Genomic DNA, 57,005 nt, shown 5'->3' with positions numbered 1-57,005 from the left:
GATCAGCAGGCCTTCACCCGCCTTGACGAACACGGCTTCGCGGCGTTCCTCGAAGCGGCGGAAGAAGGCGGTCACCGGCACGCCGAGCGCGCGCGACAGGGTCTGCAGCGTGGTGAGCGACGGCGAGGTCACGCCGTTCTCGATCTTGGAGAGCATGCCGAGCGACAGGCCCGTCGCGGCAGCGAGGTCGGCGACCGTAATGCCGAGCTTGTTGCGGAAAGAGCGAACCTCGCGCCCGATCGCCACTTCCAGGATATTGTCGCGCGCGCCGCCGAGTGCATGCGGATCCTGGCCGGGAAAGGCGGAGGCAGGCGGCAGCTCGCGGGTGGGGAAGGCATCGGAGAACAGGCCCTCGCCGTCACCCGGATCGATCGGATCGGCATAACGGGGACCCAATGTCGGGGCAATGACCGTCTGGTCTCCACGCCCGGCGGCGTGCGTCGGCACTGTCCTGACAGCCGGCGTAACCACCCGCTTCGTCATGCTCGCTCCTTTCACGTCCCTGCGCAGAGGGGCTGGCGCTTGGCATGCCCCCTTCGCTCATTCCCATTCGCCTCGCAGCCCGAAGTTCTAAACTTCGAGCACTCGGCCGGCGGCAGAAAAAACACGCTCTCCCCCAAGGAGAGACGAGTTGTTCCGGCTCGTATGAAGGCAACCCAGTGGCGGCTGCCCAGCTGTATCGCCGCCAAGTCACTGGCTGCATTGGGCTGACGCTTGAAAAATACCGTGCGGCCCACCGAGCGACAAGCTGGATGCCGCCCGTTATCCCGCCAATATGGCGAGCATAGGTCGGGATTCCAGACAAAGAGCTACGATTTTTGAAGCCGGGGATGCGCGAGGCGGCATTTCTGCCCCGCGGTGGCGGTCCTGCCTGCGATCGCGCGAGCACCATTGGCGAATCGCCCGCCCGCTCCCGGCGCGGTCTGCGCTCGCGCAAACTGCAGTGGACCCTCATGCCCGCCTCCTGCTCCCAGCGATCTTGCGGCGGGTCTTCCTGAAGTGCAAGAAATTTTCCGAGCATTAAACGAATGCGAAAATGGCCTGAATCAGCCAAAAAGTGTCGTGAATGCGAAGTTTTTTGTCAGACAAGCGCTTGACAGCGGCCGCGCAACGGGCGCAGACTTTCCTGGTATAAAAACAAATTGCCTCTCAGTAACAAAAGCGAACCCGCAAGAGGCTGTAATCGGGAGGAAATATCTATGACACCGGGATCGGAAGATCCGCGGATCGAGGTGATGTATCGCCGCGACCGCGCTTGGGCCTTCGCCGCCGTCGGCGTTCTCTGGCTCATCCTCTTATTCGTCTTTTTCAAGATCATGCCCGACACCGGTTCGACAGGCGTCACCGTCGCCTTGCTCGTCGCCGGCAGCCTCGTGCTGCTGTTCAACACCGCTGCAATCGCTGCGCTGGTGCGTCACTACCACGAGGACAAGCAGCATCTCTACGGGCTCGACCTCCACTACATCGACGAAATGAAGAAGAACAAGCGGTGAGGACCTGACATGGCCAAAGCCCCCTCTGCCAAGACCCCCTATCAGCCGCCCGAGCAATCGGCGTTCGGCCAGATCATCGATTCACTCGTCCTCCTCGTCCTGGTGGTCGCCAGCCTGTTCGCGCCCATCTTTTTCGGCCTCGCAGGTGGCGGCAAGATGGATATCGCCTTCGCCGACAAGAGTTGGACCGGCATGGGCCAATCGTCGCTCGCCCAGTCGCTTTGGGAGAAGCTCGGCTTCACCGCCGAGACGGCGGCGCCGATCATCGCCTCGCGTTTCGACTATTCCTTCTCGCTGCCGGCCTTCCTGCTCACCGCGGCGATCATCGTGATCTATTTCGGCTTCCTGATCTATTTCTCGGACAAGGAATACCGGGACGTGATCGCCGAACGCTTCGACGACAAGTGAGGGCGGCACCATGAATGCATTCCAACTTCTCGAATATGCCGCCTGGGCGATCTCGATCCTGATCGGCGCTTGGTTGCTTTACGATCTCATCAAGACCAATGCCGCCTATTCCGAGGACATGTTGATGTCTTCCCGCGAAGGCGAGATCGAAGATGAACTGATCATCGACCCAACGCACAGGGGCGCCCAATGAGTGAGATCACCTCCAATGCGACGGGGGCGCAGGCGCATGTCCAGCACACCGTCATCCATGGCGAGAAGATCTCGCTGTTGCGTGTGCTCGGCCCCGCCCATGTCTGGGCGCTCGGGGTCGGCATCGTGCTGGTCGGCGAGTTCATGGGCTGGAACTTCGCCGTCGGCAAGGGCGGTGCCCTCGCGGCGCTGATCGCTTGCTGGACGGCGGGGCTGCTCTATACCTGCGTCGCCATGATCGATTCCGAAGTGACCTCGACGGTTGCCGCGGCCGGTGGCCAATATGCGCAGGCCAAGCATATCGTCGGGCCGCTGATGGCCTTCAATGTCGGCCTCTTCCTGGTGATGGCCTATACCATGCTGGAAGCGGCCAATGCGATCACGGCCGGCTATCTGATCCAGACAGTCGGCGGCATGGCGGGCTTCGAAGGGGTGCATGACAAGCCCTTCATCGTGCTGACCATCATGGGCCTCGCCTTGCTGAACTATCGCGGCGTCTATGCCACGCTCACCTTCAACCTGGTGATCACGGCCATCGCCTTTCTTGCCATCGTCTTCCTGTTCATCGGCGCCAAGCCCTGGTCGGAAGACCTGCTCAAGCCCGGAGAATTGCTGTCTGGCTTGCCGTATGGTTGGCTCGGCGTGGTTGCTTCGCTGCATTTCGGCCTGTGGTTCTATCTGGGCATCGAAGGCACCTGCCAGGCGGCTGAAGAGGTGCGCTCTCCCGCACGCTCGCTGCCGCTCGGCACCATGCTCGGCATGATCACCCTTTTGATCGCCGCCGCCATGACCTGGTATGTCTGCGTCAGCCTGATGCCTTGGGAATATCTCGGCCAGGCCACCACGCCGCTGTTCGACGCGGCCCGCATGACCGGCTCGACCGGGCTGATGGTCCTGCTCTTCGTCGGCACCATCTTCGCCACGCTGGCCTCGGCCAATGGCTGCATCAACGATGCCTCGCGCGCCTGGTTCTCCATGGGGCGCGACCGCTACATGCCGGCCTGGTTCGGCGCGGTGCATCCCAAATACCGCACGCCCTTCCGGTCGATCTTCTTCCTGGTGCCGATCGCCCTGATCTTCGCCCTGGGAGCGCCGCTCGACCAGGTGGTGACCTTCTCGATCCTGTCGGGCCTGCTCGGCTATTCCTTCATGACCTTCAACATCACGATGTTCCGCTCGAAATGGCCGATCGGCACCATCAAGCGTGGCTATGTGCATCCCATGCATCCGCTGCCGGCGATCGTGCTGTTCGTGCTGTGCTCGACCGCCTATTTCGCGGTGTTCCTAGGCTACGGCACCCAGCTCATTGCCATGATGGTGTTCTATATCGTGGTCTCGATGTGGTTCGCCTTCCACCGCTATAAATTCGTGCGGCGGGGCGACCAGTTCACCATGCCCTGGCCCAAGCCCAGGGGATATTGAGGCGATGAGGAGGCGGCCAGCATGACTACTTTTGCGTTCCTCATCGTCATCGCGGCGGGGTTTGCTAGCCTGTTCTGGCTGGTCAACCGCGAGAGATCGGCGCTCTGGCGCCGGCGCAAGGCCCTGCTGGCCGATTGCCGCCCGCTGTTCGAGCGGGCGGAACAGGTGGATGGCGTCGCGGGTTTCCCCCGCCTCGCCGGCGAGATCGCCGGCCGCCGCGTTGTGGTGGAATTGCTACCCGACACCATGACGCTGCGGCGCTTGCCGCAGCTCTGGCTATCACTAACAGTGATGACGCCGCTGCCTGATGGTGCCGCTTTCGGTGCTCTGGCGCGCCCTTCCGGCAGCGAATTCTATGCACGCACGCCCGATCTGCCCGTGCGTATCGAGCCGCCGATCGGCTTGCCCGAGGACGTGATGGTGCGAGGCCGGCGCCGCGGCGCTGCTTTCCTGGCCCAGGCGGAGCGGGCCGTTGCCGACCTCATGGCCGACGCCAGAGTCAAGGAAGTGCTGGTGATGCCGGCCGGCCTCAGGGTAATCTTCCAGGCCGCCGAGGGAAACCGGGGCCAGCATCTGCTGCTGCGCCAATGTGACTTTGGCGAAGAACGCTTCGATCCCGCTCTGTTCATGCGGCTTTATGACGGTTTGGAGGAGATCGCCCGAACGCTGTTGCCCGCGGCGATGCTGGCGCAACTGCCCGAAACGCGCGGACAGCGGGCCTAAGAGGCTGTTCGCGAACGGTTTGCGATTGGGCGGAGTCGCCAAGAATTACAACGATGTCCGCAATGACGATCAGACCGTGATCGTCATGCTTGAATCACCGCCCGAGGAGGCCGCCGTGGCCGCAGCCATGCTCGTGAAACCCTTTCACCCCTATGTCATCCTCATACTTGCCGTGGTGCTGCCGGGGGTCGGCCATGTCGCCCTCGGCCGCCAGATGCGCGGGCTGGGGTTTGCTTTCTTCACGCTCCTTTTTGCTTTCCTGAGCTGGCATCTGTCGACGCCGGAGACGTCTCCGATCGGTCGGATGGCCGGGGGCCTCTTCGTCTGGGCGCTTTCGGTTCCGGATGCCTATCGGGTGGCACGCCTGCGCTGGGAGCGCTGGCGTCATCAGGCTTGAGTCCCTGGTTTTTCACCTAGTTTCCTGTCAGGAAAATCCGATTCCTAAAAAATATTCCTCACAGGAAAAAAATGTTCAGGTGGATATTGCTGGCGCCTCAGGAAATTGCTAGCCTCCCTAAAATCAATCGCATGAGGGACCCGTGCTATGTGTGGCATTGTCGGCCTGTTTCTGAAGGATAAGAGCCTGGAGCCACAATTGGGTGCGCTCCTGTCCGGTATGCTCGCCACCATGTGCGACCGCGGCCCGGATTCGGCCGGGTTCGCGATCTATGGCGCGCCGCAAGCCGGCAAGGCCAAGATCACCGTGCAGTCGCCGGATGCGGCCAAGGATTTCGACGGGCTCGCGGCCCTGGTCGAGAAGGCTGTCGGTGGCAAGGTCTCCATCACGCCGAAGGACACCCACGCTGTCCTCACCCTCGATGCCGACAAGGCGGAAGCGGCGCGCGGGGCAATCAAGGCGGAGCGGCCTTCGATCCGCGTCATGGGTGCCGGCGAGGCGATCGAGATCTACAAGGAGGTGGGCTATCCCACCGAGGTCGCCAAGCGCTTCGGCCTGGCGGAGATGACCGGCAGCCACGGCATCGGCCACACCCGCATGGCGACGGAATCGGCGGTGACCACGCTCGGTGCCCACCCGTTCTCGACCGGTGCCGACGAGTGCCTGGTCCATAATGGCTCGCTGTCCAATCACAACAATCTGCGCCGCGAACTCAAGCATGACGGCATGACCTTCGAGACCGAGAACGATTCCGAGGTCGCGGCCGCCTATCTGACCTGGCGCATGAATCAGGGTCTCAATCTGGGCGATGCCATGGAGAAGGGGCTCGACGATCTCGACGGCTTCTACACCTTCGTGGTCGGCACCAAGGACGGCTTCGGTGTCGTGCGCGATCCTGTCGCGTGCAAGCCGGCCGTGCTCGCCGAGACGGATCGGTATGTCGCCTTCGGTTCCGAATATCGTGCTCTGGTGAACCTGCCCGGCATCGAGGATGCCAAGGTGTGGGAGCCCGAGCCCGCCACCGTTTACTTCTGGGAGCGCTGAGGCATGGATCAACTTGCGAAAAAGGTCGCGAGCGTGAGTGTGGACGTTGAGAAGATCGATCTGGCCAAGACGCCGTTGCGCGAGCTCAATCAGGCGCTGCATGCTCTGAAGGCCGGTACCAACGCCACCTCCTGGGAGGTGAGCAATCCAAAGGGCTCGCACGCTTTGGCTGTCGGTGTCGACGCGCCTGTGCGCATCGATGTCAGGGGCAGCGTTGGCTATTACTGCGCCGGCATGAACAAGGAAGCCACCGTGGTCGTGCACGGCTCGGCTGGCCCCGGCGTGGCCGAGAACATGATGTCGGGCGAGGTCCGCATCAAGGGCGATGCCAGCCAATATGCCGGCGCCACCGGCAAGGGCGGCCTCCTGGTGATCGAGGGCAATGCCTCCTCGCGCTGCGGCATCTCGATGAAGGGCATCGACATCGTGGTGAAGGGCAATATCGGCCACATGTCCGCTTTCATGGCCCAGTCCGGCAATCTGGTGGTCTGCGGCGATGCCGGCGACGCCCTGGGCGATTCCATCTATGAGGCCCGGCTGTTCGTGCGCGGCAAGGTCAAGAGCCTGGGAGCCGACTGCATCGAGAAGGAGATGCGCCCCGAGCATCTCGAAATCCTGGCAGGGCTGCTGGCCAAGGCGGGCTTTGCCGACGCCAAGCCCGAGGAGTTCAAGCGCTACGGCTCCGCCCGTACGCTCTACAACTTCAACATCGACAATGCGGATGCGTACTGACCTGGGATCGCAGGCTTCCGGCCTGCTCTTCCCCTCTGCATCGACCGTTTCAAGAGCAGGCTACAGGCCTGCGATCCCAGGATTGACCTCATGAGCTATCACAATCCACCGACCGTTCCGCGCAAGTCCGCGACCTTCGACGATTACACCCTGTCCGAGATCCGCCGCGCCGCCACCACCGGCATCTATGACATCCGCGGCGGCGGCGCCAAGCGCAAGGTCCCGCATTTCGACGACCTGCTCTTTCTCGGCGCCTCGATCTCGCGCTATCCGCTCGAAGGCTATCGCGAGCGCTGCGCCACCAATGTCGTGCTCGGTTCGCGCTTCGCCAAGAAGCCCATCGAGCTGAAGATCCCGATCACCGTCGCCGGCATGAGCTTCGGCTCCCTGTCGGGCCGCGCCAAGGAAGCCCTCGGGCGCGGCGCTTCGCTGGCAGGCACCTCGACCACCACGGGTGACGGCGGCATGACGCCGGAGGAGCGCGGCCAGTCTAAGACGCTGGTCTATCAATATCTGCCCTCACGCTACGGCATGAATCCGGACGATCTGCGCAAGGCTGACGCCATCGAGGTGGTGGTTGGCCAGGGTGCCAAGCCCGGCGGCGGCGGCATGCTGCTCGGCCAGAAGATCTCCGACCGCGTCGCCCAGATGCGTACGCTGCCCAAGGGCATCGACCAGCGCTCCGCCTGCCGCCACCCCGACTGGACCGGGCCGGATGATCTCGAGATCAAGATCCTGGAGCTGCGCGAGATCACCGATTGGGAAAAGCCGATCTATGTGAAGGTCGGCGGCGCCCGTCCCTATTACGACGTGGCCCTGGCGGTGAAGGCCGGTGCCGACGTGGTGGTGCTCGACGGCATGCAGGGCGGCACGGCCGCCACCCAGGAAGTCTTCATCGAGAATGTCGGCCAGCCGACGCTCGCCTGCATCCGTCCCGCCGTGCAGGCGCTGCAGGATCTCAACATGCATCGCAAGGTGCAGTTGATCGTCTCCGGCGGCATCCGCAACGGCGCCGATGTCGCCAAGGCCTTGGCGCTCGGCGCGGACGCGGTGTCCGTCGGTTCGGCCGCCCTGATCGCCCTCGGCGACAACGACCCAGCGCTCGAGGATGAATATCGCAAGCTCGGTACCACGGCCGGCGCCTATGACGACTGGCACGAGGGCAGGGATCCGGCCGGCATCACCACCCAGGATCCCGAGCTGATGGAAAGGCTCGACCCCGTCAAGGCCGGCCGCCGCCTCGCCAACTATCTCAAGGTGATGACGCTGGAGGCCCAGACCATCGCCCGTGCCTGCGGCAAGAACCACGTCCACAATCTCGAGCCGGAAGATCTGTGCGCCCTCACCATCGAGGCCGCCGCCATGGCCCGCGTGCCGCTGGCCGGTACGAGCTGGATCCCCGGACAAGGCTTCTGACATCAAGAAAGGGCGCCCGCTGGTAAGCGGGCGCCCTTTGCGTACTGCCATCCCCAGGTGAAATTCGGGAATCCGGACGTCGGATTTCGCTGTGGACTTCAAAGAGCCGAGCAGGCCTTCCGATCCCCAAGAATTGGAAGGTATCATGGCCGAAGCCATCGGGAATGACAGAATACCTCATAAATCAAAACGATAGACATCCCGAACCAGGAACTTTGACCATGACCCAGGATTTGGCGACGCTCGCTAGGGAAAAAGGCATTCGCTATTTTATGATTTCCTATACGGACCTGTTCGGCGCCCAGCGTGCCAAGCTGGTTCCGGCAGCAGCGATCGCCGACATGCAGAAGGACGGTGCCGGTTTTGCCGGCTTTGCCACCTTTCTGGACCTGACACCGGCCCATCCCGATCTTTTCGGCCTGCCCGATCCCAGCGCCGTCATCCAGCTGCCCTGGAAGAAGGAGGTTGCCTGGGTCCCCGCCGATTGCGTCATGGAAGACAAGCATGTCGGCCAGGCGCCGCGCGTGGTGCTCAAGAACGTCATGGCTAATGCGGCCAAGGAAGGGCTCTATGTGAAGACCGGCGTCGAGGCCGAGTTCTTCCTGATCGATGCCGACGGCACGGCCATCTCCGATGCCATGGATTGCGCCGCCAAGCCCTGCTACGACCAGCAGGCCCTGATGCGCCGCTATGATATCATCGCCGAGATCTGCGACTACATGCTGGAGCTCGGCTGGGGCCCCTATCAGAACGATCACGAGGACGCCAACGGCCAGTTCGAAATGAACTGGAACTTCGACGACTGCCTCATCACGGCCGACCGGCACTCCTTCTTCAAGTTCATGGTGCGCTCGGTGGCTGAAAAGCACGGCCTGCGCGCCACCTTCATGCCCAAGCCCTTCATGGGGCTGACCGGCTCGGGCTGCCACGCCCATATCTCGGTGTGGGACGAGACCGGCAAGGTCAACATGTTCTACGACAACAAGGACGAGATGGGCCTGTCGCGGCAGGGCTATCACTTCCTTGGCGGCATCATGAAGCACGCCGAAAGCCTGTCGGCGATCACCAATCCGACCGTGAACTCCTACAAGCGCATCAATGCGCCCCGCACCATCTCCGGCGCGACCTGGGCGCCGAATTCGGTGACCTGGACCGGCAACAATCGCACCCACATGGTGCGCGTGCCCGGCAAGGGCCGCTTCGAGCTGCGCTTGCCCGACGGTGCCGCCAACCCCTATCTGATGCAGGCAGTGATCGTCGCGGCCGGCCTCGACGGTATCCATTCCAAGGCCGATCCAGGCAAGCGCTACGACATCGACATGTACCAGCAGGGCCATACCGTGACGGATGCACCCAAGCTGCCGCTGAACCTGCTCGACGCCCTGCGCAATTTCGACGGGGACGAGTCGCTGAAAGCCGCTCTGGGCAATGACTTTTCGGCTGCCTATCTCAAGCTCAAGCGGCAGGAGTGGAACAGCTACGCCAGCCATCTGACCCAGTGGGAGCGCGACCACACGCTCGACATCTGATTGCCGCGGGCAGACCAGAAACACCAAGGGCGCCGGAACCATCCGGCGCCCTTCTTTTTGGAATGGCTCGCAGAGGCCTGTGCTGCCTTTCACCCCTTCAGAAACGCGGCCTGTTCGGTGGCTTCGCGCGCGATTTCCTGCAGCAGCACGGCGCCTCGATGCAACTCGCGCGAGGCAGGGCTGCCCGTCCGCCTGGCCTGCCGCATCAGATGCGCCGCCGCCTGCCGGGCGGCCCGTGCCAGGATGTGCGGATCGGCGGCGGCAAGGCGGCGCAACACGGCGCGAACCGGTCGCATGGTGCCTTTGCGGGTCTGCGCCAGCCGGTCGAGATCCATGGCGGCCGCGCCGATGGTCAGGCTTGCCAGCATGCCGGCCATGTCCCGATCCATCACGGCGGCGGGCAGGGTTTTTTCGGCCGCAAGCTGCCTGCCGAAGCGGTCGGCGGTCCGGCTGAACCATTCCGCCGAGGTCCAGACACCGGGGGTGCTGCCGATCAGGGCGAGATCGCGCCGGATGGCCCGATGCAGGCGGCGTCGCGTCGCCTGGACATTCGGCGGGAACAGCAAGGCGAAAGCGAGCGTGCCGCAGGCGATGCCGGCCACCAGTGTCATGCCGCCGTTGAGGAAACCGGCGGCTTCAGTACGGACTTCGTTGCTCGGCCCGACGAGGTCCCAGAAGAAGATGGCAAAGCTCGCGGCGGGGGCCGCCGTGCGTGGATGGCGCATGGCGATCCCGGCGGGAACCATGAACAGGCTGACCACGGCAGCGAGCAAGGGAAAGCCCGAAATCATCGGAATCAGCGCGAAATTGCAGATGGCGCTGGCGGCAAAGGCCCAGCCTGTACCCTTCAGGAAGCCGAGACCGGCGGCAACCGGATTGTCCCGCGTGGCGAACAGGGCGCAGACCACGCTGACGATGGTGACGAAACCCGAGCCGGTGGGCGCTGCCGTCAGGATCCAGGCGGCCGAGGCGAGCAGGACGGCCGCAATAGCGCGGATGCCGTTATGCAGCGCAGCGGTCAAGTCGATGTGGAAGGCGAAGTCGAGGCGCGAGGGAGGCGGTTCCGGGCGGGCCAGGAGAGCCTGGCGCGCCAGGGCCGTCTGCAGGGAAGAGAGCAGCGCATCGAGCCTGTCGTACAGGAACAGCCGCTCGTTCCCGCCTTCGCCTCGATCATCGGAGCAGGCGAAGGCTGCACCAAGGCGCCCGCGCAAGGCGGCAATCGGGGTCTGCTCGTTGGTGCTGCCATTGGCGACGGCCTGCAGCAGGGCGGAAATTTCAGCCAGGAGAATATCGCTCTGGCCGTCCCGCCGGGCCAGATAGTCCCGCAGGCTGTGCGCGGCGGCGAGCTGGGCCAGGGTTGCGCTCGCAGCTGCGCGCACATGCCCGAGAGCGCCACGTGCGACAGCGGAGGCGGACGCGGCATATTCGGCCGTGGTGTCCAGGGCCAGGGCCTTGGCGAAGAGGCGCTGCAGCGCCGGTGTTGCCGCCGCCTCGCCGCCGAGGGCACGGGCGCAGATACCGGCGGCTTGCCGGATATAGGCGTCGAGGCCGGCGCGGACATCGTCCAGGGGCCGGGAGGGAACAAGGATGGCGCTCAGCGTTGCCTCCACCCCGATGCCGAGCAGGATGTAGATGAGGCGCGCCTCAGCGACGTCGAAGATCTGCGAGGGGTTGGCAGCCGCATCCAGGGTGATGATCGCCGCGGTATAGCCGGCCAGCACGGCGCCATAGGCGCGGAAATTCCGCAGCGCCGTGGCGACGCCGGTGCACAGCCCGACCCAGACGGCGAGCGCGCAGAGAAGCAATTCCGGCGCCTGGGCGAACAGCGCTGTGAGGGAGACAGCGATGCCCGTTCCCGCGAAGGTGCCGAGGACGCGATAGCGCGCCTTCGACAGCGTCATGCCGCGGCTGCCCTGGGCCACGATCCACACCGTCATGGCCGCCCATTTCGGGCTGTCCAGATTGATCAGGAAGGCGATGTAGAGCGCGATCAGCGAGGCGGCCGTCGTTCGCAACGCAAACGCGATGTTGCTCCAGCTGGTGCCGGGCGGTGCCTGGGTCAGCCGCGTCCAGAAGGGCGTCGGCCCATGCGTGGACGTGGACAGGGCGGTCATGGGAGCGCTTATAGCGCGGGGCCAGGAATGGAATAACTATGGCTATTTGGCAAAAACAATTGCTGAATATGGAATAATTCCGAGAGTCATCGAAAATGACTCTCGGCACTTTCTGGTGATTTTCGCCAAATCTTTGATTTGATGTCGAAAAACGCCAGGTGTCCAAGCCGAGAATGCGTCAGCATTTTCGAGGCTTGGCATGATTCCATTGGAGTGCCGATTGCACAATCTCCAGAGCCTTTGGATCTTCCTACGTGTGGTCGAAAGGGGCGGTTTCACCGCTGCGGCGAGCCAACTCGGTCTGCCGCTCAGCACGGTGAGCCGGCGCGTCACGGCGCTCGAGGAAGATCTCGGCGTGCGCCTGCTCAACCGGACGACGAGGCGCGTGTCGCTCACCGAAGCCGGGCGGGATTTCTATGAGCGCTGCAGCCTCGCGGAGGAGATCCTGGAGGAAGCCGATCTGTCGGTCCGCGCCTTGAGGACCGAACCGGAGGGCACGCTGCGCCTCCTGGTTCCCTATGCTCTCGGCCTGATTGCGCTGGAGCCAGCCCTGGAAGAGTTCCGGTGCCGCTATCCCAGGATCAGGCTGGCGCTGACTTTCGACAATCATCCGCTCGATCTGGTGGAGCACGGCTTCGACGTGGCGCTGCGGACTGGCGTTCTGCCCGATTCAAGCTATGTCGCCCGGCGGCTGGGGCGATCACGGGCTCGCCTGCTCGCGAGTCCCGGCTATCTCGATCGGGCGGGGCGCCCCGCCTCGCCGCAGGATCTCTCCGGTCATGCCGTGCTGGCCCATGGGCAGGGCGAGCTCCTGACCACCTGGCGGCTGAGAAGCAAGGCCGGAAGCGAAGTCGAGGTCGCTGTCCGCCCGATCCTGATGTCGAACGAATCAGACACCATCATCCGGCAGATGCTCAAGGGTGCCGGTATCGCCCTGGTATCCACCCGGCTGATGGCCAATCGGGCGGGAGACCAGCCCTTCGAGATCGTCCTGCCGGACTGGCACCGGGCCGAGGATGCCGAAGTCTGGGCGCTCTATTCCAAGCGCGCCACGCGTGACCGCAAGATCCAGGCCTTCGTCGAATTCGCGGCCGAGATCTTCGCACCCTGGACCCGGAATCCGGACGAGGAGGTCTGAGGGGACGCCTCAACCCAGCAGCGCGGTAGCGATCTCGAGCCAGAGCGCGGTGGTCACCACGGAAAAGGCGGTGGCAATGGTGATCTGGTTGGAAGCCAGGGATTGCTCCGTCTTGAGCTGGATCGCGATCAAATAGGAGTTCACGCCCGATGGCAGGCTCGCCGCGGCCACGGCCACCTTGGCCGGGAAGGGGGGCAGGCCGAACAGCCAGGCTGCGCCGAGGGCCACCGCCGGCATCAGCAGCAGTTTCAGGCCGGACAGGACCAGCGCCGGCTTGAGATTGCCGGTTAGCCCGAACTTCTTCAGGCCGAGGCCCATGGCGAACAGGGCGATCGGCCCGGCCACATCGGCGAGAGCATCGACGAAGCGATTGGCGATAGCAGGCAGGGGAAGCCCGCCCGCCCGCCAGGCCAGGCCGGCGAAGATGCCGATGATCAGGGGATTGGTGAGCAGCCTGCCCAGGAAGTCGCGGATAACAGCCAGGGGATGCAGCGGTTCCTGGCGCCGTGGCCCGAACCAGTGGAACAGCAGGATCGAGGCCATCAGCATGGTGGGCAGATGCACCGAGATGATCAGCGACAGGATCTCGAAGCCTTCATTGCCGAAGACGCCCAGCATGAAGGGAATGCCGAGCAGCACCAGATTGGAGAAGGCAGCGGAGACGCCGCCGATCACCCCGGCCTGGCCATCGCGCCGGAACAGGCGGGTGGTCGCGAGATGGCCGGCGATCCAGGCCACGATGACGGCGGTGAAATAGGTGGCCCATAACTGCCAGGGTGCCGAGCCGTGGAAGCTCGAGGTGACCATGGTGCGGAACAGCAGCAGCGGCAGTGCCACGCGGACGGCGAAATCGGAAAGGGCGTCGCCGGTCTCGGGTTTGAGATAGCCGCTCGCCCCCGCGCCATAACCGAGCGCGACCAGGCCGAAGACGAACAGCACGGTTTCGACCAGAGGCGACATCGGCTCCTTGGGGCTTTCGAATGGCGGCGTGGCGCCGCCTCATTCTGTCCCAAGATCTCGCAATGCCCGGTGATTCCGTCAAATGGCGAGCGGAAATGGTTGGCTCCCCGAAGGTCGTCGAACCAGTCTTTATACTCGATTCAGGCCGGCTGGCGTGGCGTCTCGATTGACCGACTAAGGCGAAGAAATCCTTCCCCGGTTTCGGGGAAGGTGGACCGGCGGAACCGAGCCGGATGGGGGCGAGTGGCGCGACTTTGCAATTATGCAGCCTCCATAGCGCCACTCTCCCCCTACCGTCGCTGCTGCGCAGACATCCTTCCCCGAAACCGGGGAAGGATGTCTGCGCTCTTTCTTGAGGGCTCAAGCGATGTGCCTATGCCGGCGCTGGTGAGTACAGTGAGGTGGCGTCTGTTTTGGGCGCTTTCGCTCCCTTACACCTGCCCGATGCGCCACTGATAAGGCGGCGGCGTGCCGTTGACGGCAAAGTCCCCGATGATCCGGTCCTTGTAGATGCGCGGATTATGCGAGGAGAGCGTGCGTGCGTTGCGCCAGTGGCGGTCGAGAGCGGCGGAGCGCTGCGTGGCGGAGGCGCCGAGCGCGTCGAAAACGATGGTGGAGGCATCGAGGATCAGGGTGGTGACCACGGTCTGGGCCTGCGCCACCTCGAGCTCGGCGATGGCGTTGGCCTCTTCCTCCGCCGCGGCGTCGCCGGCAAAGCGGGTATCGAAGGCGCGCTGCACGGCTTCGGCGGCCTTGAGCACGATGGCGCTGGCGCAATAGGCCGCGCTGCGGATCCGGCCGACCACCTGCAGTACCTGGGCATCCTCGCTGGGACGCGGGGAGGGGGCGTTGGAATAGCTGCGGCGGCGGGCCTTCACCGCCTTGGCGACGTCGTCGCTGGCGGCGCGACCGATACCCGCGAGCGTCGCCAGATGCACGAGCTGATAGAAGGCGGCCGAATATTTGAAGCGGTCATCGTCGATGACGACATCGGCGGGGTCGACGGGCGCGTCGGTGAAGGTGGTGGTGCCGCTGGCGGTGAGGATCTGGCCGAAACCGTCCCAGTCGTCGATCACGTCAACACCCGGGGCATGGCGGGCAACCACCGCGGAAAGCGACTGGCCTTCCTCACCACTGGCGCCGATATCGATCCAGTCGGCGAAGAGGGAACCGGTTGTGTAATATTTGGCACCCGTGACGGAAGCGGCCTTGCCGTCCCCGAGCTTCACGATGGTGGAGAAGGCCGCCTGCTTGGCTTCGCCGATCTCAGTCCAGGCGCTGCCAGCGATCTCCCCGCGGGAGAGGCGCGGCAGCCAGCGGTCGCGGCGATCCTGCGCGCGGGCGTTGACGATGTCCTCGGCAAAGCCGAAATGGGCGCGCAGGGCCTGCGTGACGTTGGAATCGGCGTGAGACAGCTCGATCAGCAGGGCGAAGAGCTGTGGCAGGTTGGCGCCGAAGCCGCCCTCCTTCTCCGGCACACGCAGGGCGCCGAAGCGGGCATCCTTGAGCCAGCCGATCGGCTCGTGCGGCAAGGTCCGATTGAGTTCCCGTTCGACGGCGCCCTCGCGGATGCGATCGAAAACCGGGCGGAAATTGGCGGCGAGTTCCTCATAGTTGCGACCTGGCCCATTGCCCCAACCCGCCGTCACTGTCGATGCCTTCTGTGTCATCTATCTGATTCTCTTAGCTTTTATCGAACGATCCGATACCGGCGCGGCTGCCTGTCCAGTCTGCCGTAGCATCGATCCGGACTATTTTGTATATATTCTCTATAAAAATACTAGACATTTAGTTTGGAGGGCGTTTTCATACGCCCTGACCGATGCGGTAGCCGGGTGTGGCCCCGCCGCTGTTTCAGAGCCGCGGCGCTGCCGCTGTTTTCAGATGTGGAGATTGGGAATGCCCCGCCAGATACGCTTCAACGCCTTCGACATGAATTGCGTGGGCCACCAATCGCCGGGCCTGTGGGCGCATCCGCGCGATAAATCGTGGAAATACAAGGATCTCGACTACTGGCAGGATCTGGCGCGGACGCTGGAGAAGGGCATCTTCGACGGCATCTTCATCGCAGACGTCATCGGTTATTACGACGTCTACAAGGGCTCGAACTACCACGCCCTCCACCAGGCGGCGCAGATCCCGGTCAACGATCCTCTCCAACTGGCGGCGCCGATCGCGCTGGCCACCGAGCATCTGGGCATCGGCATCACCGCATCGACCTCCTTCGAGCATCCCTATACCTTCGCCCGGCGCCTCGCCACGGCCGATCATCACTCCAAAGGGCGCGTCGGTTGGAACATCGTCACCTCCTATCTGGAGAGCGGGGCCAAGAATATCAGCCAGGGCGGCCTGCGCCAGCACAACAACCGCTACGAGGTCGCCAGCGAATATGTCGAGGTGCTCTACAAGCTCCTGGAAGGCTCCTGGGAGGAAGGGGCGGTGCGGCGCGACCGTGAAAACCGCATCTTCACCGATCCCGACAAGGTCCATGAGATCGGCCACAAGGGCAAATATTTCGAGGTGCCCGGCTACCAACTTACCGAACCCTCGCCGCAACGCACGCCGGTGCTCTACCAGGCCGGTGCCTCGGGGCCGGGCAAGGCCTTTGCCGCGGGCCACGCCGAATGCGTCTTCGTGGCGGCGCCGACCAAGTCGCTGTTGAAGGCCTATGTCGCCGATATCCGCCGCCAGGCCGCGGCTGCCGGCCGAGATCCGCGCAAGATCCTGATCTACAACCTCACCACGGTGATCGTCGACGAGACCGAGGCCAAGGCACAAGCCAAGTTCAAGGACTATGAATCCTATACGTCCTATGATGGCTCGCTGGTCTTCCTCTCCGGCTGGAGCGGCATCGATTTCGGCCAATATGCGCCCAGCGATCCGATCAAGAAGGTCGAGACCAACGCCATCATCTCGGTGGTCGAGCATTTCGCCGGCGAGGACAAGACCTGGACCATGGAGGAGCTGGCGCGTTGGGGCGGCATTGGCGGCCTCGGTCCGGTTTTCGTCGGTTCGGCTTCCCATATCGCCGATACGCTGCAGGAATGGGTCGAGGAGACCGATGTCGACGGCTTCAACCTCGCTTATGCGGTGACGCCCGAGAGCTTCGAGGACGCCGTCGGCTATCTCGTGCCGGAGCTGCAGAAGCGCGGGGCCTATCCCACCGCCTACAAGCCGGGCACCCTTCGCGAGAAGCTGTTCGGCGAAGGCCCCTATCTGCCGGCCAGCCATCCCGCCCATGCCTATCGCGACATCGAGGCCGTGAAGCGCCGCGAGGCTGAGGAACGCGAGGCCGGTGTCTCCCGCCTCGCCACCGGACGGTGATGCCGATGCCGGCGCCTCTCCTGCAGCTTCAGGACGTCTCCCTGTCCTTCAAGGGCGTCAGCGCCCTGAGCCGGCTGAGCTTTTCGGTCGAGCAAGGGGAGATCTGCGCGCTGATCGGGCCCAACGGCGCCGGCAAGAGTTCCCTCCTCAATGTGATCAACGGTGTCTACCGGGCCGACGAAGGCGATGTCGTTTTCGACGGCGCCAGATTCGAGGCTATTCATCCCTACAAGGCGGCTCATCTCGGCATTGGCCGGACCTTCCAGCACAATGCCTTGTTCGACCGGTTGAGCGTCGTCGAAAACGTCAAGGCGGGGCTGGCGCGCTGGGGCCGCGCGACCTTTGTGGAGAACATCTTCCGGGTAGGGCGGGATGCGGCGGAGCGCTGGCGCTTCGAAGCGCGGACACATGAGATCCTGGCTTTTCTCGGCCTGGAGCGCCATGCCAACACGATCGTATCCACATTGCCCTATGGCCTGCAGAAGCGCGTCGACCTCGCCCGCGCTTTGGCGGCCTGGCCGAAATTGCTGCTCCTGGACGAGCCCATGGCCGGCATGAACCAGGAGGAAAAGCAGGCGATGAGCCGGCTCATCGCCGATGTGAACGGCAAGCTCGGCACCACCGTCGTGCTGATCGAGCACGATATCGGCATTGTCATGGGCCTCGCCCACCACGTCGTCGTGCTCGATTACGGCCGCAAGGTCGGCGATGGCACGCCCGATGCTGTGCGCGAAAATCCCGATGTCATCGCCGCCTATCTCGGCACGGTTCACTGAGGGATCGCCATGACCTTCTTCCTCGAAACCCTGATCGGCGGCTTGCTGGCCGGTGTGATGTACGGCCTGGTCGCGATCGGCTTCGTGTTGATCTACAAGGCCTCCGGCGTCTTCAATTTTGCTCAAGGGTCCATGCTGCTGTTCGCCACGCTCACTTTCGTGACGCTGGTCGAGCGCGAGGTGCCGTTCTGGGCGGCGATCCTGCTGACCGTCGCGGTGATGGTGCTCGGCGCGGTGCTGATCGAGCGCCTGGTCCTGCGGCCTCTGGTCAATCGCGATGCGCTGACCCTGTTCATGGCGACCCTCGGCCTCACCTTCGTGATCGAGGGGCTGGCGCAGTTGCTGATGGGCTCGGACGTGCACATGCTCGACCTCGGCATTGACGACGTGCCGATCTCGGTTGCGGGCCTCTCGATCAGCCAGTTCGATCTCTTCGTCTCCGGCGGCGCCCTCGTCCTGGTCGTGGTGCTTTCCATCCTGTTCGACCGCACCCGCATGGGCATTTCGCTGAGGGCCGTCGCCGACGACACGCTCGCCGCCCAGTCGATCGGCATCCGCCTGCCGACGATCTGGCGCATCGTCTGGAGCGTGGCCGGCATCGTCGCTCTGGTCGCCGGGCTGGTCTGGGGCGCCCGGCAGGGCGTGCAATATTCGCTGTCGCTGGTGACGCTGAAGGCCCTTCCGGTGCTGATCATCGGCGGCTTCTCCTCCGTGCCGGGCGCCATCGTCGGCGGTCTCCTGGTCGGCGCTGCCGAAGCCCTGGCCGACATCTATCTGGGGCCGCTGCTGCAGGGCAGCGTCTCGACCTGGTTCGCCTATATCCTCGCCGTGGCCTTCCTGCTGGTGCGTCCGGCGGGGTTGTTCGGCGACCGCGCTATCGAAAGGGTCTAGCGATGTCCCTCCTATCGCAATCCGGCGAAGGCCTTGTCCTGACTCAGGGGCGCAGCCTCAATCCCCGAATCTTCGCTGTCGCGGGCGCGCTGGCGGCAGCCTTCGTGGTCGTGCCCCTCCTCGCCAGCGATTACTGGCTTTCCTCCATCATCATCCCCACCCTCGTGATGGGCGTGGCCGGCCTCGGCCTCAACCTCCTGATGGGCTATACCGGGCTGGTATCGCTCGGCTCCGCCGCCTTCATGTCGGTCGGCGCCTTTGCAAGCTACAATCTCCTGCTGCGCGCCCCGTTGCTGCCGCTGCCCGTGGTGCTGGTGCTGGCAGGCCTGATCGCGGCGGCGGCGGGCATCGTCTTCGGCCTGCCGAGCCTGCGCATCAAGGGCTTCTATCTCGGCGCCTCGACGCTGGGCGCCCAGTTCTTCTTCGAATGGCTGTTCACCAACTACAACTGGTTTTCGAATGGCAGCCAGTCCCTCACCGTCTCGGCGCCGCGGCTGCAATTCCTCGGCCATGACCTCTCCTCGGCCACCGGGCGCTATCTCCTCGTGGCGGTGACGGCGGCCGCGCTGATCGCCTTTGCCCATGCGGTGGTCAAGAGCCGCGTCGGACGCGAATGGATGGCGATCCGCGACATGGACACGGCCGCCTCGGTGATCGGCATCCATGTCGCCAGCCGCAAGCTCCTGTCCTTTGCCATCAGCTCCTTCGTCTGCGGCATTGCCGGCGCGCTCTGGGCCTTCGGCTATCTCGGCACGGCGGACGCCCATGCCTTCAACCTGGACAAGTCCTTCCAGGTGCTGTTCATCGTGCTGATCGGCGGCACCGCCACCCTTGCCGGCAATTTCCTCGGCGCAGCCTTCATCGTGCTGATGCCGATCCTGCTCGACCGCCTCGCCCCGCTCACCGGCCTGCAGTTCCTGGCGGACCAGGGGGCGCTCGCCAATATCCAGCACATCATCTTCGGCGTGATCATCATCGCGCTGCTGATCAAGGAACCGGAAGGACTCGCTCGCCTGGTGAGGCGGATCCGCCTGCCGCGGCGGCGATCGGCAGCCACGACCGGGGACTGAACAAGCCTCCCCAACAGATTTGCATCCCGGAAGGGCGGAAGCGTTTTCCGCCAAAGGGAGAGCTTTGCCCTCGAACATCCCAACCGAATGGAGACGAACCGGATGTCATCCTCCCTCATCAAGGCCCTCGCACTGGCGACCGGGCTCGGCTTTGCAGGTGTTGGCCTGGCCGCTCTTGCGGCCGCCGGCCCCGCTGCGGCCCAGGACCACAAGAATGAGCAGCTCTATCCGCTCTTCACCTATCGTACCGGTCCCTATGCGCCCTCTTTCATCCCCTTCGGCGCCGGAAACCGGGACTATTTGACCTATATCAACGAGGTCGAAGGCGGGGTCGACGGCGTCAAGATCCTGATCCAGGAATGCGAGACGGCCTATACGATCGAGCGGGGCATCGAATGCTACGAGCGCTACAAGAACGGTTATGACGGCGCGCCGACGGCGGCGATCTATCCCCACTCCAGCGGCCTGGACGTGGCGCTCACCGACAAGGCGCGCATCGACAAGGTGCCGATCGTCTCGCCGGGCGGCGGCCAGAACATCGCCACCGACGGGCGGGTCTTTCCCTATCAATATCCGCTGATCTTCGACTATTGGAGTGAAGCCCAGATTATCGTCGACTATATCGCCCAGAAATCAGGCGGCTACGACAAGCTCAAGGGCGTCAAGATCGCCACGCTCTATCACGACTCCGGCTATGGCCGCGATACGATCGAGCCGCTTGGCATTCTCGCCAAGAAATACGGCTTCACCGACATCCAGATCCCGGTACCCCACCCCGGCGAGCAGCAGCAGGCGCAGTGGCAGCAGATCCGCAGTGCGGGTGCCGACTGGGTGTTCCTGCGCGGCTGGGGCGTGATGACGCCGGTGGGGATCAAGACGGCCGCGCGCGTGGGGTTCCCGGCCGATCGCATCATCGGCGACATCTGGAGCGGCTCGGAGGACGATGCCCGCCCGGCCGGCGGCGCCGCCAAGGGCTATCTCGCCGTCTCGGTATTTCCGCCCGGAACCGACTACGCTATCCTCAAGACGTTGAAGGAGAAGATCGTCGACGCCGGCAAGAGCGATCTCAAGGACAAGAGCAAGTTCGGCACGGTCTACTACAATTACGGGGTGATCGAGGCGATCACCTTCGTGGAGGCCCTGCGCGTCGGCCACAAGAAGTTCGGAAACCGCCCCCTCACCGCTGAGGAGGGCCGCTGGGCCCTGGAAAACCTCAACATCGATGACAAGCGCATCGCCGAACTGGGCGCGCAGGGCCTGATCTCCCCCCTCAAGACCTCGCCGGCGAACCATAAGGGCGAGACCGTCGCGGCCAAGATCATCCAGTGGGATGGCAAGTCCTGGACCACGCTGACAGACTGGATCAAGGCCGATGTCTCGCTCTTTGCCGAGACCATCCGCGCCAAGGCCGCTGCCTATGCCCAGGAGAAGGGCATCACGCCGGTGGCCGAGACCAACTGAGCGGGCCGGGCCTGCCCGGACACGAAAAAGCACGAACCTTTGTCATGCCTGGGCTTGACCCGGGCATCCAGAAGCCCGGTGCCGAAAGGCTGGCTGCATTGCCGGGGCAAGCCGGGAATGAAAAAGGTCGCGCTTGTTCCGGAATGGCCCCGCTCAACACGACGACGGGACGTCGCCCTCGGGGAGATAGATGCGATGAACGAACCATCCGCGGCGCTGCGCGCAAACGACATTCTCGCCGTCGCAGGCATCGAGGTGCATTACCAGGCAATCCTGGCTGTCAGGGACGTGTCCCTCACCGTCGGTGATGGCGCCGTGGTCGCGCTGCTCGGCGCCAATGGTGCGGGCAAATCGACCACGCTGAAAGCGATCTCCAACCTGCTCGGGCCGGAACGAGGTACCGTCACGCGCGGCAGCATCAACTGGCGGGGCGAACCGGTCAGCCGCCTGACGCCGTCCGTACTGGTGGCCCGCGGCGTGGTGCAGGTGCTGGAAGGGCGCCACTGCTTTCCCCAGCTCACGATAGAGGAGAATCTTCTTTCCGGCGCCTTCCTGCGTCGCCCGGGGCGGCGGCAGATCGCGCAGGATCTCGAGCAGATCTATGCCTGGTTCCCCCGCCTGAAGCACAAGCGCCGCACCAAGGCCGGCCTGACCTCGGGGGGCGAGCAGCAGATGGCGGCGATCGGGCGGGCCTTGATGACCAAGCCGAAACTGGTCCTGCTCGACGAGCCTTCCATGGGCCTCGCACCGATCGTGGTGCAGGAGATCTTCGAGATTATCCGCACGCTCAATCGCGAGCAGGGGGTGAGCTTCCTGGTAGCCGAGCAGAACGCCGCGCTGGCGCTGCGCCACGCCGATTACGGCTATATTCTCGAGAACGGCCGCGTCGCCGCTTCGGGGCCGGCTGCCGACCTCGCGGCGCGCGAGGATGTGAAGGCCTTCTATCTCGGCGGTGCCAAGTAGGTTCCTGAGATTGGACAGGGTTCCAGGCAGAGGCAAATTCTTTACCCTCCCCTGGAGGGGGAGGGGCGACGCGGAGCGTCGGGGTGGGGTGACTCTTCCTGGAAAAAGCGATCTCCATCGTCATGACCAGCGTCATCTCACCCCACCCCGGCCTTTCAGGCCGACCCTCCCCCTCCAGGGGAGGGTAAGGAATTTGCGCTGTGATCCCAGGCTCACCTCGCCACCGTTCCACTCTTCAGACCATTACCCATCTACCGCTTGACACTCTGCCGAAAACTTGGCCTAACTGGTCTGCTGGCTGGTCCAGTAGATCAGATGCCGAGCGTCGTTCCCAAGCGCCATTCCGATGACCCTGCCCACTGCCCTTTCGGTGTTCGAACGCGTGCCCGAGCTGCGCCACGGCGTGGTCAGGCGCAATGTGCGCGAACTCGTCGCCGACAAGATCGCGTCCCTGATCGCGGCGGGCATGCTGCAGGTCGGCGAGACCCTGCCGAGTGAGCGCGATCTCGCCGCGGCCCTGCAGGTCAGCCGCGAGACGGTGCGCGGGGCGCTGCAGACGCTGGCCGCCCGCGACATCATCGCCATTTCGCAAGGCGCGCGCACCCGCGTGCTCAGTGCCGAGGTCGGTTCGCTGGCGATTGGCGCGCGCGAGCCGAAACTGATCAATAGCTACGATATCGAGGCCATCCATGCCGCCCGCCTGCTGGTGGAGCGCCCGGTGGTGGAAGAGGCGGCGCGGCGCATCGTCGACGAGACCCTGGTCATGCTCGACGCCTCGTTGGAAACGCAGTGCAAGGCCCTCGACGATCCCGTCCGCTTCCTGATCTGCGATCGCGAGTTCCACGCCGCGATCTATCGGTCCTGCGGCAACGATCTCCTCGCTGACTTCGTCGTCGATCTCTATTTCTATGCCATGGCGCACCGGCGCAAGGCCGTGTCGCGGCCCGGCGCAATCGCGCAAAGCTGCCAGGACCATGCCGCCATCCTGGCGGGGCTGCACGCCCGGGATCCCAGGGCTGTCGTCGAAGCCTTCGGCATTCATCTCGACCGGATCTATGCCAGCACGCGCTCCATCCTCGAGGAGGAGGCTGCGCTGTCGCACACGTGAAACGGGCCCGTGAAAGAAGGTCCGGTTTCCAAGACAAAGAGCCTGTAACGGCCGGAAGAGAACCACAGGAGCCGCCCGAGGGCGGGAGGGAGGACAACATGAAGAGAAGAACGTTCCTGCAGCTTGCCGCCGGCGCCGCCTTTGTCGGCACCGGCAGCTTCGGCTTCCAGCCGGCGCGCGCCGCCGGCAAGGACATCGTCTATCTGACGCCGGGTCTCGATTTGCCGTTCTGGCGCTATCTCGCCAAGGGCGTCGAATCTGCCGCCAAGGCCAAGGGCTACGGTTTCCAGGCACTCGATTCCCACAACAGCCCGCAGACGCAGCTGCAGAATGCCCAGGACTCGATTGCCAAGGGCGTGGCGGGTATCGTGATCTCGCCGACCGATTCCTCCACCGCGCCGAGCGTGCTGGCGCTCGCCGCCAAGGCGGGCATCCCGGTGGTGATCGGCGATATCGGCACCAATAGCGGCGACTACGCCTCCTTCATCATCTCCAATAACTATGACGGCGCCAAGGGTGTGGGCGAGGCGCTGGCCGCCGCGCTCAAGGCCAAGGGCTGGGAAGGCGGCTCGGTTGGCCTCATCACCATTTCCCAGGCCCGCAAGAACGGCCAGGCCCGCACCAAGGGCTTCCGGGACGGCCTTGCGGCCGGCGGCTGGACCGGCAAGGAGGCGGGGCTGCAGCAGATGCAATCCTATACGACGGACGAGACCTTCAAGTTCACGCAGGACATGCTGACCGCCAATCCGGACATGCGCGGCCTGTTCATCCAGACCGACCAGCCGGCCCTCGGTGCCCTGCGCGCCATCAAGGCGGCACGGCGGGGATCGGACCTGCTGGTCGCGGCCTTCGACGGCATCCCCGAATTCGTCGATCTCCTCAAGTCCAAGCAGATCGTCGCCTCCGGCATGCAGCAGCCCTATCTGATGGGCCAGAAGTCGGGCGAGGCCCTGCTGGCCAAGCTTGCCGGCGGCTCTGTGGAGAAGGAGGTCTCGGTGCCGATCCTGGTGGTGACCAGCGAGAACATCGACAAGGAGCTGCCCATCGTGAAGGAAACCGTGTTCGCCAACGAGATGAAGTGAGCGTTCTTGACGGTGTTCGGGGGCGGTTTGTCATTGCCGGACTTGACCCGGCAAGCCAGGCCGTCGGGGGCTGGCGCCGAAACTCTGGATGCCCGGGTCAAGCCCGGGCATGACAAGCGCGGTGCCATTCTCCTTGCCGATCAGACCATGACTTATTCTCAATCGCCACGCTTTCACACCGGAATACCCTCGGATCGATCGTATGAACGTGCAGCCCACTCTCGCGCCGGCGGAGCCTCTACTGGTTGCCACCGGCATCGCCAAGACCTTCGACCGCACCCGCGCTTTGGCGGGGGCTGGCTTCGAGCTGCGCGCGGGTGAAGTCCACGGCCTGCTCGGCGCCAATGGTGCCGGCAAGTCGACGCTGTCCAAGGTGATCTCAGGCCATGTCAGGCCGGACGAGGGGGACCTCGTCTATCGCGGCCGCTCGGTGCGCCTGCGTTCCACCCGCGACGCGCTCGATATCGGCATCGCCATCGTGATGCAGGAGACGAGCCTGGTGCCGGATCTTACCGTCGTCGAGAACATCTTCCTGCCCGAGCTCGGCCGGCCGGGTCGCTTGTCCTATTCGGCGCTGCATCGGCGCGGGGCCGAACTGCTTTCGGTGCTCGGCCAGGGCGATGCGCTACCCCTCGATGTGGAGGTCCGGCGCCTGTCGGCGGCCCAGCGCCAGCTCGTCGAGATCGCCAAGGCGCTCGGCGTCAACGCCAAGCTGATCATTTTCGACGAGCCGACCTCCTCGCTCAGCCCAAGCGAGGTCGAGCGCCTGTTCGACATCATGACGCGGCTCAGAGCGGATGGGCGCGGGCTCGTCTTCGTCTCGCATCGACTCGAGGAAGTCTTCGCCATCACCGATCGCGTCACTATCATGCGCGAGGGGCGCACGGTGGCGGCATCGCTCGCCACCGCCAGCCTGAGCCAGGCCGAACTCATCCGTCACATGGTCGGCCAGGATGTCGGTGCCATCTATGCGCGGGACGCGGCCGGGACGGCCAAGGACGCCCCGGTCGCACTGGAGGTCAAGGGACTGGCGACGCCGCCTCTGGTGCGTGACGTCTCCTTCCAGGTCCGCCACGGCGAGATCCTGGGGCTGGGCGGCCTGGTCGGCGCCGGGCGCTCGGAGACCGTGGAGGCGATTTTCGGCCTGAGGCCGCGTAGTGCGGGCAGCATCCTCGTCGACGGCAAGCCGATCGATCCGCGCAAGCCTGCGCAAGCGGTGAGGGCCGGCATCGGCTTTGTGGCCGAGGATCGGCGGTCCCAGAACATCGTGCCCGATCTGTCGGTGAAGGAGAATTTGCTGCTCGCCCATCTCGGCGCGCACAAGGGCTTCGGCCTCGGCTATCGCAGCCGCGAGAAGGCCGTCGATGCGCTCCTCAAGAGCCTTGGCCTGCCGCCCGATCGGCTGCTCGACGCCAACATGCTCAACTTCTCGGGCGGCATGCAGCAGAAGATCATCATCGCGCGCTGGCTGCTGCTCGAACCGCGCGTACTGATTCTCGACGAACCCACCAAGGGCGTGGATATCGGCACGCGCGCCTCGATCTATGCCATCCTGCGCGACATTGCCGCCAAGGGTGTCGCCGTGGTGGTGGTGTCTTCCGATTTCGAGGAATTGCTGGGGCTCTCGCACCGTATCGTCGTCATCAGCGACGGCACCAGCGTCGCCGACCTGCCCGCCGATCTGCTCGACGAGGAAAAGCTCACTTTGCTGGCGGCGCCGCGCACCTCGATGGCTGGCAATACCGAGGTCCTGCGCGGCCTCACGGGCGAATGCGGCGGCGCCGGCTTCTGGGCCCTGATCGACCGGGACCGCCTGATCTGCCTCAACCTCGTCATGGCGGACAAGGCTGCGGATCCGGGCTTTGCGGCGGGCGAGGTGAAATCGCTGTCCGCGACCCGCGTCGCCGCGGCGCTTGCCGGGCGCGAACCCGTCTTCACGCCCGAAGCCGACGGCTCGCGCTCGACCCTGCTCCTGCCAATCATCAGCCCGCGCGGGCACGATCTCGGCTGGGTCGGCCTCACTCTGCCGCAGGGTGCTGCCCTGCCATCGCCCGAAATCGTCCGCAGCCGGGTCGCCAAGCTCGCTGCGACGCTCTGACCTCTCGTTTGCCAAGGACCGCCGCATGTCGACCACCACCTCCCCCGATCCCACGCGACGGCGCCTCGGCTGGCTGACGGGGCGGCTCGAAGTGCGCATGCTCGGCCTCGCCATCGTGCTGGCGATCTGCCTGTCGCTGCTTTCGCCCTATTTCCTGACGCGATCGAACATCTTCAACATCCTCGATCAGTCGGTGGTGATCGGCATCGTCGCCGTCGGCATGACCTTCGTCATCCTCACCGGCGGCATCGATCTTTCAGTGGGATCGGTCGCCGGGTTGACCGGCATCATCCTGGGTCTTGCCGTGCAGCAATATCCGCCGGCTTTGGCCGTGGCGCTCGCCATTCTCAGCGGAGCCGGCATCGGCCTCATCTCGGGCGTTCTGATCGCCTATTTCGGGCTCGCCGCCTTCGTGGTGACCCTGGGCATGATGGCGATCGGCCGCAGCCTCGCCTATATCCTCTCCGGCCAGACGGCAATCGCCTCGATCCCCGATTCCATGCAGGCGATCGTCTATACCGACTTTTTCGGCCTTCCGGCCAATGTGCTATTCCTGGCGCTGCTCTATCTCCTCGCCTGGGCTTATCTGACCTACACCAAGGGCGGGCGCACCATCTATGCCGTCGGCTCCAACAAGGAGGCGGCGCGGGCGGCGGGCCTCAGCGTGATGTTCTACTCCATCCTGCCCTATGTGATTTCGGGCGCGCTCTCGGCGGTGGCGATCACCTTCTCGATCGGCCAGATCCTCTCGGCCGATCCGCTGATGGGCAACGCCTGGGAACTCGACGCCATCGCTGCCGTGGTGATCGGCGGCGCCAGCCTGTTCGGTGGGCGTGGCTCGATCATAGGCACGCTGATCGGCGTCCTGATCATGGTGATGATTCGCAACGGCCTCAATCTGATGGGTGTCTCGCCCTTCTGGCAGGGCTCGGCCATCGGCACCATCATCATCGTGGCGCTGCTGTTCGAGCGCCTGATCGGGCAGCGGGCTGGACGGTGAGGCGGGCGGGTCGTCAGACCAGCCTGAATGCTGTTCGTTTGAAAGAGAGAGGCGGGTCCGAAGACCCGCTCCCCAAATCACCCCAAACTCTTTACCCTAGGCTTTTCGCCAGCACCTGCGACAGGCGCTCGGCAAAGCCGGCCGGATCGGTAGGCACCGTACCGTCGAGAATGCGGGCCTCGTCGAGGAGAAGCCGCGTGGCGCTCTCGATGAGGGCGGCGTCGCCGCCGGCCTCACGGGCGGTGGCGAGGCGCGTCACCAGCGCATGGCGCGGATTGATCTCAAGGATCGGTTTCTGCAGGGCACCGTCGAGCTTGCCGGCGCTGGCGAGGATCTGCTCCATGCGCTTGTCCATGCCGCTATCAGGCGCCACCAGGCAGACCGCGCTGGAAGTCAGCCGCTCGGAAGCGCGCACGTCGGAAACGTCCTCGCCCAGCGTGGTCTTGAGATAGGCGATGTAGGAGGCAATAGCCGCGCTCACTTCCGGCGTCTGCTCCTCCGGCTTTTCGGCGAGCGGGATCAGGTCGAGATCGGCGGTGCCCTGCGTCACCGACTTGAAGGGCTTGCCTTCGAAGCCGAGTGCCGAGGTCACCCAGAAGCTGTCGACCGGATCGGAGAGCAGCAGTACCTCGATGCCACGTGCCCGGAAACCTTCGATATGAGGCGAGTTCTCCAGGCGTTTGGCGTCGTCGCCGGCGAGATAATAGATCGCCGTCTGGTTGTCCTTGAGGCTGGCGATATAATCCTTGAGCGAGCGCCATTCGCCGCCGGAGGTCGTGCTTTTGAAGCGGGCGAGGCCGAGCAGGGCGTCCCGGCGCTCGAAGTCCTCGTAGAGGCCCTCCTTCAGGACAGAGCCGAAATTCTCCCAGACCTTCGCATAGGCTGCCGCGTCCGAGGTGGCGAGCTTCTCGAGGTCGGAGAGCACGCGGCCGGTCGCCGCCTTGCGGATCGCCGTGAGCAGCGGGCTTTCCTGGATCATTTCGCGGGAGACGTTGAGCGGCAGGTCGGCGGAATCGATCAGGCCGCGCACGAAGCGCAGATAGCCGGGAAGCAGGTCGGCTTCGTCGGTGATCAGCACACGCCGCACATAGAGCTTCATGCGCCCTTTGCGCTGCGGGTCGAACAGGTCGAACGGGCGCGAGCCGGGCACGAAGGCCAGCATCGTGTATTCCTGCCGGCCCTCGGCGCGGAAATGGATGGTGAGCGCGGGATCGTCGAACTGGCCGGCGACGCTGCGGTAGAAATCGGTGTAGTCCGCTTCGGAAATATCGGACTTCGGACGGGTCCACAGGGCCGCGCCGTCCCCGATCTGCTGTGGCTCGGCGTCCGGCTTGTCGGCGAGCAGGATCGGCACCGGGACATGGCCGGAATGGGTCTTGATCAGCCGCTCGATGGTGTAGCTCTCGGCATAGGATTTGGCGTCCTCCATCAGGTGGAGCACCACCCTGGTGCCGCGGGCGGGGGCCTCGTCGAGGCTGGCCGCTGCCACAGAATAGGAGCCCTTGCCATCCGAGCTCCAGACATTGGCGACATCGCTGCCGGCGCGGCGGGAGAACACCTCCACCTTGTCTGCCACCATGAAGGTCGAATAGAAGCCGACGCCGAACTGGCCGATCAGTTGGGTTCCCTCGGCCTGTTGCGCCGTTTCCAGGCGCTCGACGAAGGCCTTGGTGCCGGAGCGCGCGATGGTGCCGAGAGCCTCGATCATCTCCTCCGCGCTCATGCCGATGCCGTTGTCCTCAACCGTGATGCGCCGTGTGTCGGCATCGAGGGTGATACGGATCGTGCCCTTCTGGTCTTCCCCGAGCAAAGCGGGATCGGACAGGGCCTCGTAGCGCAGCTTCTCGCAGGCATCGGCCGCATTGGAGATCAATTCGCGCAGGAAGACATCCTTGTCGGAATAGACCGAGTGCACCATCAGATGCAGCAGCTTGGCGACGTCGGCCTCGAAGGTATGGCTCTGCGGCGCGGCAATGTCCGGGCCGGCGCTTTCGGCTTCAGCGCTCATGAAAACTCACTCTTGTTTGATGATCGTCTTGGCTAAAGCGTTTTGCGATTTGGTGGAATCAACAAGAATCGCAAAGACGCGTCGGAACGAGAAGTTAGAGCAAATAAGCGTTCACGCTTGAACGCGCTTTGCTCTTGGCGTGTCCGGCAACGGAAACGCCGCTGCACAAATGGACAATCTGGCCGGGGGATTCAAGAGCGGGTTTGAATCTTCGGGTGCACGGACGTCTCGTCCGTTCTTCCTCTCCTGCAAATGCAGCGTTTCCAAGAACGGACGCGCCACATGCGGGCACGTGGCTATGAGGTCCGTGCACCCGGAAGATTGGCGCACAAAAAGAAAGGCCGGCTCCAGAGGAGCCGGCCTTTAATCTCAAGACATGTCGTCAAACGCCACCTCGGCGGACCCGGTCCGACAAAGTCGGGGGGCTGGGGGGCTGAGGTTTCCGGCTTACGCCGGACCGGGTGCCGAGGTAACGAGGAGGAAGGTCGCGCCGGGCTGGGGCGGCCCCTTGGCTGGATTGCGGCAAAGTTGTGACTTTTGGTGAAGTTATATTGCCGGTGTGCGCTGCAGCAAAATTGGCCGCTGCGAAGGGTGCAACCCACGCATGAAAATCCCGCGACGGCAATGCCGGCGGGTATGATGAGGAGAATTGGAGAAATGGGCGGCTACCGCCCTTGTGTCGCCGCTGATACCTTGACGCTGCCAGAGGGGCGCCTTCTACCGTCAGGCTTCCTCGCCGAACTTGTCAGCCAACAGAGTTTCCAGGGCGTCCATGCAAGCCTGGGCATCATTGCCCGACGTCTCGACCACGATGCTGGTGCCGCGCGCCGCAGCCAGCATCATCAGGCCCATGATCGACTGGCCGCCGACCGTTTCGCCGCAGCGCGTTACCTTGACGGTGGCGTCGAAGGCTTCGGCTGTCTGCACGAATTTCGCCGAAGCGCGGGCATGCAGGCCCTTGAGGTTGATGATCGGGAGGATGCGGACGATACCGCCTTCCATCGAGGGAGCGGGAACTGCCTCCGGTTCCTCGCAGGCTTGGCCGTCGGTGCTGTCGGCCTGCATCTGCTGGCCGCCTTGCATCTGCTGCTTGTGCATCGAGGGGGTCTCCGCCTGCATCTGCACCGGGGTGCACCCGCTTGGGGCACTGCTGCCCCAACATTTTGCCCAAGGATTGCTGAATGCGAGCGGTACCGCAAGAGCCGCCTCGGCAAGTTTCTGGCCGCGGCCAGCATAGTTAAGCGAACGTCGAATCATTGGCCTGACAACACACGACTGGCAATATTGATATATTTCCTGCCTGCCTCTTGGGCGCGCGTGACCGCCTCGGCGAGGGGAACCTCGCTGCGCAGCCGCGCCAGTTTGACGAGCATGGGAAGGTTGATGCCGGCCACGACCTCGATGGAGGGGCCGCTCATCACGGAAATCGCCAGATTTGAAGGTGTTCCTCCGAACATATCCGTGAGAACCGCCACGCCGGAGCCGTCTTCGACCCGGCCGATGGCATCGATGATGTCGCGGCGTCGTTGCTCGACATCGTCTTCGGGGCCGATATCGATGGCCTCGACATTGCGCTGCGGCCCCACGACGTGCTCGAGGGCCGACAGGAACTCGGTTGCGAGATGACCATGCGTGACAAGCACCATGCCGATCATAGGATGATCCGCATTGAATCTTTCCGGTCGCCGTCGCTATCGCGACAACTATCCAGGTCCGTTTCGCTTTCGCGCCACCCGGTGTTGAGCAAAATGAGACGACGCCTCCGCAACGCACGGCCAGGATGCCCTTCGGACACCCTGCAACCCGTAGCTCCGAGCGCTGATATTATTCCCGCGCTGCACAAAAACAAGCCTCTGTCCGGCTCACATTGTCGCAGTCTCGTCACATCACGGCCATAGGCGTCAATGTTTCGTTAACGGAGCCAGGGGCGGTTCGTGCCCAAAAATCAGCTCAAACCGGCGGCAATTGCGGCAGGATTGCCTCGATCAGGGCGACAGCTCCGTGAAAATCGCGCGGAACCGGCAAATAGGGCAAGTTCACGCCCTTCAGGCGGATGTGCCGAATTTTTTTGCTGGGGATGACGATCTCTGCGTCATCGTCGAGAATATCCACAATCAGGCTGACCGGCGCCGAGGGTTGCCAGTCGATCCGTTCGATGCCCGAATCCCGCAGGCCGGTGGTGCGCCGTTCGATCAGGCCGGCGATGGTTGATGGCACGGAGGCGATCAGCTTGCCGTCGACGGGTTCGAGATAGACGCGGTCGTCACCCACCAGGCGGGCCTGGCGGCCGCGAGCCGGCGCCGTCTCGATGAAATGCAGGGCCAGGCGGCTCTTGCCGGCGCCGGAGTCGCCGCGCAGCAAGATACCCTGCCCGTCGATGACGAAGCAGGTGGCATGCACGGTCGGCGAGGTTGGCATGGCTAAGGGCCTAAGCCTGCGCGGCCGGCAGGCGCGCCACGAAACGGGCGCCGAGCACCTTGTCGCCATCCTTGCGGTTCTCGACCCAGAGCTTGCCGCCATGGGCCTCGATGATCTGCTTGGAGATGGACAGGCCGAGGCCCGAATTCTGGCCGAAGCCCTGCTCCTCGGGGCGGTCGGTGTAGAAGCGCTCGAAGATCCGCTCGATGGCGTGGTCCGGCACGCCCGGTCCGTCATCCTCCACCGTGATTTCGACGTCGTTCTTGTTTCGCCGCAATTCGACCCGTACTTCGCCGTTCTCGGGCGAGAAGGAGCGGGCATTGTCGACGAGATTGTTGATGACCTGGCCGAGCCTGGAATCGTGGCCGCTGATGAAGAGGGCCGTCGGCGGCAGGCCTGTCGGCATCGACAGGCGCACCGTGACCCCGTCCTCGCGCTCGACGCTGTTGAACACGTCGGTAAGGGCGGTGAGCAACCTGACGAGGTCGACGGGTTCGGCGCCGGAACGCAGCAGCTCGGCATCGAGGCGAGAAGCGTCGGAGATGTCCGAGATCAGGCGGTCGAGCCGGCGGACGTCGTGCTGGATCACCTCGAGCAGCCGGGTGCGCGAGGTGTCGTTGCGGGCGAGCGGCAGGGTTTCGACGGCCGAACGCAGCGAGGTCAGCGGGTTCTTGAGTTCGTGGGCGACATCGGCGGCGAAGCTCTCGATCGCCTCGATGCGCTTGAACAGCGCGTTGGTCATGTCGCGCAGGGCGCCGGAGAGATGGCCGATTTCGTCGGAGCGCTCGGTGAAATCGGGGATTTCCTGGCGCGATTTCACACCGTAGCGCACGCGCTCGGCTGCCCGCGCCAATTGGCGGATCGGGCCGGCGATGGTGCTCGCCAGCAGGATCGACAGGATCACCATCACCACGGCGGCGACCGCGAAGACACGCAGGATGGCGAGGCGCTCGGCTGTGACGATCTCGTCGATCTCGCCGGGACGCGTGGAGAGCAGCAGCACGCCCAGCACCGATTTGAAGCGCTGGATCGGCACCGCTACCGACACGATGGATTCATTCTGCTCGTTGATGCTCACCTGGGTGGAGGGAGCGCCGTCGAGCGCCGTTATCACCTCCGGATAGCCCTTGCCGTTCTGGTTGCCCAGTTCCTTGTAGAGCGGGGCATCGGAACGGAAGAGGTAGCGCTTGACCGTGTTCCAGACGCGCTCCGCCAGGTTCGGTTCCTGCTTGGGCTGCGGCAGGTCGGTGCGGACGATGTCGGAATAGATGAACAGGGCCCGGGAATCGATGACCAGATTGCCGTCGCGATCATAGACCCGGGCGCGCAATTTCGTCGGCGAGATCAGGCGCCGCATCAAGGGCGCGACCTTCTCGGGATTGATCGGAAAATCGAGCGAGCTTGCGTCGTCGCTGTCGTCCTCGCCCGCCGCCTGCTGTTCCAGCAGCTTTTCCGGATCGATGCGGATCGAGCCGGTCTCGACGGAGGCCGATGCGGCCACGGCGCTCGCCATGATCTCACCCTGGGTGAGCAGGGCCTGCACACGCGCGTCGATCAGGCCTTCGCGGAACTGGTTGAGATAGAAGATGCCGACGACCAGGGCGACCAGGCCGGCCAGGTTCAGCACAACGATGCGCCGCGTCAGGCTCGAGAAGGTCTGCACGGTGATGGCGCGCAGGGCCAGCCGCAAACGCCGCCGGATGATTGATCTCGATTTCAGGTGCTCGGATTGGTGCGCGCGCTCGGGGCTCATCGGATCTGGTACGAAATTCTATCGAGAGGAGCGCGAAAGCCTGTTTCACGGCATGAAGAAGGCATCGTTTGACAGAGTGGCCTTCTCCGTTGCGCGGAGAAGGCCCTCGGAACTGGCCGGGAGGAAAGCCTCACGCTTCCTTGAAACGATAGCCGACGCCATAGAGCGTTTCGATCATCTCGAAATCGTCGTCGGCCTGCTTGAACTTCTTGCGCAAGCGCTTGATGTGGCTGTCGATGGTGCGATCGTCGACATAGACCTGATCGTCATAGGCCGCATCCATCAGGGCGTTGCGGCTCTTGACCACGCCCGGGCGCTGGGCCAGGGCGTGCAGGATGAGGAACTCGGTGACGGTGAGCACCACGGCCTCGCCCTTCCAGGTGCAGGTATGGCGCTCGGGATCCATGCGCAGCAGACCGCGTTCCAGGATCTTGGCGTCCGAGGCCTTGGCGGCGGCGGCATCCTTGGGCTGGAAACGGCGCAGGACCGCCTTCACGCGCTCCACCAGCAGGCGCTGCGAGAAGGGTTTGCGGATGAAATCGTCGGCGCCCATCTTCAGGCCGAACAATTCGTCGATCTCCTCGTCCTTGGAAGTGAGGAAGATCACCGGCAGCTCGGACTTCTGGCGCAGGCGACGCAGCAGCTCCATGCCGTCCATGCGGGGCATCTTGATGTCGAAGATGGCGAGGTCCGGCGGATTGGCCTTCAAGCCGTCCAGGGCCGACATGCCGTCATTGTAGGTCTGGATGCGATAGCCTTCCGCCTCCAGCGCGATGGAAACTGAGGTCAGAATGTTGCGGTCGTCATCGACCAGCGCAATCGTCGGCATTGCAATCCTTTCATGACGCGGTGTAACCGCCAAAGGCTATTATGATGCTTTGCGCGGCAAATCACCATACTTGCCTTGCCATTCTACGCCTAAACCGGCGGAAGTGTGACAATTATCGGTTCAAAACGGTACTTCTTGTTGCTAGTCGGCAGCAAAACGGCATTTTCGTATCTTCTCAATCCAACCGAGTCTTCTAGAGCGATGTCTTCGAGCGATACCACGCGTCTGCCCGGCCAGCCGGTCCCGGCGAACCAGCCTGCCGATTTCGAGCCCGTCACGGAGGCCAAGACGCTGTTGCGGCGTGTCCGCGCCGGCGCGCTGGCGACGCTCGATTCGGCCGACGGCTCCCCCTTCGCCAGCCTCGTCAACGTCGCCACCGACTTCGACGCTGCGCCGCTGCTGCTCCTGTCGAAACTGGCGGCCCACCGCACAAATATCGAGAAGGATGCACGTATTTCCCTGTTGCTGAGCGAAGGCGGCAAGGGCGATCCGCTCGCCCATGCCCGCTTGACCGTGAAAGGACTGGCCGAGATCGTCGAGGAGGAGGGCGCCAAGGCTCGCTGCAAGGCCCGCTTCCTCGCCCGACACCCCAAATCAGCGCTCTATGCCGATTTTCCCGATTTCAGCTTCTTTCGCGTGACAGTAAGCGGTGGCCATCTCAATGGCGGTTTTGCGCGTGCTGCGCTGCTGTCGGCCGAGGAACTCCTCAGCGATGTCGCCGGCGCCGAGGCCCTGCGCACGGCGGAGGCAGGGGCGATCGAGCATATGAACGCGGACCATGCCGACGCGGTCAGGCTCTACGCTACCAAGCTGCTCGGTGGCCGCGAGGGGCCGTGGCGCATCACCGGCATCGATCCCGAAGGCCTGGATCTCGCCTTTGCCGACGACACGCTGCGCCTTGTCTTCGACAAGCCCGTCCTGGACGCCACGGCCCTGCGGTTGGCCCTGGTGCACCTGGCCGAGAAGGCGCGAGGCTGAGGGCAGGCAGAAAGAACCGCAACAAAACCTTCTCCCGCGAGGGGAGAAGGTTTTCTGCGTCTTTTCCGGCTTGCATCACCCCTTGATGAAGGCGAGCAGGTCGGCGTTGAACTGGTCCTGCTGCGTCAGGGTCAGGCCGTGCGAACCGCCCGGATAGACCTTGAGGGTGGCGTTGGGGATGAGCTTGACCGATAGATGTGCGGCAGCGCCGATCGGCACGATCTGGTCGTCGTCGCCATGAATGATCAGGGTCGGCACGTCGATCTTCTTCAGATCTTCGGTGAAATCGGTCTCCGAGAACTGCTTGATGCAGTCGAGCTGGCCCTTGAGGCCGCCCAGCATGCCCTGCAGCCAGAAGGATTCGCGCGCACCCTCGGAAACCTGCGCACCCGGACGGTTGTAGCCGTAGAAGGGCAGGGTCAGGTCCTTGTAGAACTGCGAGCGGTTGTCGAAGGTGCCCTTGCGGATGCCGTCGAAGACTTCGATCGGCAGGCCGCCGGGATTGGCGTCGGTCTTCAGCATCAGGGGCGGCACGGCGCCGACCAGCACGGCCTTGGCGACGCGCTTGGTGCCGTGGCGGCCGAGATAGCGGGTAACTTCGCCGCCGCCGGTGGAGTGGCCGACGAGAACGGCATCCTTGAGGTTCAGTTCCTCTATAAGTTCGGCGAGATCGTCGGCATACTGGTCCATGTGGTTGCCGTTCCAGGTCTGGGTCGAGCGGCCATGGCTGCGGCGATCATGCGCGATCACCCGGTAGCCATGCTGTCCGAGGAACACCATCTGGGCGTCCCAGGCATCCGCGCTCAGAGGCCAGCCATGCGAAAACACCACGGCCTGCCCGCTGCCGAAATCTCGATAGTAGATCTGAGTGCCGTCTTCGGTGGTGATCGTGCTCATCGTCCGTCTCCTGCTGGGTTGAAATGCGGGGCGCCTCGGTACGTGGCGGCCTTGTGAAACATTGAATAGCGCGCCATGGGCGTGATACGGATTGGCGAAACTGACATTGTTCGGGGCAAAACTGACAAATGGCGATGGGTAGCACTCTACCTGAGATTGGCCTGCTGCTGTATCCTGGTGTGCGCACGGCCGCTGTCTACGGCATGGTCGATCTTTTCGACGCCGCCAACGACATCGCACGCCGCAGGGCTGGCGATGCGAGTATCGGCATTCGTGTCTCCCAATGGAAGATCGCCGAGGGTGGCGGCATCGAATGCGTGGCGGACAGCCATGGTCAGGCGCCCCACAAGCCGGTGGCGATCGTTGCCCTGCCGGGGCTCGGCGATTTGCCGTCCCATGCCGTCTCCGCTCCCTTCGCCGCCTGGCTGCGCCAGCGCCATGACGAGGGCGCCATGCTGTGCTCGGTCTGCGCCGGCGCCTTCCTGCTCGCAGAGACCGGTCTGTTGGCCGGGCGGCTGGTCACCACACATTGGAGCTTTGCCCAGGCCCTGTCCCAGCGCTTTCCCGATATCCTGATCGATACGGACAAGATGATCGTCGACGATGGCGATATCATTACAGCCGGTGGCATCATGGCCTGGACGGATCTCGGGCTGACGCTGGTGGATCGGGTGCTGGGGCCGGAGGTGATGCTGGAAACCGCACGCTTTCTGTTGGTCGATCCGCCCGGACGAGAACAGCGCTATTACTCGAGCTTCGTGCCCAATCTGCGCCATGGCGATGAAGCCGTGCTCAAGGTACAGCGCTGGCTGCAGGACCAGGAGGGAGCCGAGGAAGACATGCGGCCGGTTTCCCTGTCCGCGATGGCTGAAAGGGCTGGCCTGGAGGAGCGCACGTTCCTGCGTCGCTTCCACAAGGCGACGGGCCTGAAGCCGACCGAATATTTCCAGCATATCCGGGTCAGCAGGGCCCGCTCGCTGCTCGAAACCACCAATCGCAATGTCGACCAGATCGCCTGGTCGGTCGGCTATGAGGATCCGGCTGCCTTCCGCAAGGTGTTCGCCAAGCTGATGGGTCTGTCGCCGCGCGACTATAGGCGCCGCTTCGCCGCAGGGCCGGCGATCGGGGTGGCCGCCTAGAGCAAAATGACTTTTCTCTGAATCGTCATTGTCTCTAACCCTTTGTTTAGACGCGTTTTCCTAATCGAAAAGTCTGTCGACTTTTGTGGAAAACGCGCTAAGCGGGTTCCCCTTGGCTCTTAGCCCGCGACGGCGGCGGCTTCGGGCTCGCGCCTGTCGGCTCGTTCCAGGATCCAGGACACCAGGAAGACCATGAGGCCGGCTACAGCCAGGAGGGCTCCCACCCAGCCGGTCGACGCCCAGCCGAAGCCGGCCGCGACGGCGACGCCGCCGAGCCAGGCACCGAGGGCATTGGCGATGTTGAAGGCCGAATGGTTGAGCGCGGCCGCGAGCGTCTGGGCATCGCCCGCCACGTCCATCAGGCGGGTCTGGATCGCCGGGCAGATGGCGAAGTTGCAGCCGATCAGGAAGATGCAGAGCGAGATCATCCAGGGATTGGTCGCGGTGAGACTGTAGAGCGCCATCACCACGGTGACCCAGACCAGCATGCCGCCGATAGTGGGCATCAGGGCGCGATCGGCCAGCCAGGAGCCGGCGATGTTGCCGACATTCATGCCGATGCCGAACAGCACCAGCGCCACCGGCACGAAAGCAGGCGAGAAACCGCTGAGCTGGGTGAGGGTGGAGGCGACATAGGTGTAGACGGCGAACATTCCACCGAGGCCGATAGCCGGGATCGCCAGAGTCAGCCAGACCTGCTTGCGCTTGAGAGCGCCGAGTTCGCGCAGCGGGCTGGCGCCCGGCTGGACCTTGTCGAGCGGCATGAAGGCCAGGATCAGCACGGCGGTAAGAGCGCCGATGGCACCGACGGTTGCAAAAGCGAGGCGCCAGCCCAGGGCCTGGCCGAGCCAGGTGGCGAGGGGGAGCCCACCAGCGTCGCGAGCGTGATTCCCATCATCACCCGCCCGACCGCTTGGGCGCGGCGATTGGGTTCGGCCATGCCGGCGGCGACCAGGAAGGAGACGCCGAAATAGGCGCCGTGCGGCAGGCCCGCCAGGAAGCGGAAACCGATCAACTGGTAATAGCCGTTCGCCAGGGCACTGGCGGCATTGGCGGCGGTGAATACCACCATCAGCCACAGCAGCAGCGTGCGTCGTGCCATCCGGGCCGAAAGCACGGCGATCACTGGCGCGCCGACGACCACACCGAGCGCATAGGCGCTGATCATGTGGCCGGCCTGCGGCTCGGTGACCAGGAGACCGTTGGCGACGTTGGGCAGGATGCCCATCGAGGCGAATTCCCCGGCGCCGACGCCGAAAGCGCCGACGGCAAGGGCGAATTCGATCCAGGCGGCGCGATGGCGATGGGAAGAGCTGTCTGCGGGCAGATCGGCGAGGGAGGCGGTGGCCGGATGGGTCACGGGAAGTCTTTCAGGGCGAACGGCGCGAAACAAACGAAGTGAGAAAGCCGGCAGCGCGGAGCCGCAGGCTGGCAATGGCTTGAATCAGCGATTTGGGAACTATCTATTGCGTTGCAATATCGCTGGCGGCAGGCAAAAAGTAAATCGGTTTACGTCTGCATTTCGGCATGGCTCGGGGCCGAGCTATGCCCGGGGGAAATGCGGCGGCCCGGGGAAGCGGAGTTTCGGCCGGAAGAGCCGATATCCGGATTTTCTCACGGGATTAGCCAACCGTCGTTTCCAAGGGCAGGCAAGGATGCCCGCGAGCCCAAGATGTCGCGTCGGCTAATACGGCTTCGCCGCCACATAGCCATAGTAGTTCATCAGGAAGTCATCCAGCTTGAGCGTTCCACCCAGGGGTACTTCGCGATAGCCGTCGCCCCAGGTGTAGATGTGGAACTTGACCTCGCCGTTCTCCAGCTTCATCTCGGATTGCAGCACGACCCAATGATCGTCGCGGATGTCCGAACTCTGGGTCTGATGGCCGTCGACCATGTTGGAGCCGATGAGCAGGACGACATGGTAGCCCGCCGCGAGCAGCCGGTTGGCTTCCTTCATGTTGTCCGTGTCGCGCTGGTGGCGGAAGAAGTTCGCGTCCTCCCGCACGTCCGTGTAGCCGGCCTGGTCGAACCAATAGGCCAGTTCCATGGGTGTCGTCATGCCCGAGAACGCGCCAGCGGTCGAATCGTAATGGATGACCCAGTCGTTGGAGTTGCGGATGCTCGCCAGCGTCAGCCAGTCGACCGGAGCAATGTCGGAGGACGAGGGGGTGGCGTGGCGCAGATCGGATTTCGGCTTGATCGGCAGGTTGTAGAGCTTGCCCTCGCCCTTGTCGTACATGTCGCAGGCGTAGGCGGCATAGGTTCCCGGGCGGTCGCGCAGGACGTTGAAGACCAGCGCGGCTGGTCCGCACAAATTCGTCTGGTTCTGGTCGAGCGTGCCCGGATAGGCGACGCGGATGATGATGCCGATGCCGACTTCGTCCCGGTCGAGGTTGGGCCATTGGCCGCGACCGAGCTTGCGCATGAAGTCGCAGGCGCGGCCAACGGCATAGCTGCGCTGGACCGAGGAGACGTCGAAGGGCCATTTTGCGATCATCTTGCCGGCCTGGTCGACGAAGGTCTCCAGCATTGTCTTCGAGCGCGGCATGATGGTGTTGGATTTCTCGCTGATCATCTTCAGGTCGGCGAGTTCATTCTGCGTCACGCGACCATCCTGCATGGTGGCGCGCAGGATCTCGACGATCTCGACATGATTGAGAAGGCGATCGTCCTGCAGGGCTGCGCGAAGCGCCTTCGGCACCGATCTGCTCTGGAACACGCCCCACGGCCCGGTGGGAGCGGCAGTCGGTGTCGGTGAGGGACGTGTTGCGAGCTCCTCCAATTTGGCGATTGCCGCGCCCACGGGTTCAATGAAGCCGGTTTGTTGCGCGGGAAAATATTTCTTCTGGAACGTCAGGATGGCGCTGCAGAGCGCATCGCTGGCAATGCCGCCGACGACACGGCCCGCAATGCCGGCCTCGGCTCCGCCGTCAATCCTGGGAATGAGGTTGAGGAGCGCGATGACGATCTGTTGGTCTTCGGCCCAGTTCTGACACTGGGCGCCGGTCGAGGCGTGGCGACCTACGCGCGCACGAAGGGGCATGGCGATCCTCCTTCTCGCGATTGGCACTGTTTTTCGCGATCGGTATTGTCTCGGATTGCCTGACCTTAGTGATGCCCGGCGTTTTGAGTATCCACTTTATAGGGGAAGACGCGTGACCTGCCCGGTGTCGGCCCGTGTCCATTGCTTCGGGTGGCGGGTGAGATCAGGACGGGCGGGCGTACATTGGGGGCGCGTTGTGGTATCGCCTGCTCCGATGAAACCAAGATCCATTGAAAATGACGCACTTTCCGTCGCTGCCTGGCACCGCCGAGACGTTCATGGCTTCTCGTCCGGCAGCACGGCGATGGCGTCGATCTCCACCAGGACATCGGGGAGGAACAGCGAGGCGACGCCGACGAGGGAACTGGCCGGCGGTCGCTCCTTGCCGATCCAGCGATCGCGCACGGCCCGGATGGTCGGCAACTGGCTGGGATCGTAGTCCCGCACATAGATGGTCACCCGCGCCAGGGCGCTGAAATCGGCGCCGGCCGCCTGCAGCGTGGCGAGAAGATTGGCGAAGACCTTGTCGAGCTGGGAGGCGAGGTCGTCGCCCACGACCTTGCCCGCTTCGTCAAAGGGGACGTGGCCCGAGAGCAGCAACAGGCGGCCGCTTTCGACCAGCATGGCTTGCGAGATGCCGGGAATGGTGGAGCCGGGCGGATTGATCGGGCGCAGCATGAAGATCTCCTCTATCTGTTGGCCTGTTTTCGCAGACGATGATGACGCTGCCTCGACTGGAACATTCTCCAGGAAGGCTGGCAGGGTTCTCGGTTGGGGATGCAGGACGGAGAAAGGCTGGATCACACCGTCCTGTCGAATTCCGTCAGTGCGCGTTTAGCCAGCCGGTAAAGCTGTGCCGGGCGCTTGCGCTCGGCGGTGGCGCTCGCCTTGGCGTCGATCTCCTCGAGAATCTGCATCTCCATCAGCTTGCGGCGGAAGGCGCTGTCATTGAGCGGGGTGCCGATGGCCTTCTCATAGACGGCCTTGAGTTCGGGCAAAGTGAACCGCTCGCCGAGCAGGAAGGCCGGCAGGGTGGAATAGCTCGCCTTCGAGCGCAGCCGTGCCAGGGCGGCGGCGACCAGCCTGGCATGGTCGAAGGGCAAGGACGGGCAGTGGTCGGGATCGATGCGCTCGAAACGGGGCGCGCCGGCCGCCTCGGCGGCGGCCAGGCGCTCTTCCGGCACCAAGGCGAGATAGACGATGGCGATCGACCAGCCGCGCGGGTCGCGGTGCGGACCGCCAAAGCTACGCACTTGTTCGAGATAGAGGCCGTCGAGCCTCGCCTTGTTGGCCAGGATGCGCCGCGCCGATGCCTCGATGTCGGCATCCTCCTCCGGCCTGACATAGCCGCCGATCAGGGCGAGTTCGCCGGCATGGGGATCGTATTCGCGCCGTTGCAGGCAGAGCCGCAGGCCATCCTCGTTCAAGGTGACGAGCACGATATCGACCGTAGCGATCGGGCGCTGTTCAGGCCCGGAAGGGGGAGCGGAGGGCATTTCGACATCCATTCGCTAGAGTATGGAGCAATGGCGGGCCTGTGAACGCTCCTCGCCTGCGCTACCAATTCCACCAAGTCGCCATAGCAAAGCCGGACGTGGAGGCAAGAGCAAGGCGCAAAATGCAATTTGTGATTTTATTGGCTGGCGGAGGTGCGTTCCTGTCACCGCGTGTTCGCTCGGGAACTGACCGGCGGTGCGATCCGTGGTGAAACGACATCCGATCCGGAGCGGAGGAAGATATGCGCTCGTTTCTGTCGGCTGCCTTGCTCGCCGCCTTCGTCGCGGGCTGCACGCCGCCGCAATCTGCAGTCGTCATCAAGCCTTTTACCGGCCATGTGCCGAGGATACCCGGCAACTACGAAGCGGCGGCCCGATTGCCGGAGCCTTCGCGGCCGGAGCCAGCACCGCCTTCCTCCTCAAGCAGTTCGTTCGATCAGACAGGGAACTCTGTCGACGAGAATTATTGTGCCGGGGTCGTCACGCCCACGCACAGTTCCTATCGCTGGTGCAACAAGCACGGCTATCCGACCAAGGACAGGCGGTAGGAGAAGCCTGGCCGCCGTCTTTCCCGGGTGGAGTTTGCGCGCTCCACCCAGCTGCACGTGCGGTCCGACACACATCCAATATCGGCGAGACATAAATATACAAAATACAATTTGCACTTTGTAATTTAATGAATTACAACGAACCCAATCGATCTCGACCAGCCCAGGAGCCAGCCATGGCCACCATTCGCCGCTATCCTTTCTTCAGCCACGCCCGCGTCGAGGCTTCGTCCTTCCTCGGCGTCTACCGGCAGGGCCGCCTCGCCCGGTCGGGCAGGGGTCAGGCCGTGTGGTTCTCGCCCCAGGGCAGCACTTCGCTGGTCGAGGTGCCGGCCGACGACCGCAATCATGTCGTTGCTGTCGCCGGGCGCACTGCTGATTTCCAGGCGGTGAGCGTGCAGGGGCTTGCGAGCTGGCGTGCTCAAGAGCCGGCACTACTGGCCGAGCGCATCGATTTTTCCATCGATCTGCGCACCGGCTCCTATCGCGCCGATCCTCTGACCCAGGTCGAGAATCTGATCGACGGTCTGGTAAAGACGACGGTCGAGCGTTTCCTCTCGGCCCGCAGCATCGGTGCCGTGCTGGCCGAAGGCGTCGGCGCTTTGCTGGCCGAGGTGGAGCGGGATCTTGCCGCAACCGTAGCGCTGTCGGCGATCGGCATTGCCCTCACCGGCATTCATTTGTCCGATCTCACTCCCGCACCGGAACTGGTGCGGGCCCTGCGCCAGCCGACGGCGGAGAAGCTGCAGCAGGCCGCCGACGAGGCGACCTTTGCCCGCCGCGCCGCTGCGGTCGAGAAGGAGGCTGCGATCGCCGAGAACGAGACCAAGGCGAAGATCCGGCTGGAGGAAGAGCGCGGCAGGCTGTTCGAGCGCGAGCGCGAAAACGAACTCGCGCAGGCACGCACGGCTGTCGACAAGAATATGGTGGCAGCTGAGGGCGAGGCGACGGCGCGTGAGCTGACGGCCCGCAGCCAGGCGGTGACACGCGGTGTCGCTTCCGTGGCCGAAGCCGAAGCGATCCGCCGGCTCGACGAGGCGAAGCTCGTCGGCGAACGCGTCCGAGCCGAGATCGCCAACACCCTGCCGGTGCTGATCCCGGTGGCGGAGGCCCTGAAGGAAGCCTTCGCCAATGCCAAGGTCGGCACGCTCAATCTCGGCCCCGACGTACTGGCCCAGCTCGGCACCGTGCTCGGCGCGGCCCTGGCCAAGGGCGAGAAGCAGGCTGGGTAGCCTCCACGTTTTCCTTCTCCTGCAAGGGGTGAAGGAGACATTCCTCCGATCCCTTCAACCTCGGAATCCGCCATGTCCCTTCTCGCCCCCCGCGTCATCCTTGTCAGGCGCGAGACCGATCTCGATCGCATCCGGGCAAGCTACACCAGCGCTGCCGCGGCGCGCTTCGTGCTGGAGCGCAAGGGTCTGACCCTGGAAGCGGTGGAGGACACGCATCGGCGCTTCACCGAGGCGCTCCATCGCATCAGGGCCGCCATTCCGGCCGACTGGCGCCAGGCCACCATTCTGAGGGCCGATGTCGAGCGCTTCGTCTTCGGCACCGAGGATGTCGTGCTGGCGGTCGGGCAGGACGGTCTTGTCGCCAATGTCGCCAAATATCTCGATGGGCAGGTCGTCATCGGCATCGACCCCTTCCCGGGCCTGAATGCCGGCGCCTTGGTCCGGTTCGGCGTCGGCGATACCGCGCAGGCCTTGCGGGAGGCGGTGAAGGGCAGCATCCGGGTGGAGGAGCGGGTGATGGCGGAAGCGCGCCTCGATCAGGGTGAACGCCTGCTGGCCCTCAACGAGATTTTCGTAGGCCATGCCAGCCATCAGTCGGCACGCTACACGCTGTCATCAGGCGGGCAAAGCGAGCGCCAATCCTCCTCCGGCCTCATCGTCGCCACGGGGACCGGAGCGACCGGCTGGGCAGCCTCGATCCTCAACGCCACCCATGCCAGCCTGGACCTCTCGCCAGTGCAGCCTCGTCTCGGCTTCCTGGTGCGCGAAGCCTGGCCCGGCCCGGCAACCGGCACCGAACTCGTCAGGGGCCTTGTCGAGGATGCACCTGTCGTCGTGACTTCCGAAATGGATGGCGGCACCATTTTTGCCGACGGCATCGAAAGCGATCATCTTGTCTTCGACTGGGGCCGCCGCGTCGAGATCGCGCCATCGGCAAGGCGGCTGAGGCTGGCCGTGCCGTGAGCGTTGGAGCCAGGCCTTGGTGTCAGGCCTTTGGTGTCAGGCCCTTGGTATCAGGCCCTTGGGGCAAGACGTCGCGGGGGTTACGCCGGATCGCGCGCCATGGTATCCGCTTGCTCATCTCATTCGGTGTCGTCAACCGTCCGTCAGGTTGGCCTCGATGCGTCTCCTCCCCGAAACACCGACATCCCGGGAGGCCTGTTCTTAGGAGTGTACTGTGCGCTTTGCTTCCGTGACCGATCGTTTGGCCGATTTGGGTGCGGCGAAATGGGCCGTACATTTTGAGGCGCGCCGCCGGGTCGCTGCCGGCGAGCCGATCATCGAGCTCACCATCGGTGAACCCGACACGCCGGCGCCCCAGGCGCTGGTCGACACCGCCATTGCCAGCCTCCGGGCCCGTCGCATCCGCTATTCGGGCGGGCGTGGAGAGCCGGCCGTTCTGCAGGCGATCGCCGCCAAATATTCCAAGCGCACCGGCCGCACCGTCACCACCGACAACGCTGCCTATATGCCCGGCACCCAGACCGCCCTCTATGCCGCCATCGCCGCCTTGGCGGAAGCCGGCAACGAGGTCTTGGTGGGCGATCCGCTTTATGCCACCTATGAAGGCGTGATCCGTGCCAGCGGCGCCGACATCGTGCTGGTGCCGCTCGACCCGGCCAATGGCTTCCATCTGCGCGCCGAGGACCTGGAGGCCCGCATCACGCCGCGCTCGCGCGTCCTGCTGCTCAACTCTCCGCACAACCCGACCGGCGCCACGCTGTCGCGTGACGAGATCGCCGCCATCGTAGGCGTCTGCCGCCGCCACGATCTATGGATCGTCTCGGATGAAGTCTATGAGATGCTGTCCTATGGCGCGCCCTTCGCTTCGCCCTTCGACCTGCCGGAGGGAGCTGAGCGCACCGTGGTGGTGTCGTCGCTCTCCAAGTCGCATATGGTACCGGGCATGCGCGCCGGCTGGTGCGTCGGGCCGGTGGAATTCATCGAGCGCCTGCTGCCGCTGTCGGAGATGATGCTGTTCGGCGGCCAGCCCTTCATCCAGGACATGGCGGCCTATGCGCTCAGCGAAACCTTCGCCGAATGCGCCGAGAGCGCTGAGAGCTTCCGGGTGCGGGCCGAGATCCTGCCCGAGATGCTCGCCAATGCACCGGGCCTGCGCTGCCCCAAGCCGGAAGGCGGCATGTTCGCCATGGTCGACGTCTCCGGCACGGGCATCGACGGCGAGGCTTTTGCCTGGCGCTTTCTCGAGGAGGAGAAGGTCGCCGTCATGCCCGGCGCCTCCTTCGGCCAGCAGGCGGCGGGCCATGTCCGCGTCGCCCTCAGTTCCGATGCCTCGCAACTGCGCGAGGCTGCCAGCCGCATGGTTCGCCTCGCGATCCGGCTGAGCCAGGGCAAGGCCGCCTGAGCCTACGTTCCCTTCTCCCCTTGCGGGTGTCGTCAGCTCTCTTGAGTTGACGACACCCGCAAGGGGAGAAGGCGATAGTTCTGCAAGACCGATCCAATCAAAGACAAATCCATTCCCGGGGGAACCATGGCCGAACATCCTCATCTCGGCACGCTCATTCCGCAATTGCTGGTCGAACGCGGCATCGACACGGTGTTCGGCATTCCCGGCGTGCACACGGTCGAGCTTTATCGCGGCATTCCCGGCTCCGGGCTCACCCACATCACGCCGCGCCACGAGCAGGGCGCCGGCTTCATGGCTGATGGCTATGCCAGGGCGACCGGCAAGCCCGCCGCCTGCTTCATCGTCACCGGCCCCGGGCTTCTCAACATCGCCACGGCGATGGGGCAGGCCCTGGCCGACAGCATCCCCATGCTGGTGATCACCACGCTGAATCCGCGCCAGACCCTTGGTCGCGGCGAGGGACGCCTTCACGAATTGCGCGGCCAGTCCATGGTCGGCCGCGAGGTGTCCGCACTCGCCTTGACGATCTGGACGAAGGATCAGCTCATTCCCGCTTTCGACGAGGCCTTCGCCTTCATGGCCTCCTCGCGACCCGGCCCGGTGCTGATCGAGATTCCGATCGACCTGTTGTCCGAACCCTTCCCGGCCCCCGTGACCGCCATGCGCAAGCCGGCGGGGCCGCCGATGCCGCGCGCCGATGACGTCGAAGCCGCGGCCGCTTTGATCGCCAAAGCGAGAAAGCCGCTGGTGATCGCCGGTGGTGGTGCCGTCACAGGTGGCGATGCCGTTCGCGGGCTGATCGAGAAGCTGGGCGCCGCTACGCTGCTCACCGCCAATGCCAAGGGCATCCTGCCATCAGGTCATCCGCTGCTGGCCGGCGGCTGCATGCTCACGCCGGCGCTGCATCAGGCGATCGGCGAGGCCGATCTCGTGCTGGCCCTCGGCACCGAGCTCGGCGAGACGGAATTCTGGTACGAACTCGAGGGGCTGAAGCTGAACGGGGCGGTGATCCGCGTCGACATCGATCCGCGCCAGCTGCATCGCAATGCCCGCCCGACCCTTCCGGTGGTGGGCGATGCCGGCCGCTTTGCCGCCGCGCTGGCGCCGCTGGTAAAGACGGCCGAGGGCGGGGCGGCCTATGCCAAACAGCTGCAGGCCGCGCGCCTCGACGGGGCAGACCCGCGCTATGTCCGGCATCGTCCGCTGCTCGACGCGATCTGGCAGGTATTACCGGAGGCCGTCGTCGCGGCCGACTCTACCGCGGCCAGCTATGGCGGCAACTTCATGGCTGAACCGCCGGCGGCCCGACGCTGGATGAGCGCGGCAACCGGCTTCGGCACGCTTGGCTATGCCCTGCCGGCGGCCGTCGGCGCCAAGGTCGGCCGTCCCACGGTGCCGGTGGTTTGCATCATCGGCGATGGCGGCCTGCAGTTCACGCTGCCCGAACTTGCCAGCGCGGCCGACGCCGGTGCGCCGATCATCGTGCTCTTGTGGAACGACCAGCGCTATGGCGAGATCGAGGAATATATGATCCGCAATCAGATCGCCCCGCTCGGCGTGCGTCTGCAGGCAACCGATTTCAGTGCCGCCGCCAAGGCCTTCGGGGCCAAGCATGTCGCCGCCCGCTCCCTCGACGAGGTCAAGGAAGCCCTGCTTGCCGCGGCCGGTGCGCCGGTCACCACCATCATCGAGATGGACGCGTCGCAATACGCCTGATCCATGTCGCGATCGGCATGAAGGGCGCCCTGAAAAGACTAGAAATGGCGCCTTCATTTGCTGGAAGTTTCGAGCGCCGATCGATGGGCGCGAATCGAATTCCGCTCGACTGGAGGGGAAACGCCGATGCAGTTCGCATTGACCGAAGAGCAGGACATGCTGGTCGAAACGGTGCGCCGTTTCGTCGAGGAAGAGCTCTATCCGCATGAGGCGCTGGTCGAGCGTACCGACGAAGTGCCCGACGACCTCGCCGCCGGGATCAAGAAGAAGGCGATGGAACTCGGCCTCTACGCCGCCAACATGCCGGTGGAACTAGGGGGCGGTGGTCTCGACGCCGTCGGCGTCGCACTTCTGGAGCGCGAGCTTGGCCGGGCCAATTACGGCCTGCAGATGGTGGTGGCCCGTCCCTCCAACATTCTCCAGGGCTGCAAGGGCGCCCAGCGCGAGCGCTGGCTCAAGCCGGCGATCCGTGGCGAGCGCGTCGACTGCCTGGCGATGACCGAGCCGGGCGCCGGCTCCGACGTGCGCTCGATGAAGACCAAGGCTGTCCGTAAAGAGGACAGCTACGTCATCAACGGCCAGAAGCATTTCATCAGCCATGCCGACAAGGCCGATTTCATCATCCTGTTCGCCGTCACCGGAACCGAGGAGACCAAGCGCGGCCCGCGCAATCAGATCTCCGGCTTCCTGGTCGACAAGGATACGCCCGGCCTGACCGTGCGCCCAGGCCCGCATGCGCTGTCGCATCGCGGTTACCACAATTGCGAGCTCTATTTCGACGACTGCGTCATTCCGGCCGACCAGCTTCTCGGCGAGGAAGGCAAGGGCTTCGACCTGATGAGCGAATGGCTGGGCGCCACCCGCCTCACCGTGGCGGCCACTTCCGTCGGCCGGGCGCGCCGCGTCATGGACGAGACACTGGCCTGGGCCGGCCAGCGCAAGCAGTTCGGCCAGGCGATCTCGCAGTTCCAGGGCATCTCCTTCCCGCTGGCGGATCTCGCGGTGGAGCTGGAGGCGGCCGATCTTCTCACCCTGCGGGCCGCCTGGCTGCTCGACCAGGGCAAGGCCACCGATGCCGATTTCGCAATGGCCAAGCTGGCGGCGTCCGAGATGCTGGGCAAGCTGACCGATCGCGCCATCCAGACCTTCGGCGGCATGGGCCTCATGGACACCCTGCCGATCGCCGGCTGGTGGAAGGATGCCCGGGTCGAGCGCATCTGGGACGGCACCAGCGAGATCCAGCGCCTGATCATCGCGCGCCAGATGCTGCGCCCGCATGAGGGGCGTTGAGGCGGCGGTAAACGGCGGCGCTTGGATGAGAGGCAATGCTTGGCGGGAGCATCATGATCGTGCAGGAAGGAACACCTCTCCCGCATGCAATAGCCAGTTCCCGGAAGATTGCCATGACCGAAATACCGACCGCCGCCGCCTATCTCGCCGAGCTCACCCGGCGCATCGGAGCCCTGTTCTGGGCCAATGCCGAGGCGATCGCGGCAGCGGCAGCCGCCGTCGAGCGCACGGCCCGGCAGGACGGCCTGGTCTATGTCTTCGGCACCGGCCACAGTCACATGCTGGCGGAGGAGGCGCACTACCGCGCCGGCGGCCTCGCACTGACCGTGCCGATCCTGTCGGCGGTGACCATGCTGCATGACGGCTCGGTGGCCAGCACGGTCTTCGAGCGGATCCCGGGCCTGGTCGCTCCCGTGCTGGCGCGCTATCCGATCGGGGCCAAGGACGTGCTGTTCATCGCCTCCAACAGCGGTGTCAACGCCGCCATCATCGAGGCGGCGGAGATCGGCAAGGCTACCGGCGCCACCATCGTCGCCATCACCTCGCTCGCTTATTCGAGCCAGGTGGCGCGGGGCCGGCCCCGGCTTGCCGATCTGGCCGATGTCGTGCTCGACAATGGCGCTCCGCCCGGCGATGCCGTGATGGTGCTGCCAGGCAGCGAATTGCGCACCGGCCCGGTGTCGACCTCGATTGGCGCGGCCCTGCTCAACGCGGTCTTTGCGGAGGCGGCTGCGCGCCTGCAGGCCGAGGGCGGCAATGCTCCGATCTATCGCAGCGCCAATATGCCGGGCGCCCAGGAGATCAATGCCGGATTGGTTGCGCGGTATCGACCACGCAATCCGCATCTATGAGACCATCGTCGATAAGGGCGGTCCATGACAGAATTTTTACGCGAAGCGGTATCAATCTACATGAGCAGATTGACGCCGATGCCGCGCTCGTCAACCTTGTAGCAACGCCTCCTCCCTAGGGTGCGAGGTTTCCCGCCCGCTTTGTCTCGATAGGTCCTACCGCATGTCCGTCGTCGATGGCCTCCGCCGCCTGCTCAAACCCCGCCATATCGCCGTCGCGGGGGGGCGATTGGCGTCCGTGATCATCCGCGAATGCGACCGCATCGGCTATGCCGGGCCGATCTGGCCCATTCATCCCGACAAGACCGAAATCGCGGGACACAAGGCCTACAAGACCGTAGCGGATCTGCCCGAGGCGCCCGACGCGGTCTTCGTGGCGACGCCGCGCGAGCCCACGGTCGACATCGTCGCGGCCCTCGCCGAGCGGGGAGCCGGCGCGGCCGTCTGCTATGCCGCCGGTTTCGCCGAAGTCGGCGAGGAGGGCGCGGCGCTTCAGAAGAAACTGGTCGAGCTCGCCAAGGGCATGCCGATCGTCGGCCCCAATTGCTATGGCGTGCTCAACCTGCTCGATGGCTGCGTGCTCTGGCCCGATACCCATGGCGCCGAGCGGGTGGAGAAGGGCGTCGCCATCATCACCCAGTCCGGCAATATCGCCCTCAACATGACCATGCAGCGGCGCGCCTTGCCGATCGCCTATGTCATCGCCGTCGGCAACAAGGCGGTCGGCGATCATGGCGACTATATCGAGGCGCTGCTGGCGGACGAGCGCGTCACCGCCATCGGGCTGCATGTGGAATCGATCGATGATGTCGCCCTGTTCTCCAAGGCGGCGATCAAGGCGCTGGAAAAGGGCGTGCCGCTCGTGGTCCTGAAGACGGGCCGCTCGGAGATCGGCTCCGAGATCGCCATGAGCCACACCTCCTCGCTCGCCGGTGCCGATGCGCTCTACAACGCCTTGTTCGCCCGCTATGGTGTCGCCCGCGTGGTCGATGTTCCGGCCTTCGTCGAGACGCTCAAGCTCATGCACCTGTTCGGTGGCCTGCCCGGCAAGCGCATCTCCTCGATGAGTTGTTCGGGCGGCGAGGCGGCCCTGATTGCCGACCTTGCGGCCGACCGTGATCTGGAGTTCGCACCGATCCCCGCGGAGAATGCGGCGCGCCTGCAGGAATTGCTCACCGACAAGGTGCATGTTTCCAACCCGCTCGACTACCACACCTATATCTGGGGCAATGAGCCGGCCAACGAGGCGGTTTTCACCGAGATGCTGAACTCGGGCTTCGACCTCAACCTGCTGGTGCTGGATCAGCCGCGCACCGATCGCGGCCTGGTGCCGGATGGCGGCTTTGCCGCCGCCCGTGCTGCGATCACTCGGGCTGCCGCAGCATCGGGTGCCCGCGCCGCCGTGGTTTCCTCGCTTCCGGAGAACATGCAGGAGGAAGATGCCAAGGCGCTGCTCGCCGATGGCGTGCTGCCGATGCAGGGCATGGGCGACGCGCTGACCGCCATCACCCACGGCGTCGACTTCACCATGGCGCGCGCAGGCTGGGAGAAGCTCGTCCCCTTACGGAAGGTCGCGCGCATCGAGGTCGGCAAGGCGCGCCTGCTCAGCGAATATGAATCCAAGCATTTGCTCGGCCGTCACGGCCTGGAGCTGCCGCCCAGCCGTATCGCCGGCACGGTCGAGGCCGCCTCGACGGCTGCCGCTCTCGGCTTTCCGGTGGCGATCAAGATCCACAGCGACAAGATCGCCCATAAATCCGATGTCGGCGGCGTCAAGCTAGGCCTGCGCTCGCGCGCCGACGTGACAGATGCCGTCGCCTCCATGTCGCATCTCGGCGATCGCTTCCTGGTCGAGCGCATGGTGGAGGGTGCCGTCGCCGAACTCATCGTCGGCGTGGTGCGCGATCCCCAGTTCGGGCCGACGCTCACCGTCGGGGCCGGTGGCGTCCTGGTTGAGATGCTCAAGGACGCGGCCGTGATGCTGCTGCCTGTTACCGCCGAGGAGATCCGAGAAAAGCTGATGAGCCTGCGTGTCGCCCGCCTGCTGGAAGGCTTTCGCGGCAAGCCGCGCGGCGACATTCGCGGCACCATCAAGGCCATCCTGGCGATCGCCGACTTTGCCGAGCGCCATGCCGACCGGCTGGTCGAACTCGACGTCAATCCGCTCTTCGTGCTGCCCGAGGGCCGTGGGGCCATCGCAGCCGACGCGCTGGTCCGCATGCTGGATTGAGACCAGGAGTGCGGACTTCCAGTTCGCTCTGCCATTTGCTGATTTTAGAGCGGGCAACCGGCCTGCCAGGGAGATTGCCATGTCTGAATCCGTCAAGCTCGAACGCCGTGGCGCGGTGCTGGAGGTCACGCTGGATCGCCCGAAGGCGAATGCCATCGATCTCGCCACCTCCAAGGCCCTTCACGCCGCCTTCCGCACCTTGCAGGATGATCCGGAGCTGCGTGTGGCGATCCTCACGGGTGGAGGCGAGCGCATCTTCTCCGCCGGTTGGGACCTGAAGGCCGCCGCTTCCGGCGCCGAAGAGCCGGACACCGATTTCGGGCCGGGCGGCTTTGCCGGCCTGACCGCCTTCTGGGCACTGACCAAGCCGGTGATCGCGGCCGTCAACGGCGTCGCCATCGCTGGTGGCTGCGAATTGGCGCTGGCCGCCGATCTCATGGTGGTGGCCGATCACGCCGAATTCGCCTTATCGGAAGTCACCGTCGGCCTCGTCGCGGATGCCGGCGGCATTCAGCGCCTGCCGCGCCGCATTCCGCTCGCCATCGCCAGCGAATTGTTGCTCACTGGCCGCCGCTTCACGGCACAGGAAGCCCATGGCTGGGGTCTCGCCAACCGCGTCGTGCCGATGGCCGAGCTGATGACCACGGCGCGGGAGTTGGCGGATACCATCGCGGCCAACGCGCCGCTGTCCATCGCCGCGGTCAAGGCCATCCTCGCCGCCACCGAAGGCATGGGCGTGCGCGAGGCCTATGAGCATGTCTATGCCGGCAAGGTGCCGGAGCACCGCGCCATGCAGCTTTCCGAGGATTCACGCGAGGGAGCCAAGGCTTTCGTCGAAAGGCGCGCACCGGTCTGGAAGGGGCGGTAACCGGGGGCACTCCCAGGAAGAGCCGGCTTATTGCGGCCTGGTATCGGTCTCTCCAGACACACCTGACAAAGCCGTGTGCAAGATGGAGCTCGTGCGAAGGAAAACGATGATCCCCGCGCGCCATCTTGTATTTACACTTGACGCATACCGACCATTTGGTATGTATATCACATGTCAAGACCCACCAAGCAATCGCCCGAACGTGGCCATGCCCGAAACCGCCTCCTGGAGGCGGCGCGGGACGTCATCCGCGCCAAGGGCTTCGCCGCCACCTCCGTCGATGACATCTGTCGCGCGGCCGATGTCACCAAGGGAGCCTTCTTCCATCATTTCGGCAGCAAGGAAGTGCTCGGCGTCGCCGCGGCGGAATTCTGGGAGGAGACGACCACCGGCTTCTTTCAGGTCGCGCCCTATCACGCCCCGGCTGATCCCCTGGAGCGCGTTCTCGCTTATGTGGCCTTCCGCAAGGCAATCATCGTGGGCGACCTGCCCGAGTTCACCTGCCTGGTCGGCACCATGGCGCAGGAGGTCTATGAGACCGCCCCCGACATTCGCGATGCCTGCGGGCACAGCATTTTCGGCCATGCCGCCACGCTGGAGGCCGATATCGAGGCGGCGCGGCGCGAGCACGGCATTGCCGGCGACTGGACAGCCGAAAGCCTGGCGCGGCACACCCAGGCCGTCATCCAGGGCGGTTTCGTCCTGGCCAAGGCGGGCAACGATCCCGAGCTGGCGCGGGAAAGCCTCGATCATCTCGACCGGTACATCCGGCATCTGTTTCACCTCAGCGGGGAGCATGCGCAATGAGCGAGACCACGACGATCGGCTGCAACTGCGGACGGACACGCCTGGAGGTCAGGGGCGCGCCGATCCTGGTATCGGAATGCCTGTGCAATTCCTGCCGGGCTGCCGCGGGCCGCTTGGCCAAGCTGCCCGGCGCCAGGCCCATACTCACCTGCCACGAGGCCACGCCCAGCGCCGAATATCGCAAGGACCGCATGCGGATACTGTCCGGCGCCGAGCATCTGAGCGAATTCCGGCTTTCCGACAAGGCAGGGTCACGCCGTATCGTCGCCACCTGCTGCAATACCCCGATCTTCCTGGAAATGAAGGGCGCACATTGGATCAGCCTCTATCTCCATCTGTGGCCCGAACGGGCGCGGCCGAAGGCCCAGATGCGCACGATGGTCGGCGACCTGCCCGATGCGTCCGGCCTGCCTGAGGACATCCCCAATCTGAAAACCCATACGATATCCTTCTATGCCAAGCTGCTCGGGGCTTGGATCGCCATGGGCTTCCGCGTTCCGAAGCTGGACGTCGCGACGAAGGTCGAAGCCTGACACCCCTTGTCATGGCGGCGATCGCGCTGTTTATCTCTGGGCCATGGCGCATCGCCCGAATCTCCTGACTATCGCTCCCGGCTCGCCTTTTCTGGAGACGCTGGTCGACGCCCTGCTGGATGGCCGGCTGGTGCCGGGCTTTGCGCCGCGCGAGGATCCGCTCGCGCTCGCAAGTGCAACGCTCTATCTGCCGACCCGCCGCGCCATCCGCGCCTTGCGCGGCATCTTCCTCGACAGGCTGGGCAGTGACGCCGCATTGCTGCCGCGCCTGAGGGCGCTCGGCGAAATCGACGATGACGAGGTCGCCTTCGCCGAGGCGAGCGACGATCTGCCGGAACCGGTCGCCGGGCTCGACCGCCAGGTCGCCCTGACGCGGCTGATCCTGCAATGGAGTGCGGCGCTGAAGCAGGCCCTCCTGCCGGTGCCGGGTGAGGAAGGGGCTGAACCGCTGCTGATTCCCTCCTCGCCGGGCGATGCGGCAGGGCTTGCGGCCGAGCTCGGCAATTTCCTCGACGGCCTGCAGATCGACCGGGTGGCGCCTGAGGCAATCCTCAATCTCGGCGAGAGCCATGCCGGGCTTTATGACAAATATTGGGACATCACGCTGCGCTTCCTCGAGATCGCCACCGTGCATTGGCCTGACCATCTCAAGGAGATCGGCCGCAGCGACGCCGTGCTCCTGCGCAATGCCCGCATGGAGCGCGAGGCTGCCAGGCTTTCCGGAAACCCCAAGACAGGCCCGGTGATCGTGGCCGGCTCGACCGGCTCCATTCCGGCCACCCGCGACCTCATCAAGGCGGTTGCCGCCCATCCCCGGGGCGCGGTCGTCCTGCCGGGCCTTGACCTCGACCTCGACGCCATCGGCTGGAACGCCATCGGCAAGGGCGAGGGAGCCCCCGGCCATCCCCAGGCGGGTCTTGCTGCCTTGCTGACCGATATCGGCGCCGAACGCGTCAGCGTGACCGAGCTCGCCTCGCCGCCCTCGCCTCTGGCGCTGCGCGCAGCCCTGGTGTCGCAGGCCCTGCGGCCGGCGGAGACCACGGATCTGTGGGCCGCCCAGCGGCATGTCGAACCCGCGGCGATGACCGAGGCTTTTGCCGGTGTCGCCCTGATAGAGGCGGTGCATGAGGGCGAAGAAGCCCTGGCGACGGCTCTGGTGCTGCGCGAGGCCTTGACGGTAGCAGGCCGCAAGGCGGCGCTGGTGACGCCGAACCGCCAACTCGCCGAGCGCGTGGTCACCGAACTCGGCCGCTGGGGCATCGAGGCTGACGACAGCGCCGGCCAGCCGCTGACCCAAACTCCGCCCGGCCTGTTCGCGCGCTTGGTGCTCGACGCCGCGCTGCATGATTTCGACCCCATCACGCTGTTGTCCCTGCTCAAGCACCCGCTGGCGCGCCTTGGTCTGTTACGTGCGGATCTGGAGCGGGCGGTGACGGCGCTGGAGATCGGCGCCCTGCGTGGCCCCAGGCCGGCCGGCGGTCCCGCCGGTCTTGTGGCGGCCCTGGCGCTCGGCAAGGCCTCGCTCGGCGATCCCCATTGCCCATCCGCCCGGCGGGCTTTGAGCGAGGAGGAATGGACCGGAGCCGAGGCTGTGATCGAGGCCTTGACCGCCAGGCTCGAACCCTTCGCGGCACTGCTGCGCCAATCCGAACCCTTGCCTGCCGCCAGCTTTTTCGCCGCGCATCGCGCTGCCGTGGAGGCCCTGGGCGAAGTGGCGCCCGACGAAGGTGAGGGGCTCAAGCAAGGTGAAGCCGGTGAAGCGCTTACGGGCTTCCTCGACGATCTCGGCACCATCGCGCCCGAGGCTCTCTGCCTGCCGGCGCATGAGTATCCCGGCCTGTTCGCGGCCCTGATCGCCGGGCGCTCGGTTCGGGGCGGCGAGCCCAAGCACCCACGCATCGCCATTTACGGCCTGCTGGAGGCTCGCCTTCTGCCGGTCGACCGGCTGGTGCTGGCGGGGCTCGACGAAAGCGTCTGGCCGCCCGACGTCAAGACCGATCCCTGGCTGAACCGGCCGATGCGGGCGGCAATCGGCCTGTCGCCGCCGGAAAAACGCATCGGCCTCGCCGCGCACGACTTCGAGCAGGCGCTCGGCTATCGCGATGTGGTGATCACGCGGTCGCTGAAGCGCGGCGGCTCGCCCAGCGTGCCGTCGCGCTGGCTGCAGCGGCTCGGCGCCTTTCTGGGGCCGGTTTTCGGGGCCATGCGTGCAAGGGGCGAGCATTATTGCGCCCTCGCGCGCCAGCTCGATGCGGCCGAAGGGCCGCCGCCCCTGCTCACCGCGGCCAAGCCCACACCACCGCTTGCGCTGCGTCCGACCCGTCTGTCGGTCACCCAGATCGAGCACCTCGTGCGCGATCCTTATACGATCTATGCCCGCCACATCCTCAGGCTCGAACCGCTCGACGAGATTGCCATGCCGCCCGGGGCGGCTGAAAGGGGCACGCTGATCCATGGTGCGCTCGAACGTTTCGCCGCCCTTTGCGCAGACGGGGTGCCGCCGGATGCCCTCGGGCGCTTGATGGCCATCGGCGAGGAGCTCTTCATCCCTCTCGTCGATTTTCCCGAGGTTCTAGCCTTCTGGCGGCCGCGCTTTGCGGCCATCGCCGAATTCCTGGTGGAATGGGAACGCGAGCGTCGGCCACGCCTTGCCCGCGTGC

General features: G+C 64.8%; 49 protein-coding genes and 1 pseudogene (2 of these 50 cut by a window edge). 35 read left to right on the top strand and 15 right to left on the bottom strand.

The window, feature by feature from the left end; all coding sequences use genetic code 11:
* Window positions 1-483: the 5' portion of a helix-turn-helix domain-containing protein gene (locus ACR9ZN_RS21415; protein WP_434958454.1), read on the bottom strand. The gene continues 321 nt to the left of window position 1, outside the view; the window shows 483 of its 804 coding nt (coding positions 1-483); its start codon is at window positions 481-483; the stop codon falls past the left edge of the window.
* 716 nt (window positions 484-1,199) lie between these two features.
* Here ACR9ZN_RS21415 and ACR9ZN_RS21410 point away from each other — a divergent pair.
* The 10 genes from ACR9ZN_RS21410 to glnT all read left to right on the top strand — a co-directional run bounded on the left by ACR9ZN_RS21410 (window position 1,200) and on the right by glnT (window position 9,356).
* Window positions 1,200-1,493 (top strand): hypothetical protein, encoded by a 294-nt coding sequence (locus tag ACR9ZN_RS21410; protein WP_434958453.1) that lies wholly within the window; start codon window positions 1,200-1,202, stop codon window positions 1,491-1,493.
* Window positions 1,494-1,502: 9 nt separating this feature from the next.
* Window positions 1,503-1,901, top strand: a complete 399-nt coding sequence (locus ACR9ZN_RS21405; RefSeq protein ID WP_434958452.1) for a hypothetical protein — start codon at window positions 1,503-1,505, stop codon at window positions 1,899-1,901.
* 10 nt (window positions 1,902-1,911) lie between these two features.
* On the top strand, window positions 1,912-2,094 hold the full coding sequence (locus tag ACR9ZN_RS21400) for a hypothetical protein (RefSeq protein ID WP_434958451.1): 183 nt from the start codon (window positions 1,912-1,914) through the stop codon (window positions 2,092-2,094).
* Complete coding sequence (locus ACR9ZN_RS21395) at window positions 2,091-3,515, top strand: APC family permease (protein WP_434958450.1); 1,425 nt, start codon at window positions 2,091-2,093, stop codon at window positions 3,513-3,515. The genes ACR9ZN_RS21400 and ACR9ZN_RS21395 overlap by 4 nt, the downstream gene beginning before the upstream one ends.
* 21 nt (window positions 3,516-3,536) lie before the next feature.
* Window positions 3,537-4,238, top strand: a complete 702-nt coding sequence (locus tag ACR9ZN_RS21390; RefSeq protein ID WP_481273128.1) for a hypothetical protein — start codon at window positions 3,537-3,539, stop codon at window positions 4,236-4,238.
* 127 nt (window positions 4,239-4,365) lie between these two features.
* Complete coding sequence (locus ACR9ZN_RS21385; RefSeq protein ID WP_434959714.1) at window positions 4,366-4,635, top strand: hypothetical protein; 270 nt, start codon at window positions 4,366-4,368, stop codon at window positions 4,633-4,635.
* A gap of 147 nt (window positions 4,636-4,782) precedes the next feature.
* Window positions 4,783-5,679 (top strand): class II glutamine amidotransferase, encoded by an 897-nt coding sequence (locus tag ACR9ZN_RS21380; RefSeq protein WP_481273127.1) that lies wholly within the window; start codon window positions 4,783-4,785, stop codon window positions 5,677-5,679.
* 3 nt (window positions 5,680-5,682) lie between these two features.
* On the top strand, window positions 5,683-6,411 hold the full coding sequence (locus ACR9ZN_RS21375; RefSeq protein WP_441771072.1) for a GltB/FmdC/FwdC-like GXGXG domain-containing protein: 729 nt from the start codon (window positions 5,683-5,685) through the stop codon (window positions 6,409-6,411).
* Window positions 6,412-6,501: 90 nt separating this feature from the next.
* Entirely contained in the window at window positions 6,502-7,827 is a 1,326-nt protein-coding gene (locus ACR9ZN_RS21370) for an FMN-binding glutamate synthase family protein (RefSeq protein WP_434958447.1), read from the top strand.
* Between the two features lie 221 nt (window positions 7,828-8,048).
* Window positions 8,049-9,356, top strand: coding sequence for a type III glutamate--ammonia ligase (gene glnT, locus ACR9ZN_RS21365; RefSeq protein WP_441771073.1), 1,308 nt, complete (start codon window positions 8,049-8,051; stop codon window positions 9,354-9,356).
* 89 nt (window positions 9,357-9,445) lie between these two features.
* Here glnT and ACR9ZN_RS21360 read toward each other — a convergent pair whose 3' ends face one another.
* The gene (locus ACR9ZN_RS21360) at window positions 9,446-11,470 is read right to left on the bottom strand and encodes an FUSC family protein (RefSeq protein WP_454816427.1); all 2,025 of its coding nucleotides are present in this window, start codon (window positions 11,468-11,470) and stop codon (window positions 9,446-9,448) included.
* Window positions 11,471-11,690: 220 nt separating this feature from the next.
* On the opposite strand from ACR9ZN_RS21360, the gene ACR9ZN_RS21355 reads away from it, so the two are divergent.
* Entirely contained in the window at window positions 11,691-12,608 is a 918-nt protein-coding gene (locus tag ACR9ZN_RS21355) for a LysR family transcriptional regulator (RefSeq protein WP_481273126.1), read from the top strand.
* A 9-nt stretch (window positions 12,609-12,617) separates the two neighbouring features.
* Here the strand turns inward: ACR9ZN_RS21355 and ACR9ZN_RS21350 are convergent, their stop codons facing one another.
* Window positions 12,618-13,568: an AEC family transporter gene (locus ACR9ZN_RS21350; RefSeq protein ID WP_454816423.1), complete on the bottom strand. Its 951-nt coding sequence runs from the start codon at window positions 13,566-13,568 to the stop codon at window positions 12,618-12,620.
* Between the two features lie 431 nt (window positions 13,569-13,999).
* On the bottom strand, window positions 14,000-15,238 hold the full coding sequence (locus tag ACR9ZN_RS21345) for an acyl-CoA dehydrogenase family protein (protein ID WP_481273125.1): 1,239 nt from the start codon (window positions 15,236-15,238) through the stop codon (window positions 14,000-14,002).
* Between the two features lie 229 nt (window positions 15,239-15,467).
* Between ACR9ZN_RS21345 and ACR9ZN_RS21340 the strand changes: the two genes are divergently transcribed.
* The 10 genes from ACR9ZN_RS21340 to ACR9ZN_RS21295 all read left to right on the top strand — a co-directional run bounded on the left by ACR9ZN_RS21340 (window position 15,468) and on the right by ACR9ZN_RS21295 (window position 27,341).
* On the top strand, window positions 15,468-16,892 hold the full coding sequence (locus ACR9ZN_RS21340) for an LLM class flavin-dependent oxidoreductase (protein ID WP_454816419.1): 1,425 nt from the start codon (window positions 15,468-15,470) through the stop codon (window positions 16,890-16,892).
* A 5-nt stretch (window positions 16,893-16,897) separates the two neighbouring features.
* Entirely contained in the window at window positions 16,898-17,668 is a 771-nt protein-coding gene (locus tag ACR9ZN_RS21335; protein ID WP_481273124.1) for an ABC transporter ATP-binding protein, read from the top strand.
* A 9-nt stretch (window positions 17,669-17,677) separates the two neighbouring features.
* Window positions 17,678-18,559 carry a branched-chain amino acid ABC transporter permease gene (locus tag ACR9ZN_RS21330; RefSeq protein WP_434958439.1) on the top strand — a complete coding sequence of 294 codons (882 nt, stop codon included), beginning with the start codon at window positions 17,678-17,680 and terminating at the stop codon, window positions 18,557-18,559.
* A gap of 2 nt (window positions 18,560-18,561) precedes the next feature.
* Entirely contained in the window at window positions 18,562-19,629 is a 1,068-nt protein-coding gene (locus ACR9ZN_RS21325; RefSeq protein ID WP_434958438.1) for a branched-chain amino acid ABC transporter permease, read from the top strand.
* 102 nt (window positions 19,630-19,731) lie between these two features.
* Window positions 19,732-21,090: an ABC transporter substrate-binding protein gene (locus ACR9ZN_RS21320; RefSeq protein WP_454816414.1), complete on the top strand. Its 1,359-nt coding sequence runs from the start codon at window positions 19,732-19,734 to the stop codon at window positions 21,088-21,090.
* A 195-nt stretch (window positions 21,091-21,285) separates the two neighbouring features.
* The gene (locus ACR9ZN_RS21315; protein WP_481273123.1) at window positions 21,286-22,053 is read left to right on the top strand and encodes an ABC transporter ATP-binding protein; all 768 of its coding nucleotides are present in this window, start codon (window positions 21,286-21,288) and stop codon (window positions 22,051-22,053) included.
* A gap of 346 nt (window positions 22,054-22,399) precedes the next feature.
* Entirely contained in the window at window positions 22,400-23,161 is a 762-nt protein-coding gene (locus ACR9ZN_RS21310; RefSeq protein ID WP_481273122.1) for a FadR/GntR family transcriptional regulator, read from the top strand.
* Window positions 23,162-23,259: 98 nt separating this feature from the next.
* Window positions 23,260-24,243, top strand: a complete 984-nt coding sequence (locus tag ACR9ZN_RS21305; protein WP_434958434.1) for a substrate-binding domain-containing protein — start codon at window positions 23,260-23,262, stop codon at window positions 24,241-24,243.
* A 202-nt stretch (window positions 24,244-24,445) separates the two neighbouring features.
* Window positions 24,446-26,341 (top strand): sugar ABC transporter ATP-binding protein, encoded by a 1,896-nt coding sequence (locus ACR9ZN_RS21300; protein WP_481273121.1) that lies wholly within the window; start codon window positions 24,446-24,448, stop codon window positions 26,339-26,341.
* Between the two features lie 25 nt (window positions 26,342-26,366).
* Window positions 26,367-27,341, top strand: a complete 975-nt coding sequence (locus ACR9ZN_RS21295) for an ABC transporter permease (protein ID WP_434958432.1) — start codon at window positions 26,367-26,369, stop codon at window positions 27,339-27,341.
* 91 nt (window positions 27,342-27,432) lie between these two features.
* On the opposite strand, the gene htpG is transcribed toward ACR9ZN_RS21295, so the two are convergent.
* The 6 genes from htpG to ACR9ZN_RS21265 form a co-directional block, all read right to left on the bottom strand.
* On the bottom strand, window positions 27,433-29,349 hold the full coding sequence (htpG, locus tag ACR9ZN_RS21290) for a molecular chaperone HtpG (protein ID WP_481273120.1): 1,917 nt from the start codon (window positions 29,347-29,349) through the stop codon (window positions 27,433-27,435).
* Window positions 29,350-30,072: 723 nt separating this feature from the next.
* Entirely contained in the window at window positions 30,073-30,351 is a 279-nt protein-coding gene (locus ACR9ZN_RS21285) for an HPr family phosphocarrier protein (protein WP_434959713.1), read from the bottom strand.
* Between the two features lie 251 nt (window positions 30,352-30,602).
* On the bottom strand, window positions 30,603-31,004 hold the full coding sequence (locus tag ACR9ZN_RS21280; RefSeq protein WP_068296680.1) for a PTS sugar transporter subunit IIA: 402 nt from the start codon (window positions 31,002-31,004) through the stop codon (window positions 30,603-30,605).
* Between the two features lie 295 nt (window positions 31,005-31,299).
* On the bottom strand, window positions 31,300-31,767 hold the full coding sequence (locus ACR9ZN_RS21275; protein WP_454816405.1) for an HPr kinase/phosphorylase: 468 nt from the start codon (window positions 31,765-31,767) through the stop codon (window positions 31,300-31,302).
* A 10-nt stretch (window positions 31,768-31,777) separates the two neighbouring features.
* Window positions 31,778-33,520, bottom strand: coding sequence for a stimulus-sensing domain-containing protein (locus ACR9ZN_RS21270; protein WP_481273119.1), 1,743 nt, complete (start codon window positions 33,518-33,520; stop codon window positions 31,778-31,780).
* Window positions 33,521-33,650: 130 nt separating this feature from the next.
* Window positions 33,651-34,349 (bottom strand): response regulator transcription factor, encoded by a 699-nt coding sequence (locus ACR9ZN_RS21265; protein ID WP_149253366.1) that lies wholly within the window; start codon window positions 34,347-34,349, stop codon window positions 33,651-33,653.
* Window positions 34,350-34,550: 201 nt separating this feature from the next.
* On the opposite strand from ACR9ZN_RS21265, the gene ACR9ZN_RS21260 reads away from it, so the two are divergent.
* Entirely contained in the window at window positions 34,551-35,327 is a 777-nt protein-coding gene (locus ACR9ZN_RS21260) for a HugZ family pyridoxamine 5'-phosphate oxidase (RefSeq protein ID WP_481273118.1), read from the top strand.
* Window positions 35,328-35,402: 75 nt separating this feature from the next.
* On the opposite strand, the gene ACR9ZN_RS21255 is transcribed toward ACR9ZN_RS21260, so the two are convergent.
* Window positions 35,403-36,224, bottom strand: a complete 822-nt coding sequence (locus ACR9ZN_RS21255; RefSeq protein WP_481273117.1) for an alpha/beta fold hydrolase — start codon at window positions 36,222-36,224, stop codon at window positions 35,403-35,405.
* Between the two features lie 128 nt (window positions 36,225-36,352).
* On the opposite strand from ACR9ZN_RS21255, the gene ACR9ZN_RS21250 reads away from it, so the two are divergent.
* On the top strand, window positions 36,353-37,363 hold the full coding sequence (locus ACR9ZN_RS21250) for a GlxA family transcriptional regulator (protein ID WP_481273116.1): 1,011 nt from the start codon (window positions 36,353-36,355) through the stop codon (window positions 37,361-37,363).
* 119 nt (window positions 37,364-37,482) lie between these two features.
* Here the strand turns inward: ACR9ZN_RS21250 and ACR9ZN_RS21245 are convergent.
* The 4 genes and pseudogenes from ACR9ZN_RS21245 to ACR9ZN_RS21230 all read right to left on the bottom strand — a co-directional run bounded on the left by ACR9ZN_RS21245 (window position 37,483) and on the right by ACR9ZN_RS21230 (window position 41,902).
* Window positions 37,483-38,690 (bottom strand): annotated as a pseudogene (locus tag ACR9ZN_RS21245) (MFS transporter).
* Window positions 38,691-39,047: 357 nt separating this feature from the next.
* Window positions 39,048-40,406 carry a hypothetical protein gene (locus tag ACR9ZN_RS21240; RefSeq protein WP_481273115.1) on the bottom strand — a complete coding sequence of 453 codons (1,359 nt, stop codon included), beginning with the start codon at window positions 40,404-40,406 and terminating at the stop codon, window positions 39,048-39,050.
* Between the two features lie 276 nt (window positions 40,407-40,682).
* Window positions 40,683-41,084: a RidA family protein gene (locus tag ACR9ZN_RS21235; RefSeq protein ID WP_434958423.1), complete on the bottom strand. Its 402-nt coding sequence runs from the start codon at window positions 41,082-41,084 to the stop codon at window positions 40,683-40,685.
* A 122-nt stretch (window positions 41,085-41,206) separates the two neighbouring features.
* Window positions 41,207-41,902 carry an NUDIX hydrolase gene (locus ACR9ZN_RS21230; protein WP_454816390.1) on the bottom strand — a complete coding sequence of 232 codons (696 nt, stop codon included), beginning with the start codon at window positions 41,900-41,902 and terminating at the stop codon, window positions 41,207-41,209.
* A 242-nt stretch (window positions 41,903-42,144) separates the two neighbouring features.
* Here ACR9ZN_RS21230 and ACR9ZN_RS21225 point away from each other — a divergent pair, with 242 nt between their 5' ends.
* The 12 genes from ACR9ZN_RS21225 to addB all read left to right on the top strand — a co-directional run.
* A complete protein-coding gene (locus tag ACR9ZN_RS21225; RefSeq protein ID WP_454816388.1) occupies window positions 42,145-42,450 on the top strand; it encodes a hypothetical protein in 306 nt (101 codons plus the stop codon).
* 176 nt (window positions 42,451-42,626) lie between these two features.
* The gene (locus tag ACR9ZN_RS21220; RefSeq protein ID WP_454816386.1) at window positions 42,627-43,682 is read left to right on the top strand and encodes an SPFH domain-containing protein; all 1,056 of its coding nucleotides are present in this window, start codon (window positions 42,627-42,629) and stop codon (window positions 43,680-43,682) included.
* Window positions 43,683-43,754: 72 nt separating this feature from the next.
* Window positions 43,755-44,645, top strand: coding sequence for a diacylglycerol kinase catalytic domain-containing protein (locus ACR9ZN_RS21215; RefSeq protein WP_481273114.1), 891 nt, complete (start codon window positions 43,755-43,757; stop codon window positions 44,643-44,645).
* A 214-nt stretch (window positions 44,646-44,859) separates the two neighbouring features.
* Entirely contained in the window at window positions 44,860-46,047 is a 1,188-nt protein-coding gene (locus ACR9ZN_RS21210; RefSeq protein ID WP_481273113.1) for a pyridoxal phosphate-dependent aminotransferase, read from the top strand.
* A gap of 126 nt (window positions 46,048-46,173) precedes the next feature.
* Window positions 46,174-47,766 (top strand): 5-guanidino-2-oxopentanoate decarboxylase, encoded by a 1,593-nt coding sequence (locus ACR9ZN_RS21205; protein WP_481273112.1) that lies wholly within the window; start codon window positions 46,174-46,176, stop codon window positions 47,764-47,766.
* Between the two features lie 126 nt (window positions 47,767-47,892).
* A complete protein-coding gene (locus ACR9ZN_RS21200; RefSeq protein WP_481273111.1) occupies window positions 47,893-49,056 on the top strand; it encodes an acyl-CoA dehydrogenase family protein in 1,164 nt (387 codons plus the stop codon).
* Window positions 49,057-49,169: 113 nt separating this feature from the next.
* Entirely contained in the window at window positions 49,170-49,907 is a 738-nt protein-coding gene (locus tag ACR9ZN_RS21195) for an SIS domain-containing protein (RefSeq protein WP_434958415.1), read from the top strand.
* Window positions 49,908-50,070: 163 nt separating this feature from the next.
* Complete coding sequence (locus tag ACR9ZN_RS21190; protein ID WP_481273110.1) at window positions 50,071-52,137, top strand: acetate--CoA ligase family protein; 2,067 nt, start codon at window positions 50,071-50,073, stop codon at window positions 52,135-52,137.
* A 79-nt stretch (window positions 52,138-52,216) separates the two neighbouring features.
* Window positions 52,217-53,005, top strand: a complete 789-nt coding sequence (locus tag ACR9ZN_RS21185; RefSeq protein ID WP_434958413.1) for an enoyl-CoA hydratase-related protein — start codon at window positions 52,217-52,219, stop codon at window positions 53,003-53,005.
* Between the two features lie 171 nt (window positions 53,006-53,176).
* Window positions 53,177-53,812: a TetR/AcrR family transcriptional regulator gene (locus tag ACR9ZN_RS21180; RefSeq protein WP_481273109.1), complete on the top strand. Its 636-nt coding sequence runs from the start codon at window positions 53,177-53,179 to the stop codon at window positions 53,810-53,812.
* The gene (locus ACR9ZN_RS21175) at window positions 53,809-54,345 is read left to right on the top strand and encodes a GFA family protein (RefSeq protein ID WP_454816371.1); all 537 of its coding nucleotides are present in this window, start codon (window positions 53,809-53,811) and stop codon (window positions 54,343-54,345) included. The genes ACR9ZN_RS21180 and ACR9ZN_RS21175 overlap by 4 nt, the downstream gene beginning before the upstream one ends.
* 43 nt (window positions 54,346-54,388) lie before the next feature.
* Window positions 54,389-57,005 carry the 5' portion of a double-strand break repair protein AddB gene (addB, locus tag ACR9ZN_RS21170; protein ID WP_481273108.1) on the top strand. It continues 494 nt past the right edge of the window, so the window shows 2,617 of its 3,111 coding nt (coding positions 1-2,617); its start codon is at window positions 54,389-54,391; the stop codon falls past the right edge of the window.

Source organism: Labrys sp. HAY1-8F (genome assembly GCF_056754975.1).
This window is presented reverse-complemented; position numbering and strand designations above follow the sequence as displayed.

What these genes read in the sequence shown, in the direction of transcription:
- ACR9ZN_RS21240 (WP_481273115.1), bottom strand. Translation starts at nt 40,406, where the DNA reads ATGCCCCTTCGTGCGCGCGTAGGTCGCCACGCCTCGACCGGCGCCCAG.
- ACR9ZN_RS21360 (WP_454816427.1), bottom strand. Translation starts at nt 11,470, where the DNA reads ATGACCGCCCTGTCCACGTCCACGCATGGGCCGACGCCCTTCTGGACG.
- htpG (WP_481273120.1), bottom strand. Translation starts at nt 29,349, where the DNA reads ATGAGCGCTGAAGCCGAAAGCGCCGGCCCGGACATTGCCGCGCCGCAG.
- ACR9ZN_RS21340 (WP_454816419.1), top strand. Translation starts at nt 15,468, where the DNA reads ATGCCCCGCCAGATACGCTTCAACGCCTTCGACATGAATTGCGTGGGC.
- ACR9ZN_RS21230 (WP_454816390.1), bottom strand. Translation starts at nt 41,902, where the DNA reads ATGCCCTCCGCTCCCCCTTCCGGGCCTGAACAGCGCCCGATCGCTACG.
- ACR9ZN_RS21205 (WP_481273112.1), top strand. Translation starts at nt 46,174, where the DNA reads ATGGCCGAACATCCTCATCTCGGCACGCTCATTCCGCAATTGCTGGTC.
- ACR9ZN_RS21195 (WP_434958415.1), top strand. Translation starts at nt 49,170, where the DNA reads ATGACCGAAATACCGACCGCCGCCGCCTATCTCGCCGAGCTCACCCGG.
- ACR9ZN_RS21400 (WP_434958451.1), top strand. Translation starts at nt 1,912, where the DNA reads ATGAATGCATTCCAACTTCTCGAATATGCCGCCTGGGCGATCTCGATC.
- ACR9ZN_RS21220 (WP_454816386.1), top strand. Translation starts at nt 42,627, where the DNA reads ATGGCCACCATTCGCCGCTATCCTTTCTTCAGCCACGCCCGCGTCGAG.
- ACR9ZN_RS21275 (WP_454816405.1), bottom strand. Translation starts at nt 31,767, where the DNA reads ATGCCAACCTCGCCGACCGTGCATGCCACCTGCTTCGTCATCGACGGG.
- ACR9ZN_RS21200 (WP_481273111.1), top strand. Translation starts at nt 47,893, where the DNA reads ATGCAGTTCGCATTGACCGAAGAGCAGGACATGCTGGTCGAAACGGTG.
- ACR9ZN_RS21175 (WP_454816371.1), top strand. Translation starts at nt 53,809, where the DNA reads ATGAGCGAGACCACGACGATCGGCTGCAACTGCGGACGGACACGCCTG.
- ACR9ZN_RS21300 (WP_481273121.1), top strand. Translation starts at nt 24,446, where the DNA reads ATGAACGTGCAGCCCACTCTCGCGCCGGCGGAGCCTCTACTGGTTGCC.
- ACR9ZN_RS21305 (WP_434958434.1), top strand. Translation starts at nt 23,260, where the DNA reads ATGAAGAGAAGAACGTTCCTGCAGCTTGCCGCCGGCGCCGCCTTTGTC.
- glnT (WP_441771073.1), top strand. Translation starts at nt 8,049, where the DNA reads ATGACCCAGGATTTGGCGACGCTCGCTAGGGAAAAAGGCATTCGCTAT.
- ACR9ZN_RS21380 (WP_481273127.1), top strand. Translation starts at nt 4,783, where the DNA reads ATGTGTGGCATTGTCGGCCTGTTTCTGAAGGATAAGAGCCTGGAGCCA.
- ACR9ZN_RS21285 (WP_434959713.1), bottom strand. Translation starts at nt 30,351, where the DNA reads ATGGAAGGCGGTATCGTCCGCATCCTCCCGATCATCAACCTCAAGGGC.
- ACR9ZN_RS21385 (WP_434959714.1), top strand. Translation starts at nt 4,366, where the DNA reads ATGCTCGTGAAACCCTTTCACCCCTATGTCATCCTCATACTTGCCGTG.
- ACR9ZN_RS21250 (WP_481273116.1), top strand. Translation starts at nt 36,353, where the DNA reads ATGGCGATGGGTAGCACTCTACCTGAGATTGGCCTGCTGCTGTATCCT.
- ACR9ZN_RS21375 (WP_441771072.1), top strand. Translation starts at nt 5,683, where the DNA reads ATGGATCAACTTGCGAAAAAGGTCGCGAGCGTGAGTGTGGACGTTGAG.
- ACR9ZN_RS21185 (WP_434958413.1), top strand. Translation starts at nt 52,217, where the DNA reads ATGTCTGAATCCGTCAAGCTCGAACGCCGTGGCGCGGTGCTGGAGGTC.
- ACR9ZN_RS21395 (WP_434958450.1), top strand. Translation starts at nt 2,091, where the DNA reads ATGAGTGAGATCACCTCCAATGCGACGGGGGCGCAGGCGCATGTCCAG.
- ACR9ZN_RS21190 (WP_481273110.1), top strand. Translation starts at nt 50,071, where the DNA reads ATGTCCGTCGTCGATGGCCTCCGCCGCCTGCTCAAACCCCGCCATATC.
- ACR9ZN_RS21235 (WP_434958423.1), bottom strand. Translation starts at nt 41,084, where the DNA reads ATGCTGCGCCCGATCAATCCGCCCGGCTCCACCATTCCCGGCATCTCG.
- ACR9ZN_RS21405 (WP_434958452.1), top strand. Translation starts at nt 1,503, where the DNA reads ATGGCCAAAGCCCCCTCTGCCAAGACCCCCTATCAGCCGCCCGAGCAA.
- ACR9ZN_RS21225 (WP_454816388.1), top strand. Translation starts at nt 42,145, where the DNA reads ATGCGCTCGTTTCTGTCGGCTGCCTTGCTCGCCGCCTTCGTCGCGGGC.
- ACR9ZN_RS21295 (WP_434958432.1), top strand. Translation starts at nt 26,367, where the DNA reads ATGTCGACCACCACCTCCCCCGATCCCACGCGACGGCGCCTCGGCTGG.
- ACR9ZN_RS21260 (WP_481273118.1), top strand. Translation starts at nt 34,551, where the DNA reads ATGTCTTCGAGCGATACCACGCGTCTGCCCGGCCAGCCGGTCCCGGCG.
- ACR9ZN_RS21310 (WP_481273122.1), top strand. Translation starts at nt 22,400, where the DNA reads ATGACCCTGCCCACTGCCCTTTCGGTGTTCGAACGCGTGCCCGAGCTG.
- ACR9ZN_RS21315 (WP_481273123.1), top strand. Translation starts at nt 21,286, where the DNA reads ATGAACGAACCATCCGCGGCGCTGCGCGCAAACGACATTCTCGCCGTC.
- ACR9ZN_RS21390 (WP_481273128.1), top strand. Translation starts at nt 3,537, where the DNA reads ATGACTACTTTTGCGTTCCTCATCGTCATCGCGGCGGGGTTTGCTAGC.
- ACR9ZN_RS21325 (WP_434958438.1), top strand. Translation starts at nt 18,562, where the DNA reads ATGTCCCTCCTATCGCAATCCGGCGAAGGCCTTGTCCTGACTCAGGGG.
- ACR9ZN_RS21180 (WP_481273109.1), top strand. Translation starts at nt 53,177, where the DNA reads ATGTCAAGACCCACCAAGCAATCGCCCGAACGTGGCCATGCCCGAAAC.
- ACR9ZN_RS21410 (WP_434958453.1), top strand. Translation starts at nt 1,200, where the DNA reads ATGACACCGGGATCGGAAGATCCGCGGATCGAGGTGATGTATCGCCGC.
- ACR9ZN_RS21350 (WP_454816423.1), bottom strand. Translation starts at nt 13,568, where the DNA reads ATGTCGCCTCTGGTCGAAACCGTGCTGTTCGTCTTCGGCCTGGTCGCG.
- ACR9ZN_RS21255 (WP_481273117.1), bottom strand. Translation starts at nt 36,224, where the DNA reads ATGAGCACGATCACCACCGAAGACGGCACTCAGATCTACTATCGAGAT.
- ACR9ZN_RS21280 (WP_068296680.1), bottom strand. Translation starts at nt 31,004, where the DNA reads ATGATCGGCATGGTGCTTGTCACGCATGGTCATCTCGCAACCGAGTTC.
- ACR9ZN_RS21265 (WP_149253366.1), bottom strand. Translation starts at nt 34,349, where the DNA reads ATGCCGACGATTGCGCTGGTCGATGACGACCGCAACATTCTGACCTCA.
- ACR9ZN_RS21330 (WP_434958439.1), top strand. Translation starts at nt 17,678, where the DNA reads ATGACCTTCTTCCTCGAAACCCTGATCGGCGGCTTGCTGGCCGGTGTG.
- ACR9ZN_RS21320 (WP_454816414.1), top strand. Translation starts at nt 19,732, where the DNA reads ATGTCATCCTCCCTCATCAAGGCCCTCGCACTGGCGACCGGGCTCGGC.
- ACR9ZN_RS21345 (WP_481273125.1), bottom strand. Translation starts at nt 15,238, where the DNA reads ATGACACAGAAGGCATCGACAGTGACGGCGGGTTGGGGCAATGGGCCA.
- ACR9ZN_RS21335 (WP_481273124.1), top strand. Translation starts at nt 16,898, where the DNA reads ATGCCGGCGCCTCTCCTGCAGCTTCAGGACGTCTCCCTGTCCTTCAAG.
- ACR9ZN_RS21215 (WP_481273114.1), top strand. Translation starts at nt 43,755, where the DNA reads ATGTCCCTTCTCGCCCCCCGCGTCATCCTTGTCAGGCGCGAGACCGAT.
- ACR9ZN_RS21270 (WP_481273119.1), bottom strand. Translation starts at nt 33,520, where the DNA reads ATGAGCCCCGAGCGCGCGCACCAATCCGAGCACCTGAAATCGAGATCA.
- ACR9ZN_RS21370 (WP_434958447.1), top strand. Translation starts at nt 6,502, where the DNA reads ATGAGCTATCACAATCCACCGACCGTTCCGCGCAAGTCCGCGACCTTC.